Source organism: Micromonospora chaiyaphumensis (genome assembly GCF_900091435.1).
GTDB classification, from domain to species: domain Bacteria; phylum Actinomycetota; class Actinomycetes; order Mycobacteriales; family Micromonosporaceae; genus Micromonospora; species Micromonospora chaiyaphumensis.
In genome coordinates this window covers 716,895-772,745 of sequence record NZ_FMCS01000001.1, presented here as the reverse complement: position 1 = coordinate 772,745, position 55,851 = coordinate 716,895, and the positions used below count along the sequence as shown (strand labels likewise).

The 55,851-nt window shown below is 76.5% G+C and carries 53 protein-coding genes and 1 riboswitch (2 of these 54 running past the window's edge); of the genes, 26 read left to right on the top strand and 27 right to left on the bottom strand.

The annotated features are described in order from the left end of the window. The 5 genes in view from GA0070214_RS03685 to GA0070214_RS03665 are tightly spaced (at most 18 nt apart) and all read right to left on the bottom strand, a layout consistent with a single transcriptional unit that may run on beyond the window. A protein-coding gene (locus tag GA0070214_RS03685; protein ID WP_091258954.1) for a Gfo/Idh/MocA family protein crosses the window boundary here: on the bottom strand, positions 1-868 show its 5' portion. Its footprint begins 311 nt before the window's first position; 868 of the gene's 1,179 nt are visible here — the first part of the coding sequence; the start codon lies at positions 866-868; its stop codon lies off the left edge, out of view. Then, positions 865-2,349 carry a mannitol dehydrogenase family protein gene (locus tag GA0070214_RS03680; RefSeq protein ID WP_091258952.1) on the bottom strand — a complete coding sequence of 495 codons (1,485 nt, stop codon included), beginning with the start codon at positions 2,347-2,349 and terminating at the stop codon, positions 865-867. Before GA0070214_RS03680 ends, GA0070214_RS03685 begins: the two co-directional genes overlap by 4 nt. Further along, positions 2,340-3,641: an enolase C-terminal domain-like protein gene (locus GA0070214_RS03675; protein WP_091258951.1), complete on the bottom strand. Its 1,302-nt coding sequence runs from the start codon at positions 3,639-3,641 to the stop codon at positions 2,340-2,342. Before GA0070214_RS03675 ends, GA0070214_RS03680 begins: the two co-directional genes overlap by 10 nt. Next, complete coding sequence (gene uxaC, locus GA0070214_RS03670; RefSeq protein ID WP_091258949.1) at positions 3,638-5,068, bottom strand: glucuronate isomerase; 1,431 nt, start codon at positions 5,066-5,068, stop codon at positions 3,638-3,640. Before uxaC ends, GA0070214_RS03675 begins: the two co-directional genes overlap by 4 nt. A gap of 18 nt (positions 5,069-5,086) precedes the next feature. After that, entirely contained in the window at positions 5,087-6,415 is a 1,329-nt protein-coding gene (locus tag GA0070214_RS03665; RefSeq protein ID WP_091259868.1) for a Gfo/Idh/MocA family protein, read from the bottom strand. A gap of 239 nt (positions 6,416-6,654) precedes the next feature. Here GA0070214_RS03665 and GA0070214_RS03660 point away from each other — a divergent pair, with 239 nt between their 5' ends. The 8 genes from GA0070214_RS03660 (at position 6,655) to GA0070214_RS03625 (ending at position 14,164) form a co-directional block, all read left to right on the top strand. After that, a complete protein-coding gene (locus tag GA0070214_RS03660; RefSeq protein WP_091258946.1) occupies positions 6,655-7,698 on the top strand; it encodes a LacI family DNA-binding transcriptional regulator in 1,044 nt (347 codons plus the stop codon). A gap of 97 nt (positions 7,699-7,795) precedes the next feature. Continuing rightward, positions 7,796-9,136: an ABC transporter substrate-binding protein gene (locus GA0070214_RS03655; RefSeq protein ID WP_091258944.1), complete on the top strand. Its 1,341-nt coding sequence runs from the start codon at positions 7,796-7,798 to the stop codon at positions 9,134-9,136. Between the two features lie 26 nt (positions 9,137-9,162). Continuing rightward, positions 9,163-10,146 (top strand): carbohydrate ABC transporter permease, encoded by a 984-nt coding sequence (locus tag GA0070214_RS03650; protein WP_091258942.1) that lies wholly within the window; start codon positions 9,163-9,165, stop codon positions 10,144-10,146. Continuing rightward, positions 10,143-10,994, top strand: coding sequence for a carbohydrate ABC transporter permease (locus GA0070214_RS03645; protein ID WP_091258940.1), 852 nt, complete (start codon positions 10,143-10,145; stop codon positions 10,992-10,994). Before GA0070214_RS03650 ends, GA0070214_RS03645 begins: the two co-directional genes overlap by 4 nt. Further along, positions 10,991-11,599, top strand: a complete 609-nt coding sequence (locus tag GA0070214_RS03640) for a hypothetical protein (protein WP_091258938.1) — start codon at positions 10,991-10,993, stop codon at positions 11,597-11,599. The genes GA0070214_RS03645 and GA0070214_RS03640 overlap by 4 nt, the downstream gene beginning before the upstream one ends. Beyond that, a complete protein-coding gene (locus tag GA0070214_RS32070) occupies positions 11,596-12,513 on the top strand; it encodes a DUF6807 domain-containing protein (RefSeq protein WP_091258936.1) in 918 nt (305 codons plus the stop codon). The genes GA0070214_RS03640 and GA0070214_RS32070 overlap by 4 nt, the downstream gene beginning before the upstream one ends. After that, complete coding sequence (locus GA0070214_RS03630) at positions 12,510-13,559, top strand: sugar kinase (protein ID WP_244167528.1); 1,050 nt, start codon at positions 12,510-12,512, stop codon at positions 13,557-13,559. Before GA0070214_RS32070 ends, GA0070214_RS03630 begins: the two co-directional genes overlap by 4 nt. Beyond that, complete coding sequence (locus tag GA0070214_RS03625; RefSeq protein ID WP_091258934.1) at positions 13,556-14,164, top strand: bifunctional 4-hydroxy-2-oxoglutarate aldolase/2-dehydro-3-deoxy-phosphogluconate aldolase; 609 nt, start codon at positions 13,556-13,558, stop codon at positions 14,162-14,164. The genes GA0070214_RS03630 and GA0070214_RS03625 overlap by 4 nt, the downstream gene beginning before the upstream one ends. Before the next feature lie 25 nt (positions 14,165-14,189). Here the strand turns inward: GA0070214_RS03625 and GA0070214_RS03620 are convergent, their stop codons facing one another. From GA0070214_RS03620 to GA0070214_RS03535, 17 genes are all read right to left on the bottom strand, one after another. Beyond that, a complete protein-coding gene (locus GA0070214_RS03620; RefSeq protein ID WP_091259864.1) occupies positions 14,190-15,197 on the bottom strand; it encodes a LacI family DNA-binding transcriptional regulator in 1,008 nt (335 codons plus the stop codon). A gap of 85 nt (positions 15,198-15,282) precedes the next feature. Next, positions 15,283-16,053, bottom strand: a complete 771-nt coding sequence (locus GA0070214_RS03615) for a hypothetical protein (protein ID WP_091258932.1) — start codon at positions 16,051-16,053, stop codon at positions 15,283-15,285. Between the two features lie 48 nt (positions 16,054-16,101). Further along, positions 16,102-16,578 (bottom strand): hypothetical protein, encoded by a 477-nt coding sequence (locus GA0070214_RS03610; protein ID WP_091258930.1) that lies wholly within the window; start codon positions 16,576-16,578, stop codon positions 16,102-16,104. Further along, positions 16,575-17,495: a carbohydrate-binding protein gene (locus tag GA0070214_RS03605; RefSeq protein ID WP_091258928.1), complete on the bottom strand. Its 921-nt coding sequence runs from the start codon at positions 17,493-17,495 to the stop codon at positions 16,575-16,577. Before GA0070214_RS03605 ends, GA0070214_RS03610 begins: the two co-directional genes overlap by 4 nt. After that, positions 17,492-18,037, bottom strand: coding sequence for a phage tail protein (locus GA0070214_RS03600; RefSeq protein WP_091258926.1), 546 nt, complete (start codon positions 18,035-18,037; stop codon positions 17,492-17,494). The genes GA0070214_RS03605 and GA0070214_RS03600 overlap by 4 nt, the downstream gene beginning before the upstream one ends. Beyond that, entirely contained in the window at positions 18,018-20,642 is a 2,625-nt protein-coding gene (locus GA0070214_RS03595) for a putative baseplate assembly protein (RefSeq protein ID WP_091258924.1), read from the bottom strand. Before GA0070214_RS03595 ends, GA0070214_RS03600 begins: the two co-directional genes overlap by 20 nt. Then, a complete protein-coding gene (locus GA0070214_RS03590) occupies positions 20,639-21,076 on the bottom strand; it encodes a GPW/gp25 family protein (protein WP_091258923.1) in 438 nt (145 codons plus the stop codon). Before GA0070214_RS03590 ends, GA0070214_RS03595 begins: the two co-directional genes overlap by 4 nt. Then, positions 21,073-21,411 (bottom strand): hypothetical protein, encoded by a 339-nt coding sequence (locus GA0070214_RS03585; protein ID WP_091258921.1) that lies wholly within the window; start codon positions 21,409-21,411, stop codon positions 21,073-21,075. The genes GA0070214_RS03590 and GA0070214_RS03585 overlap by 4 nt, the downstream gene beginning before the upstream one ends. Further along, positions 21,411-22,982 carry a phage baseplate assembly protein V gene (locus GA0070214_RS03580; protein ID WP_091258919.1) on the bottom strand — a complete coding sequence of 524 codons (1,572 nt, stop codon included), beginning with the start codon at positions 22,980-22,982 and terminating at the stop codon, positions 21,411-21,413. Before GA0070214_RS03580 ends, GA0070214_RS03585 begins: the two co-directional genes overlap by 1 nt. Further along, a complete protein-coding gene (locus tag GA0070214_RS03575) occupies positions 22,979-23,746 on the bottom strand; it encodes a CIS tube protein (RefSeq protein WP_244167527.1) in 768 nt (255 codons plus the stop codon). The genes GA0070214_RS03580 and GA0070214_RS03575 overlap by 4 nt, the downstream gene beginning before the upstream one ends. 1,680 nt (positions 23,747-25,426) lie before the next feature. Next, the gene (locus tag GA0070214_RS03565) at positions 25,427-25,909 is read right to left on the bottom strand and encodes a phage tail protein (protein WP_091258915.1); all 483 of its coding nucleotides are present in this window, start codon (positions 25,907-25,909) and stop codon (positions 25,427-25,429) included. 1 nt (position 25,910) lies between these two features. Then, complete coding sequence (locus tag GA0070214_RS03560) at positions 25,911-27,125, bottom strand: phage tail sheath family protein (protein ID WP_091258913.1); 1,215 nt, start codon at positions 27,123-27,125, stop codon at positions 25,911-25,913. 17 nt (positions 27,126-27,142) lie between these two features. Beyond that, complete coding sequence (locus GA0070214_RS03555) at positions 27,143-27,823, bottom strand: carboxypeptidase regulatory-like domain-containing protein (RefSeq protein WP_091258911.1); 681 nt, start codon at positions 27,821-27,823, stop codon at positions 27,143-27,145. Further along, complete coding sequence (locus tag GA0070214_RS03550; RefSeq protein WP_091258909.1) at positions 27,820-28,428, bottom strand: glycine zipper family protein; 609 nt, start codon at positions 28,426-28,428, stop codon at positions 27,820-27,822. The genes GA0070214_RS03555 and GA0070214_RS03550 overlap by 4 nt, the downstream gene beginning before the upstream one ends. Before the next feature lie 13 nt (positions 28,429-28,441). Continuing rightward, positions 28,442-28,786 (bottom strand): hypothetical protein, encoded by a 345-nt coding sequence (locus GA0070214_RS03545; RefSeq protein ID WP_091258907.1) that lies wholly within the window; start codon positions 28,784-28,786, stop codon positions 28,442-28,444. Between the two features lie 107 nt (positions 28,787-28,893). Then, positions 28,894-29,676, bottom strand: a complete 783-nt coding sequence (locus GA0070214_RS03540; RefSeq protein WP_091258905.1) for an LppM family (lipo)protein — start codon at positions 29,674-29,676, stop codon at positions 28,894-28,896. Between the two features lie 151 nt (positions 29,677-29,827). After that, positions 29,828-30,982 carry an FAD-dependent monooxygenase gene (locus GA0070214_RS03535; protein WP_091258904.1) on the bottom strand — a complete coding sequence of 385 codons (1,155 nt, stop codon included), beginning with the start codon at positions 30,980-30,982 and terminating at the stop codon, positions 29,828-29,830. A gap of 70 nt (positions 30,983-31,052) precedes the next feature. On the opposite strand from GA0070214_RS03535, the gene GA0070214_RS03530 reads away from it, so the two are divergent. Together GA0070214_RS03530 and GA0070214_RS03525 are read left to right on the top strand one after the other, a co-directional pair. Further along, positions 31,053-31,676 carry a TetR/AcrR family transcriptional regulator gene (locus GA0070214_RS03530; RefSeq protein WP_244167526.1) on the top strand — a complete coding sequence of 208 codons (624 nt, stop codon included), beginning with the start codon at positions 31,053-31,055 and terminating at the stop codon, positions 31,674-31,676. A gap of 104 nt (positions 31,677-31,780) precedes the next feature. After that, positions 31,781-32,959, top strand: a complete 1,179-nt coding sequence (locus GA0070214_RS03525) for an FUSC family protein (RefSeq protein ID WP_244167525.1) — start codon at positions 31,781-31,783, stop codon at positions 32,957-32,959. A gap of 6 nt (positions 32,960-32,965) precedes the next feature. On the opposite strand, the gene GA0070214_RS03520 is transcribed toward GA0070214_RS03525, so the two are convergent. Further along, the gene (locus GA0070214_RS03520; protein ID WP_208602625.1) at positions 32,966-33,661 is read right to left on the bottom strand and encodes an alpha/beta hydrolase; all 696 of its coding nucleotides are present in this window, start codon (positions 33,659-33,661) and stop codon (positions 32,966-32,968) included. Positions 33,662-33,747: 86 nt separating this feature from the next. Further along, on the bottom strand, positions 33,748-34,737 hold the full coding sequence (locus GA0070214_RS03515) for a LacI family DNA-binding transcriptional regulator (protein WP_091258903.1): 990 nt from the start codon (positions 34,735-34,737) through the stop codon (positions 33,748-33,750). Positions 34,738-34,883: 146 nt separating this feature from the next. Here GA0070214_RS03515 and GA0070214_RS03510 point away from each other — a divergent pair, with 146 nt between their 5' ends. Then, positions 34,884-36,101 (top strand): MFS transporter, encoded by a 1,218-nt coding sequence (locus GA0070214_RS03510; RefSeq protein ID WP_091258901.1) that lies wholly within the window; start codon positions 34,884-34,886, stop codon positions 36,099-36,101. Between the two features lie 87 nt (positions 36,102-36,188). Then, positions 36,189-36,521, top strand: a complete 333-nt coding sequence (locus GA0070214_RS03505) for a hypothetical protein (protein WP_091258899.1) — start codon at positions 36,189-36,191, stop codon at positions 36,519-36,521. A gap of 7 nt (positions 36,522-36,528) precedes the next feature. On the opposite strand, the gene GA0070214_RS03500 is transcribed toward GA0070214_RS03505, so the two are convergent. Beyond that, the gene (locus GA0070214_RS03500) at positions 36,529-37,236 is read right to left on the bottom strand and encodes an MBL fold metallo-hydrolase (RefSeq protein ID WP_244167524.1); all 708 of its coding nucleotides are present in this window, start codon (positions 37,234-37,236) and stop codon (positions 36,529-36,531) included. A 306-nt stretch (positions 37,237-37,542) separates the two neighbouring features. Next, positions 37,543-37,672, top strand: a riboswitch (cobalamin riboswitch). 45 nt (positions 37,673-37,717) lie between these two features. Between GA0070214_RS03500 and GA0070214_RS32725 the strand changes: the two genes are divergently transcribed. The 14 genes from GA0070214_RS32725 to cobA all read left to right on the top strand — a co-directional run bounded on the left by GA0070214_RS32725 (position 37,718) and on the right by cobA (position 55,164). Further along, complete coding sequence (locus tag GA0070214_RS32725) at positions 37,718-37,852, top strand: hypothetical protein (RefSeq protein WP_255474590.1); 135 nt, start codon at positions 37,718-37,720, stop codon at positions 37,850-37,852. Between the two features lie 152 nt (positions 37,853-38,004). Then, positions 38,005-41,673, top strand: a complete 3,669-nt coding sequence (cobN, locus tag GA0070214_RS03495; protein WP_091258895.1) for a cobaltochelatase subunit CobN — start codon at positions 38,005-38,007, stop codon at positions 41,671-41,673. Next, positions 41,670-43,958 (top strand): VWA domain-containing protein, encoded by a 2,289-nt coding sequence (locus GA0070214_RS03490; RefSeq protein ID WP_091258892.1) that lies wholly within the window; start codon positions 41,670-41,672, stop codon positions 43,956-43,958. The genes cobN and GA0070214_RS03490 overlap by 4 nt, the downstream gene beginning before the upstream one ends. Then, positions 43,958-44,569: a cob(I)yrinic acid a,c-diamide adenosyltransferase gene (gene cobO / locus GA0070214_RS03485; RefSeq protein WP_091258890.1), complete on the top strand. Its 612-nt coding sequence runs from the start codon at positions 43,958-43,960 to the stop codon at positions 44,567-44,569. Before GA0070214_RS03490 ends, cobO begins: the two co-directional genes overlap by 1 nt. Then, positions 44,563-45,918 carry a cobyrinic acid a,c-diamide synthase CobB gene (locus GA0070214_RS03480; protein ID WP_091258888.1) on the top strand — a complete coding sequence of 452 codons (1,356 nt, stop codon included), beginning with the start codon at positions 44,563-44,565 and terminating at the stop codon, positions 45,916-45,918. Before cobO ends, GA0070214_RS03480 begins: the two co-directional genes overlap by 7 nt. Beyond that, positions 45,915-46,664, top strand: coding sequence for a precorrin-2 C(20)-methyltransferase (gene cobI, locus GA0070214_RS03475; RefSeq protein WP_091258887.1), 750 nt, complete (start codon positions 45,915-45,917; stop codon positions 46,662-46,664). Before GA0070214_RS03480 ends, cobI begins: the two co-directional genes overlap by 4 nt. Continuing rightward, positions 46,661-47,491 (top strand): precorrin-4 C(11)-methyltransferase, encoded by an 831-nt coding sequence (cobM, locus tag GA0070214_RS03470; protein WP_091258885.1) that lies wholly within the window; start codon positions 46,661-46,663, stop codon positions 47,489-47,491. The genes cobI and cobM overlap by 4 nt, the downstream gene beginning before the upstream one ends. Continuing rightward, complete coding sequence (locus GA0070214_RS03465) at positions 47,488-48,633, top strand: cobalt-precorrin-5B (C(1))-methyltransferase (RefSeq protein WP_091258883.1); 1,146 nt, start codon at positions 47,488-47,490, stop codon at positions 48,631-48,633. The genes cobM and GA0070214_RS03465 overlap by 4 nt, the downstream gene beginning before the upstream one ends. Then, entirely contained in the window at positions 48,621-49,829 is a 1,209-nt protein-coding gene (gene cbiE / locus GA0070214_RS03460) for a precorrin-6y C5,15-methyltransferase (decarboxylating) subunit CbiE (protein ID WP_091258882.1), read from the top strand. Before GA0070214_RS03465 ends, cbiE begins: the two co-directional genes overlap by 13 nt. Positions 49,830-49,870: 41 nt before the next feature. Further along, positions 49,871-51,622 (top strand): precorrin-3B C(17)-methyltransferase, encoded by a 1,752-nt coding sequence (gene cobJ, locus GA0070214_RS03455; RefSeq protein ID WP_091259857.1) that lies wholly within the window; start codon positions 49,871-49,873, stop codon positions 51,620-51,622. Further along, on the top strand, positions 51,610-51,798 hold the full coding sequence (locus GA0070214_RS03450) for a 4Fe-4S binding protein (RefSeq protein ID WP_091258880.1): 189 nt from the start codon (positions 51,610-51,612) through the stop codon (positions 51,796-51,798). Before cobJ ends, GA0070214_RS03450 begins: the two co-directional genes overlap by 13 nt. Then, positions 51,795-52,874: a HoxN/HupN/NixA family nickel/cobalt transporter gene (locus GA0070214_RS03445; RefSeq protein WP_244167523.1), complete on the top strand. Its 1,080-nt coding sequence runs from the start codon at positions 51,795-51,797 to the stop codon at positions 52,872-52,874. Before GA0070214_RS03450 ends, GA0070214_RS03445 begins: the two co-directional genes overlap by 4 nt. Further along, entirely contained in the window at positions 52,871-53,464 is a 594-nt protein-coding gene (locus GA0070214_RS03440; protein ID WP_091258877.1) for a precorrin-8X methylmutase, read from the top strand. Before GA0070214_RS03445 ends, GA0070214_RS03440 begins: the two co-directional genes overlap by 4 nt. Further along, positions 53,461-55,164, top strand: a complete 1,704-nt coding sequence (gene cobA, locus GA0070214_RS03435) for a uroporphyrinogen-III C-methyltransferase (protein ID WP_091258875.1) — start codon at positions 53,461-53,463, stop codon at positions 55,162-55,164. The genes GA0070214_RS03440 and cobA overlap by 4 nt, the downstream gene beginning before the upstream one ends. A gap of 92 nt (positions 55,165-55,256) precedes the next feature. Here the strand turns inward: cobA and crcB are convergent, their stop codons facing one another. Both crcB and GA0070214_RS03425 read right to left on the bottom strand, forming a co-directional pair. Next, a complete protein-coding gene (gene crcB / locus GA0070214_RS03430; RefSeq protein WP_091258873.1) occupies positions 55,257-55,619 on the bottom strand; it encodes a fluoride efflux transporter CrcB in 363 nt (120 codons plus the stop codon). Then, positions 55,616-55,851, bottom strand: the end of a protein-coding gene (locus tag GA0070214_RS03425; protein ID WP_208602655.1) for a FluC/FEX family fluoride channel. Its footprint extends 259 nt past the window's final position; the window shows 236 of its 495 coding nt (coding positions 260-495); its start codon lies off the right edge, out of view; its stop codon occupies positions 55,616-55,618. The genes crcB and GA0070214_RS03425 overlap by 4 nt, the downstream gene beginning before the upstream one ends.

Here is a 55,851-nt window from a genome sequence, read left to right as displayed (position 1 = left end):
GGCCGGGCACCTCGCGCAGGGCCGGGTCACCGGGCAGCCGGAGCCGGTCGGTCGGATACTCCAGCACGGCCCGGCCCCGGTCGCCCGTGACGTGCACCTCGCCGGCGATGTACGCCTCGCCGGCCAGGGTCACGGCGGCCAGCACCGGTGGCCCGGTCCGGGGCGTCACCCGGAGCACGGCGGTGTCGTCCACCTCGATGGGCCGCACCCGGTAGCGCTCCACCTCGATCCGGGCCGGCCGGACCGGCGCGCCGGTCACCGCCTCGGCGACGGCCAGGCACTGCATGACCGCGTGGGCGAGGGGGTTGGCCAGGGCCCCGTCGAGCGCGGGCCGGCCGTCCAGGGTGCGGCGGCCGGCCCACGGGGCGCGGGCGTAGTAGGCGTCGGGCCGGCGCCAGGCCGCCACGGTGGCGACGGCGGTGACCGTGCCGAGCCGTCCGGCCGCGAGCGCGGCGGTCAGCTCGGCCAGGGCCGCCGAGCCGAGCGCCTGGAAGCCGACCTGCACGGCCCGGCCGGCGTCCTCCGCCGCTTCGGCGAGCCGCCGGTGTTCGATCAGGTCGAGCACCGGCGGTTTCTCCAGCAGCAGGTCCGCTCCGGCGGCCAGCGCGTCGAGGGCGATCGGCAGGTGGGTGTGCGGAGGCGTGCAGACCACCACCACGTCGGGGCGTACGGCGGCGAGCATGGCCCGGTGGTCGGTGAAGACCCGCGCCCCGGGCGGTACGGGGGCGGCCGGTTCGTCCTCCAGAGGGCGGACGTCGACCAGCCCGACGAGGCGCACCCGGCCGGCGTCGTGCAGCGGTGCGATGCCCCGCCGGTGCCAGCGGCCGTGCCCGTTCGCCCCGATCAGCGCCACCCGGGGCGGCGTCATGCCGCACCGGCCAGGGTGGCCCGGACGCCGTGCCGGTCGAGGGCGTCGAGCCAGCCGGTCACGCCGGCCCGGACCTCGTCGTCGGCGGCCAGGTCGGCGGGGAAGACCTCGCGCAGCGCGAAGACCGCGTCGACCGCCCCGGCCGGGGTGCCCGGGGCGGCGGCGAGGGCCGCGCGGATCCGGTCGGCGAGCGGGTCGTCGAGCGGCAGGGGGCGGCCGTCGTCGGCGTACCCGAGAACGAAGCGCAACCAGGCCGCGACCACGAGGGCGGCCCAGTGGGCCGGGCGGCCGGCGGCGCGGAGGTCGGCGATGGTGTGCAGCACCCGCTGGGGCAGCTTCTGCGAGCCGTCCATGGCGATCTGAAGGGTGCGGTGCCGGATCGCCGGGTTGGCGAACCGGGTCAGCACCTCCTCGCCGTAGGCCGGCACGGAGACGCCGGGCGGCGGGGCGAAGCTGGCCGCCACGTCCTCGGCGACGAGCCGGCGCAGCACGTCGTCCAGCCCTGGCAGGGCCAGGGCCTCGGCGACGGTCTCCGCGCCGGCCAGGGCCCCCAGGTACGCCGTCGCCGAGTGCACCCCGTTGAGGGTGCGCAGCTTCAGCCGCTCCCACGGGCCGGCGTCGGTGGTGAGCACCGCCCCGGCCCGCTCCCAGGCCGGCCGGCCGGCCGGGAAGTCGTCCTCGAGCACCCACTGGGAGTACGGCTCGGCGGCCACCGCCGCCAGGTCGGTCACGCCGAGCGCCCGCCGGGCGGTGTCCAGGGTGTCCGGGGTGGAGGCCGGCACGATCCGGTCGACCATGGTGCCGGGGAAGCTGACCTGCCGCTCGATCCAGCCGGCCGGCCCGTCGGGCACCCGGGCCAGCGTGAGCGCCTGGGTGACGAGGCCGCGCAACCGGCGGCCGTTGGCGGGGAGGTTGTCGCAGCTGACCAGCGCGACCGGGCCGGCGTCGGCGGCGGCCCTGGCGAGCAGCCCGCGGACCAGCAGCCCCGGCACGGTCCGCGGGGGCCGGTCGGTGGTGAGGTCGGCCACCAGGTCCGCGTCGGCGCACAGCGTGCCGGTGACCGGGTCGAGCTGGTACGCCTTCTCCGTCACGGTCAGCGTCACCACCCGGATCGCCGGGTCGGCGAGCAGGCGTACCACGGCGGCCGGGTCGCCGGGCGCGTGGCGTACCCCGGCCAGGGCGCCGACCACCCGGGTGGCCGTGCCCTCAGGGGCCAGGGTGGTGACGCTGAACAGGGCGTCCTGCGCGGCGAGCGCGTCGACCACGGCGGTGCTGCGCGGGGCGACCCCGACGATGCCCCAGTCCCCGCCGGCCACGGCGACCGCCGCCTCGGTGTGCACGGCCTGGTGGGCGCGGTGGAACGCGCCGAGCCCGAGGTGGACGATGCCCACCGGGACGGTGCCGGGGCGCAGCAGCGGCCGGCACTCGACGGGCAGCCGGCGCAGGGTCGCGAGACCGAGGTGGTCGGTGGTCAGCGCCATGCCGGGCCGTCCGGGAAGCGGAACTCGGCGATCGACTCCGGTCGCATGGTGCTGCTGTAGCCGGGGGCGGTCGGCAGCAGGTAGCGCCCGCCGCGGGTGCGGACCGGGTCGACGAAGTGCTCGTGCAGGTGGTCCACGTACTCGACCAGCCGGCCGTCGAGGCCGGTGCCGACGCGGAGGTGGTCGAAGATCGCCAGGTGCTGGACGTACTCGCAGAGGCCGACGCCACCCGCGTGCGGGCAGACCGGCACGCCGAACTTCGCCGCCATGAGCAGCTCGGCGAGGACCTCGTCGACCCCGCCGACCCGGCAGGCGTCGACCTGCATGACACCGATCGCCTCGGCCTGGAGGAGCTGCTTGAAGATCACCCGGTTGGCGGCCACCTCGCCGGTGGCGACCCGGCACCGGCCGCCGGTCAGCTCGGTGACCGCGCGGGCGATCCGGGCGTGGCCCAGCACGTCGTCGGCGTGCGTCGGCTCCTCGATCCAGTACGGGTCGACCTCGGCCAGCGCGGTCATCGCGGTGATCGCCTGGTCGACGTCCCAGACCTGGTTGGCGTCCATCATGAGCAGGGCGTCCGGACCGATCTCGGCGCGGATGATCCGGGCCCGGCGCAGATCGTCGTCCAGCGGGCCGCCCACCTTCATCTTCACGGCCCGCCAGCCGTCGGCGTACGCGGCGCGGGTGAGCGCCCGCACCTTGTCGTCCGGGTAGCCGAGCCAGCCGACCGACGTGGTGTACGAGGGGAAGCCGTCCCGGTCCAGCCCGGCCAGGCGGTCGGCGAGGCCGTCGCGCCCCTTGTCGAGGATGGCGGCCGCCTCGTCGGGGGTGAGCGCGTCGGTGATGTGGTGGAAGTCGACGGTGGCCACCAGGTCGTCGGTGGGCAGCTCGGCCAGGAACCGCCACAGCGGCTTGCCGGCGAGCTTGGCGCGCAGGTCCCAGACGGCGTTGACCAGCGCGCCGGTCGCCATGTGGATGACGCCCTTCTCGGGGCCGAGCCAGCGCAGCTGGACGTCGGCGGTGAGCGAGCGCCAGAACGCCACCGGCTCGGCGGCGATCTCCGCGACGGTCCGGCCGCGCACGTGGTGGGCCAGGGCCCGCACGGCCGCGCAGGTGATCTCGTTGCCCCGGCCGTTGGTGAAGGTGAACCCGGCCCCGGTGGGGCCGCCGTCCGTGGTCAGCTCCACGTAGGTGGCCGAGTAGTCGCCCCGGTTGATGGCGTCCGAGCCGTCGCCGCTGGCGGCCGTGGGGAACCGGACGTCGTGCACGTGCACGTCGGTGATGGTGGTCATGCAGCCTCCCCGAACTTGAAGACCCGCTTCGGCAGCCGGTACGCGAGGTCCACGATGGTCTCGGCGGCCTCGTCGGCGGGCAGCCGGTGCTCGGCGACGAGGCGGGCCAGGAAGCCGGCGTCGACCCGGCGGGCCACGTCGTGGCGTACCGGGATGGAGCAGAACGCGCGGGTGTCGTCGACGAACCCGGCGGTGTTGTAGAAGCCGGCGGTCTCGGTGACCGCCTCCCGGAACCGGCGCAGCACCTCGGGCGAGTCGAGGAACCACCAGGGCGCCCCGAGGTGCAGGGCCGCGTAGCCGCCCGCGAGGGGGGCGAGTTCCCGGGTGAAGGTGTCCTCGTCCAGCGTGTAGAGCACCACCCGCAGCCGTGGGTCGTTGCCGTGCGCGTCGAGCAGCGGGGCGAGGCCGTGCACGTAGTCGGTGGCCTGCGGCACGTCGCCGCCGACATCCCGGCCGTGCCGGGCGTACAGCCAGCGGTTGTGGTTGCGCACGGCGCCCGGGTGCAGCTGCATGACCAGGCCGTCGTCGAGCGACATCCGGGCGAACTCGAGCAGCATGTGCGCCCGGAACGCCTCGGCGTCGGCGGCGTCGGCCCGCCCGCGCCGGCCCCGGTCGAAGAGCGCCGCCGCCTCCGCCGGGTCGAGAGCGAGGGTACGGGCGGTCGGGTGCCCGTGGTCCGACGAGGTGGCGCCCGCCGCGATGAACGCCGCCCGGCGCCGCCGCAGCGCGGCCAGGTAGCCGGCGTACGTGCCGGTGTCCTCGCCGGAGACCTCGGCGAGCCGGTCCACGTTGGCCGGCCAGTTGTCGAACTCCATGTCCACCACGTCGTCCGGTCGGAACGTGGTGACCACCCGCCCACCCGGCCCGCCCCAGCCGTCGGCGGCGAGCTTGGCGTGCCGGCCGAGGTCGTCCAGCGGGGACTCGGTGGTGGCGAGCACCTCGATGCCGAAGCGCTCGAACAGGGCCCGGGGCCGGAACTCCGGCTCGGCGAGGCGCGCGGCCAGTTCGTCGTAGACCGCGTCGGCGGTGGCCGGGGAGAGCGCGGTGGTCACCTCGAAGACGTCGCGGAAGGTCTGCTCCAGCCACAGCCGGGACGGGGTACCGCGGAACAGGTGCCAGTGGGCGGCGAAGCGACGCCAGATCGTCCGCCCGTCGGTCTCGACCGGGCTGCCGTCGACGCTGGGCACGCCGAGGTCGCCCGGGGGCACCCCCTGGCTGAGCAGCATCCGGGTGAGGTAGTGGTCGGGCACGACGAGCAGCCGGGCCGGGTCGGGGAACGGGTGGTCCTCGGCCAGCAGGGCCGGGTCGACGTGCCCGTGCGGGGAGATGATCGGTTGGTCGGCCGCCAGGGCGTACAGGTCGCGGGCCAGGGCGCGCAGGCCGGGTTCGGCGGGCAGCAGCAGGTCGCTGCGGGACGTGGTCGGCACGGGGGCGGATCTCCTCGGTCAGGGGAGGGTGAGCAGGTCGGCGACGCGGACGGGGGCGCCGGTCTCCAGCGAGCGGTTGGCGGCCAGCCCGGTGAGCAGGGCGAGCGCCCCGTCGTACGCGGTGGCCGCCCGGCCGAGCGGGTCGGGCTCGCCGCCGAGCAGCACCCGGGTCATCCGGGCGTCCGCCCCGCCGTGGCCCTGGGGGGTCCAGCCCTCGACGGGGACGTCGACCGGTGGCGCCCAGAACGGCCGCAGGGTGAGCCGGGCCGCGCCGCGTTCGGCCGCCGCCTCGTCGCCGTGCAGGGCGGCGCCCTTGAGCGCGCCGGCGACGGCGGGGGAGACGTGGTCGCTCTCGGTGACCTCCAGTTCGAGGCGGCCCCGGCTGCCGTTGACCATCACCCGGTAGCCCTCCCAGGGGGCGTACGCGGTCAGGTGGTAGGTCATGGTGGCCCCGGTGGAGTAGCGGGCCAGCACGGCGAGGTCGTCCTCGATGGTGACGCCGGGGGCGAAGACGTTGCGGTCGCGGTGGTAGCCGTCCTCGGCCTCCGCCTCCAGGTACAGCTCGCGCAGCCGGGGGTGCTCGGCCAGCCGCAGCGCGAACGGGTCGTCGGCGGCGGCCGGGGCGCCGTGCGCGCGGTCGTAGTCGCGGGCGTAGCCGTGCCGGCGGCCGGACTCGCCGTAGAAGAACAGCCGGCCGGCCGCGTGCACCTCGGCCGGGCGGGCGTCCAGCCACCAGTTGACCAGGTCGAAGTGGTGGCCGGCCTTGTGCACGAGCAGCCCGCCGGAGGTGGCCTTGTCCCGGTGCCAGCGGCGGAAGTAGTCGGCGCCGTGGCGGACGTCGAGCAGCCACTCGAAGTGCACCGAGCCGACTTCGCCTACCGCGCCGTCGGCGAGCAGCCGGCGGACCTGCTCGTGCAGCGGGTTGTAGCGGTAGTTGAAGGCGACGGTGACGCGGCGCCCGGTCTCGGCCACCGCGTCCAGGATCCGGCGGCAGCGGGGCGCGTCGACGGTCATCGGCTTCTCGGTGACCACGTCGCAGCCGGCGCGCAGGGCAGCCGTGACGTACTCGTCGTGGGTGACGTCCACGCTGGTCACCAGCACCACGTCGACCCGCTCCCTGGCCAGCATGGCCGCGAAGTCCGCGGCCCGGTACGTGGGCACCGGCGGGTGGCCCAGCCCGGCGAGCCAGCGGTTGTGCGCGTCCATCCGCGCCTGGTTGACGTCGGCGAGGGCGACCAGTTCGGCGGTGTCGGAGTGGTCGAGGGCGAGTGCGCGGACGAACATCTCGGCGCGGGCCCCGGCGCCGACCAGGGCGTGCCGGACCCGGTCCCGGGCGGGTGGTGACATGGCGTCGGCCTCCCCGGAGAGCTGCAAAGGTTTGCAGCGAAGAAACCACGCCGGCGAAGACCGCGTCAACGATCGATGGCAAAGCCGTCACTTAGATCCGCTTTGATGGTGAAAAGTGGGTGTGGTGGGAGCGGTGCCGCAATCGATCCGTAACGAACTCCCGTTGACACGGGAGCAACCGTTTGCATTAATTGGCGGCACCCACGTGACCGCCACCACATTGGACGAGGGAGCCCGCCGTGCCAGCCACCATCCGGGACGTCGCGCGGGCCTCGGGCGTGCACATCTCCACCGTGTCCCGCACGTTCTCGGCCCCGCACCTGGTCAACCCGGAGACCCGGGTCCGGGTGCTGGCCTGCGCGGAGGACCTCGGCTACCGGCCGAACCGGGCCGCCCGCGCGCTCATCACCGGGCGTACGCACAACATCGGCCTGATCGTCGCCGACATCGCCAACCCGTTCTTCCCGCCCCTCATCAAGGCGGCCGAGGGGCAGGCGCGGCACCGCGACTACCACGTGTTCGTGGCCGACACCAACGAGGACCAGGCCGCCGAGGAGGAACTGGTCCACGCCCTGGCCAAGCAGGTCGACGGGGTGCTGCTGTGCAGCCCCCGGATGAGCAACAGCCTCATCGAGCAGGTCAGCCGGGAGGTCCCGGTGGTGGTGATAAACCGTCAGGTCGCCGGCCTGCCCTGCGTGATGATGGACGTCGGCCAGGGGGCCCGGCTGGCGATCGAGCACCTGCTCGGCCTGGGTCACCGGCGGATCGCGCTGCTCGGCGGCCCGCGCGGCTCGTGGACCAACCGGGAGATCCGCCGGGCGGCCGGGACCGCCGCCCGGACCGGGGGCGCCGAGCTGACCGTCCTGGGTCCCAACCACCCCACCGAGACCGGCGGCGGCGCCGTGGCCGACCAGGTCCGCCGTAGCGGCGTCACCGCCGTGCTCGCCTACAACGACCTCATGGCGATCGGCCTGATCGAAGGGCTCGACGCGCTCGGGCTCCGGGTCCCGGCCGACATCAGCGTCGTCGGCGTCGACGACATCGCGCTGAGCCGGCTGACCCGGCCCAAGTTGACGACGGTGGCCACGCCGACCGCGGCCGCCGGCCGGACGGCCGTCGACATGCTGCTGCAACTCGACTCCGACGCGCCGCGCGGCGCCCGGGGCCGGGGCGCAACGGCCGGCGACCGTCGCACCACCGCACAGGTAATGCTCCAGACCGAACTGGTCGTCCGCGACTCGACCGGGCCCGTCCCACCGCCCGGCCGGGACACCGGGGCCTGACGTGGTGGCCCGGGCCCGCATCGCCGTGCGGACCCGGGCGACCCGTGGACGGCCGCCGGTGACGTCGTCGCCTCCCACAGCCGAGGAGTGAGCGCAGATGCACCCCGCAACGTCCCCCACCGCCGGCATGCCCGCCGGGCGGAATCACCGTACCCCCCGGACCAGACGCCGATTCCTGCGCGGCCTGGCCGCCGTCGCGCTGGCCGCGCCGCTCGCCCTGGGCGCGGCGGCCTGCGGCGGTGACGAGGCCGCCGACGACGGTCCGGTCAAGCTCTCCGTGTTCTGGTGGGGCGGCGACGCCCGGGCCAAGCTCACCGAGGACGCCCTGGCCCTCTACACGAAGAAGCACCCCGACGTCACCTTCGAGAAGACCTGGCAGGCCAACCAGGGCTACTTCGACAAGCTGGCCACCCTCACCGCCGGCGGCAACCCGCCCGACCTGTTCCAGATCGACGACAACTACCTCGCCGAGTACGCCGGCCGCAGCACCACCCTGGATCTGACCAGCTTCAAGGACTCCGGCAAGCTCGACGTGTCGAAGTTCCCCAAGAGCCTCTGGCAGTACGGCGTGGTCGACGGCAAGCTCGCCGGCGTGGCCGCCGGGGAGAACACCCAGGGCCTCGTCTACAACAAGACCCTGCTGCAGAAGCACGGCCTGCCCGAGCCGACCACGGGGATGAGCTGGGAGCAGCACATCGCCTGGGCCGAGCAGGTGGCGAAGAAGGCGAAGGTGCCCGGCACCCAGGACCCGAGCGCCGACTACAAGGCGTTCTGGGTCTGGCTGCGCCAGCAGGGCAAGGACCTCTACAAGGGCACCGAACTCGGCTTCACGGCCGACGACGTGACCAGGTGGTTCGAGCTGTGGAAGGGTGCCCGGGACCGCGGCGCCACCCCCACCGCGGACGTGATCCACGAGGGCAACGCCACCGACATCACCAAACAGCTCGTGGTCACCGGCAAGGCGGCGACCTCCTGGGTCTGGGCCAACCAGATGCCGGACCTGAAGAAGAACACCAAGGACGAGCTGGGCGTCGTGGCCTACCCGGGTGACCCGAGCGCCCAGTGGGCGCGGGCCTCGATGTACTGGTCGGTGTTCAAGGGCAGCAAGCACCGGGACGTCGCCGTCGACGTGATCAACTTCCTGACCAACGACCCGGAGGCGGTCGCCCTGCTCGGCACCGACCGCGGCCTGCCGTCCAACCTCGACCTGCGCGCCAAGGTGAGCGAGACGGCCACCGACCCCGCCATGAAGCAGTCCATCGAGGTGGAGTCCGAGCTCGCGCAGAAGTTCGGCGAGTCGCCGCAGGTGCCGATCAAGGGGCACAGCAAGGTGCGGTCCGAGCTGACCAAGGCCGCCGAGAACGCCCAGTACGGCCGGGCCACCCCCGCCCAGGCGGCCCAGCAGTTCCTGGCCGCCTGCAAGTCCGCGATCGGCTGACCACGCCGACGGAAAGGAGCCGGTCCGTGGCCCTCACCACGGCGCCCGGCCGGACCGCACGCACCGGCCCGGCCGGCCCCCGCCGCACGCGGCGCGGGGCCGGCCGGGCCCGGCTCGGCGAAGGTCTGGCGGGGTACGTCTTCCTCTCGCCCTGGCTCATCGGACTGATGGGCGTCACGGCGATCCCCATGCTGCTCTCGCTCTGGCTGAGCTTCACCGACTACGACATCCTCACCCCGCTGACCGAGGTGCGGTGGGTGGGGCTGGCCAACTACGAGCGGATGTTCACGGCCGACCCGTCGTACTGGCACGCCGTGCGGGTGACGCTGACCTTCGCGCTGGTGGCCGTGCCGCTCAAGCTGGCCGCCGCGCTCGGCGTGGCGCTGCTGCTCAACCGCACCTGGCGCGGCGTCGGGCTGTTTCGCGGCCTGTTCTACCTGCCGTCGCTGCTCGGCGGCAGCGTGGCCCTGGCCATCGTCTGGGTGAACATGTTCAACCGGGACGGCGCGTTCAACTCGTTCCTCGCCGTGTTCGGCGTCGAGGGGCTGCCCTGGGTCAGCGACCCCGACTGGGCCCTGGAGACGCTCATGGTGCTGGCCGTCTGGCAGTTCGGCGCCCCCATGGTGATCTTCCTGGCCGGGCTCAAGCAGATCCCCACCGAGCTGTACGAGGCGGCGGCCGTCGACGGCGCCGGCACCTGGCGGCGGTTCCGGGCGGTCACCCTGCCGATGCTCTCTCCGGTGATCTTCTTCAACCTGGTGCTGGAGACCATCCACGGCTTCCAGGGCTTCACGGCCGCCTTCGTGCTCAGCAACGGCACCGGCGGCCCGGTCGACTCCACCCTCATGTACACGCTCAAGCTCTACATCTCCGGCTTCACCGACCTGGAGATGGGTTATGCCTCCGCGATGGCCTGGGTGTTCCTGGTCGCCATCGCCGTCATCACGGCCGTCTTCTTCAGCACCGGCCGGTTCTGGGTGCACTATTCCGACGGGGAGGAGGACCGGTGACGGCAGTCGCCCCGGCCCGCCGGCAGGCCGTGCGCCTGCTCGTGCTGCTCGTGATCGTCGCCGTCGTGCTCTACCCGCTGGTGTGGATGGTCGGCACCTCGGTGAAGAGCCAGGCGGAGATCGTCAACAACGTCGGCCTGCTGCCGGAGCGGTTCACGCCCGGCAACTACACCGACGGCTGGACCAACTTCGACGTCGGCTTCGGCCGGTTCTTCCTCAACAGCGCCATGGTCAGCCTGCTCACCGTGCTCGGCAACGCGCTGTCCTGCCTGCTCGCCGCGTACGCCCTGGGGCGGCTGCGGTTCCGGCTGCGCAAGGTCTGGTTCACCGTCATGATCGGCACCCTGCTGCTGCCCGGGCACGTGCTCATCGTGCCGCAGTACATCCTGTTCCGCAGCCTCGGCCTGGTCGGCGGCGACTGGCCGTACCTGCCGCTGCTCATCCCGCACTTCCTGGCCACCGAGGCGTTCTTCGTCTTCCTCATGGTGCAGTTCATGCGGGGCATCCCGCGCGAGCTGGACGAGGCGGCCAAGATCGACGGCGCCTCGCCGTACGGTGTCTTCCGGCACGTCATCCTGCCGCTGAGCCGTCCCGCGCTGGTCACCACCGCGATCTTCTCGTTCATCTGGACCTGGAACGACTTCTTCCGGCAACTGGTCTTCCTGTCCAACCTGGACGACTACACGGTGCCGGTGGCGCTGACCCTGTTCATCGACTCCACCAGCCAGAGCGCGGTCGGCCCGATGTTCGCCATGTCGGTGCTGTCGCTGCTGCCGGTGTTCCTGTTCTTCCTCGCCTTCCAGCGGATGCTTGTCGAGGGCATCAACACCAGCGGGCTGAAGGGATGAGAGCCGAGCCGCCCCGCCGGGACTGGCGGGACACCGCGCGCGAGGCGAGCGACCTGGCGCTGCTCGGCTTCGCCGTGGCCCTGGCCGCGCTGCCGCTGCTCACGCTGGCCCCGGCGGTCGCCACGGCCAGCGCCGCGCTGCACGACCGGGGCGTCACCGGCAGCTGGCCCGCGACCCGGACCACGCTGGCCCGGTTCGGTCGGGCGCTCCCCGCCGGGCTGGCGGCCAGCGCCGTCGCGCTCGCCGTGGCCGGCGCGCTCGGCGCCGACCTGCTCGCCCTGGCCGGCGGCCGGGTCCCCGGCGGCGGGCCCGCCACGGCCCTCACCGCCGCGGTGTCCGCCGCCCTGCTCGGGTACGCCGGCCTGGTCGCCGTCGCCGTCGGGCGCACCGGCGGCCGGGGCTGGCGGGCGGCGGCCCGGGCGGCGGCCGGCACCTGCGCGCAGCGGCCCGGCACCTGGGCCGCCGCCAGCGGGATGTGCTGCGTGGCCGGGCTGCTCGCCGTGCTGGTCACCCCGGTCGCCGTGCCGATCCTCGCCGGCTACGCCCTGGCCGCCCTGCACGCGATCGCCACCCGCGACCGGCTCACCCGCCCGGAGGCGCCGTGACCGCCGATCCGCGCGCCGGTGCTGCGCCCGTCCCCGGCGCCACCGAGCACACCGTCGACCCGGTCGCCGAGGACGAGGAACCGCGCCTGGTCGTGGCCGGTGTCGAGGTGGCCCGCTACGTCGTGCGGCTGGACCTGGACGCGCGGCACGGCCCGCGGCCGTACCTGCACCCCGTGCGCACCCTGGCCGGCGTCCCGGTCACCGACGCGACGCCCGCCGACCACGTCTGGCACCTCGGCGCCTCCCTCGCCGTGCAGGACGTCGACGGCACCAACCTCTGGGGCGGGCGCACCTACGTCCGGGACACCGGCTACACCTGGCGGGACGACCACGGCGTCATCGCCCACACCGGCTGGCGGGCCCGGGAAGCCGGACGGCTCGACCACGACCTGGAGTGGCGGGACCGGGCCGGCCGCCCGCTGCTGCGCGAGCGGCGCCTGCTCTCCGCCACCCCGGCCGGCCCCGGCGCCTGGTGGCTCGACGTCGACGCGACCCTCACGGCCGCCACCGGGCGGGACGTGCACCTGGGCAGCCCGGCGACCAACGGGCGCCCCGGCGGCGCCGGCTACGGCGGGTTCTTCTGGCGAGCCGTCGCCGACGGGGAGCCCGCGGTGTTCACCGGGGACGCCGCGGGGGAGGAGGCGGTCAACGGCTCGGCCGCGCCATGGCTGGCGCTCACCGGGACCGGTCCGGGCGGCGGCGCGTACACCCTGGTCTTCACCGGCCTGGGGCCCGGCGACCGCTGGTTCGTACGGACCGCCAGGTACCCGGGCGTCTGCGTCGCCTACGCCTTCGACCGGCCGGCCGTGGTCGCGGCCGGGCGGCCCCGGCGCAACCGGCACCGGGTGCTGGTGGCCGACGGCCGGCTCGACCGCGCCGCGGTGGCCGACCGGCTGTCCGAGGGGCCCGCGTGACCGGGCCGGAGGTGGCCTGCGTGGGCGAGACCATGGTGGTGCTCGCCCCGGCCGCCGCGACCCCGCTGGAGCACGCCGACCGGCTCGCCGTCGGGGTCGGCGGCGCCGAGTCCAACGTGGCCATGGCGCTGGCCCGGCTCGGGCACCGGGCCGCCTGGGTCAGTCGGGTCGGCGACGACCCGTCCGGCCGCCGGGTGCTCCGCGCGGTCACCGCCGCCGGGGTCGACACCAGCCTGGTGACCGTCGACCCGGCCGCGCCCACCGGCGTCTATTTCAAGGATCCCGGCCCGGACGGCGCCCGGGTGCACTACCACCGGGCCGGCTCGGCCGCGTCCCGGCTGAACGCCCGTGCCCTCGACGACCCGCGGCTGGCCGGGGTGCGGCTGCTGCACCTCACCGGGATCACCCCGGCGCTCTCCCGGAGCTGCCGGGACCTGGTGACGCACGCGCTCACCGCCCGCCCGCTGCCCGCCGCCCGGATCAGCTTCGACGTCAACCACCGGCCACCGCTCTGGCCGGCGCGCCGGGCCGCCCCGGTGCTGCGCGACCTGGCCGGCCGGGCCGACGTGGTGCTGGTCGGGCTCGACGAGGCGGCCGCCCTCTGGGGCGTCACGGCGCCCGCCGACGTCCGCGCGCTGCTGCCCGGCCCGGACCTCGTGGTGGTCAAGGACGGCGGGGTCGGTGCGACGGCGCTGCCGCGTACCGGAGCGGGGGTGTTCGTGCCGGCGCTGCCGGTGCCGGTGCGGGATCCGGTCGGGGCTGGCGACGCCTTCGCCGCCGGGTTCCTGGCCGGGCTGCTGCGCGGCCTCGCCCCGGCGGCCTGCCTGCGCCTCGGGCACCTCACCGCGGTCCCGGCGCTGGCCGCCACCGGCGACACCGCGCCGCCGCCCGACCCGGCCTGGACGGCCCGCGCGCTGGCCCTGCCCGACGCGCGGTGGGCCACCCTGGTGCCCGCGGACGCCGGTCCGCCGGCGCGGCCCCGCGACGGCGCCGCAACGGTGCAGAATGCGGGCGGCGGCATCCATCGTGGAGGGAGCGGGCCATGAGCGGGCACGACTTCGAGCCGGTCTTCGGGCCCGCGCGGGTGATGGTGATCCTGCGCGACCTGCCGCCCGACGAGACCGTCCGGCTCGCCGAGCGCGCCTGGGACCTCGACATCGACATCGTGGAGGTGCCGATCCGCACGCCCGACGCGGTCCTCGCGCTGCGCGCCGCCGTCGCGGCGGGCCGGCGCCGCGACCGCCTGGTGGGCGCCGGCACGGTCCGCACCCCCGCCCAGGTCCGGCTGGCCGCCGGCGCGGGCGCCGCGTTCACCGTGGCCCCCGGGCTGGATCTGGCGATCGCCGACGCGGCGGTCAGCTACGGCATCCCGCACCTGCCCGGCGTGGCCACCCCCACCGAGGCGCAGCGGGCCCTCGACCACGGCCTGGTCTGGCTGAAGGCGTTCCCCGCGGTCAGCCTCGGGCCCGCCTGGTTCCGGGCCGTCGCCGGGCCGCTGCCCGAGGCGCGGTTCGTGGCCACCGGCGGGATCGACGCCGGCAACGCGGGCGACTTCCTGGCCGCCGGGGCGCGGATGGTGGCGGTCGGGTCGGCGCTGTCCGACCCGCGGCAGATCCCCCGCCTGGCCGCCCTCGCCGCGGATCCGGGCTGAGCCGGTCGGGTCCGGGCTGAATCGGTCAGGCCGGGGCGGGGCCGAGGCTGTCGCGGTGGACGAGGTCGGCGGGGAGGGTCTCCACCCGGTCCCGGCCGCCGGGCGCGTCCAGGGCCAGGGTCATGGCGCGGGCGCCCAGCTCGGCCAGCGGCAGACGCACCGTGGTCAGCGCCGGTGTCACGTCGGCGGCGATCGGCATGTCGTCGAAGCCGACCACGGAGACGTCCGCGGGCACCCGCACGCCGCGGGCGCGCAGCAGGTTCAGCGCGCCGACGCCCATCGAGTCGTTCAACGCGACGATCGCGGTCAGCCCCGGCACGGCGTCCAGCAGCTCCGCGGCGGCGCGGGACCCGCCGTCGCGGGTGAAGTCCGCGTACCGGATCCGCGCCTCGGGCAGCGGCTCGTCCAAGCCGGCGGCGAGCCCGGCGAGCCGGTCGCTCGTGGTGGTGAGGGGGCGCGGGCCGGCGAGCACGCCGATGCTCCGGTGGCCGAGGCGGCGCAGCTCCGCGCCGAGCAGGCGGGCGCCCTCCTCGTTGGCCGGCAGCACGGCGTCGCCCCGGTGCCGGTGCCGGCCGATCACCGCGACCCGGCCGCCGGTGGCCGCGTACGCGGCGAGCCGCTCGTCGAGCAGGGCGTTGACCGTGGGGTCGTGGTAGCCGGAGCCGGCCAGCACGATGGCGGCGACCTGCTGGGCGCGGAGCAGGTCGACGTACTCGACCTCGCGCTCGGGGTCCCGGTAGCTGTTGCAGATGATGACCAGCCGCCCCCGCTCGGTGGCGACCCGTTGCAGCCCCCGGGTCACCTCGGCGAAGTACGGGTCGGACACGTCGTGCACCAGCACACCGACCACGCTGCGCTGCGGCCGGGCCAGCAGCTGGGCGTGCGCGTTCGGCACGTACCGCAGCTCGGCGACGGCCCTCAGCACCCGCTCGCGCAGCTCGTCGGCGACCGGCTTGCTGCTGCCGTTGATGACCCGCGACGCGGTCGCGGGGGAGACGCCCGCCCGGCGGGCGACGTCGGCCAGTGTCGCCATCGGCACCCCCCTCGCACAGCCCGGTGGCCGAGAGGCTACCGCAGCACCGCCGGGAAAGCCGTTCCCTGATCGGCCGAGGCGGCGCTCACCGGGCACGCGCGGTGGGGCGGGAGGTGGTCGCCGTGGTGCGGACGGCCTTGACGATGGCGGGGATGGAGCCGATCAGCAGGACCAGCGCCCAGACGAGCGCCACCACGGCGAACACCACCGCGCCCAGGTCGTCGGTGATGCTGACCAGGATCCCCGGCACGAGCTGGTGCAGGAACTCCAGCACCACCGTGCACAGCAGGGTGGTCAGCGCCAGCAGCACGAGACCCTTGTTCTGCAGGAAGCGCGGCTGGGCGAGCAGCAGCAGCGCCGCCCAGACCAGCTTGAGCAGCAGCACGAGGCCGAGCAGCACGGCGGCGTCCCCGACCGGGAAGAACCCCCACACCGCCAGGTACGCCAGCGTGCCGAACGGCGCGGCCAGGAACAGCGACACCATGACGGTCAGCTCGACGAACGCGATGATGAGCAGGACCAGCGACGCGAGCAGCAGCAGGATCGAGAAGACGAGGGTGGCGACCCCCTGCACCCGGCCCTGGATCCGGTCCGGCACCACGAGGCTCAGGCTGAACAGCCCGGTGGTCCAGAGCGCCACGACGTCGACGAGCGCCAGGTACCCGGTGCCCCGGCCGGACGGCTCGGTCACCGAGCCCACGTCGCCCAGTTCGACGCCGAGCTGCCCGGCGCTGTCCCGCAGCGCGCCGCCGGCGTCCCCGCCGCCGGTGAGCGCCGCCGCACCCACCTCCAGCCCGACGACCAGCGCGATGGCGAGCAGCGCCAGCAGCAGGAGAGGTTTCCGCAGCTCACCCATGGCACGCCTCCCCACCGGCCGGCGCCGGCCGGCCCGGCCTGCGTCCGGTCAGGACCGGGCTACGGTGACCACGCATCCGCCACCTCCCGGGCACCGCAGGGCGACCTCGGTCTCCCCGTCCACCGCCACCTTCGCGACCGCCGTGCCGTCGTCGCCGGGTGCCACCTCGTCGGTGACCGTGACGTCGGCGTCACCCGGCGCCGCGGCGCTCACCACGAACGGCGCCCCGCTGCGCAGCACCAGGCTGCGCAGGCCGCCCGGGTCGGCCACCCGCAGCCGGCAGGCGATGCCGAAGCCGACCACCACACCGTCGGGAGAGGGGCTCGGTTCGGCGGCGGGCGGCAGGCACGCCACGGTCACCGTGGCCGGGTCCACCGTGGCGGCGTCCCCGCCGAACCGGGCCAGCCAGCCGGGCCCGGCGGCCGGGTCGCCCCGGTCGTGCCGGCCGCCGCCGACCGCCACCACGTAGAGCACCACGAGCAGCCCGGCGAGGGCCGCCAGCAGCACCTTCTGCCGCCCGCTCATGGCGCAAGGAGCTGGGTGAACCGGATCTGGTCGACCCCGGCGAAGTACCGGTCGGTGCCCTGCGTCCGGCTCACCGCCACCAGGGTCAGCTTGTGCGGGCCCCGGGCCAGCTCCACGGTGCCCACGTCCACGAAGTCGGTGCGCACCACGGTGGGGGTGAAGCCGAAGAAGGTGTCGCCGACCTGCCGGCCGTCCACGAGCCAGATGGTGTTCGCATAGTCGAACGAGGTGGTGCGCACGGTGGACAGGCGCCAGGTGCCGTCGGTGGGCAGGTCCACCGAGACCGTCACCCGGTCGCCGACGGCCCGGCCCTGGAAGAAGAGCTGGGCGTCGCCGGACCAGACCACCTCGCAGCAGTTCGGCTGGGACACCACCTGCGCGGCCGCCGCGGTGGTCGACTGCACCGTCGCGCCGGGGACCAGCCCCTCCGCCTCCACGGTGACCACCCGGGCCTGCGGCGGGGGCGGCGGATCCCCGCCGCGGGTCACCAGCCAGACCACCACCCCGGCCACCACCAGCACCAGCGCCGCCGCGGCCGCGAGCCACGGCCACGGCGTCCGCTTCGGGGGTACGACCGCCCGCACGTCGTACGTCACCCGGCCGCTGGACCGGGAACTCTCCTCGGGGGCGGTGTTCGCCGAGTACGCGAACCCCGTCATGTCGTAGCGCCGGGGCGGGGTGCCGGGCGGCACGGCGAGCCGGACCAGGAACGACACGGAGCCCTGCCCCGGCACCACCCGCTGCGGCTCGGCCACGGTGAACCAGCCGCGCTGGCTGCCCTCGCCGGGCGCGACGTCGAAGACCACGGTGTCCGGCGCCTCGCCCGGGTTGGAGACGGTGAAGGTCAGCTCGCCGCCGTTGCGGGCGTCCAGCGTGAACTGTTCGGCGGCCGCGACGACGGCCCATTCGGTGGTCATGACGACTCCTCTGACGGCTGGTCCTGGGAAGCGGGGGACGGGTCGGTGGTGACCTCGACCGTGACCGCGGCGGGCTTCTCCGCCTCGACGATGCGGGTCACCAGGGCGAGCCGGTCGGCGGCGGCCGGCGGCACCCGGACCACCACGTGGAACGGCCGGTCGGCCGGCTCCTCCAGCACGAATCCGGTCACCCCGGTGGCCAGTTCCAGCGCGGTGCGCATCCCGTAGGGCGTGCCCCGCCACCGGGCCAGCAGCGCGCCGTGCGCGACCAGGTCCCGCAGCCGCCCGACCGGCAGCGGCAGCGGCGCGTCCGCCCGGGGCGCGGCGACCACGTGGTCCATGGCGACCCACCGGGTCAGGTAGGCCACGAACCCGTCCGGCGTCCGGTACGGCGCGAACAGCGCGTCCACGTCCGCGAGCACGGCCTCGTCCGGGGCGTGCAGCGCCTCCATGACGTCCAGCAGCCCGCCCAGGACGCTGCCCGGGCCGGCGGCCCGCTGGTAGGCGGCCGGCAGCAGCCGCTCAATCGCCGCTCGGCGCATCCTGCCGCACCACCTCGATGTCGTGCTCGCCGGAGCAGAGCAGCCAGGTGCCGGGGACGGTGACCACGTCGGCGGTGGCCTGGTTGGCGCTGGCCGTCCAGTCCTGGGCATCGCCGCTGCGGTACACGCCGCGCTCGCCGCCGGCCAGGACCAGCCGGGCCGCGCCACCCGCACCGGACGGCCCGGTGGCGGCGATGGCGTCGACCGGGACGAACCGCGTCCGGTCGCGCAGCGGCAGCCCGCAGTTGACCGACACCGGCTGCCACTGCGGCTGCGGCGCCAGGGTGTCCAGCCGGACCACCCCACCGCTCTGCGTGGCCGCCAGCGCCAGGGTGCCGCTGAACGCCAGGTCCCGGCAGGTGCCGCCGATCCAGCCGCCGGCCATGGACTGCCACTTCACGTCGGACTCGAACAGCCGGGTGCGGTGGCAGCCCTGCCCGGGCTTCTTCGGGTCGGGCTCACCGGCGCCGCTCCACAGCAGGGTCGCCGGGCCGTCGTACTGGACGGCGAGGACCCGGTTGTCCACGTTGGCCAGGCCCACGTGGGTGAAGGTGCCGGGGCGGCCGGAGGCGGTGGACAGGTAGACCCCGAAACCGGCCTGCGCCGCCACCGCCACGCCGGGCGCGCCGCGCTCGGAGACGAACGACCGGACCGCGTAGAAGCCGCGGTCGGCGTCGGCCGGGTCGACCAGGATCTGCAACGGCACCGCGCCCGGCAGCAGCGACACCTCGTAGAGGCCGGCGTCGGTGGCCAGCAGCAGCGCCCCGGTGCCGTCCCGGTCGATCCAGGCCAGGTCGCGCACGCCGGAGTCCAGGTCGGTCAGCAGCGTCCAGGTCTCGCCGAGGTCGGTGCTCAGCCGGACCCGGGAGCCGCCCGCGTCGCGCGCGGTCACCACGGCCACCGAACCGGCCCGGGGCACCACGCCGGGGCGGACCGGGGCGGGTGCGGGCACCACCCGGACCACGGTCTCATCGTCGAACCGGCCGGCCGGCTCCCAGCCCGCACCGGCGTCGGTGGAGCGGAACAGCACCGGGCCGCGCCCCGCGTACCAGGTGCCGGGCTGGTACTGGTCGACGGCCACGGTCCGCACCTGTGCGTCGGGCGCCTCGTCGACCACGAAGCGGACCGACTCGACGTAGCGCACTCCCGGTTCGGCCTGCTCCAGCATCCGGTACACGTTGGAGGCCCGCAACGGCTCGCCGAACGCCCAGCCGGCCGGATTGAGCGGGGTGGGCAGCGGGCTGAGCGTCTGGTGCAGCCGGTCGTGGATGCGCCGGCGGACCGCGTCCACGTCCTCCTCGCGGCGGACCACCACCCGGGCCCGGACGGAGACCGCCTTGTAGCGCGCCCAGCCGGCCCGTACCGCCGTGCCGAGCGCGCGGCGCCGTTCCAGGTCTGCCTCCACCCGGCGGCGGGCCTCCTCGACCTCGTGCTCGCGCAGCACCGCCACCGGCAGCCGGCCGCCCGGGCGGGCCTGCTCCGGCACGTACGGGACCAGCACCACCTCGACCTCCCCGGGGCGGGCGAAGCTGTAGACCGCCGCCCGGGTGAACGCCCGGGCCCGGGCCACCGCACCGGAGCCGGCAGCGAGGATCTCGTAGTCCCGGGCGGTCACCGCGCGCTGCTGGGCGAAGAACTCGTACGGGCCGCGGGCCAGGGCCGACGCCAGCGACTCCAGGTCCCGGCCACCGGCCGCGGGCGCCGGGTTGTCCACCTTCAGCCCGGGCAGCGGGTCGCGCAGGCTGGTGAGCGTCCCGGCGGCCACGTTCCCGGCCGGCCCGCCGCCGCACCGGTACCAGAGCCGGACCTGCCGGCCGGCCGGCGGCACCGCCGCCACCGTGACCGGGCCGGGCGCCCCCTCGACACCCGGCCCGGCCCCGTCCGCCGGCCGCAGGTCCAGCGCCGGGGCGAAGGTGACCACCCCGGAGGCCCGGTCGACCAGGTAGACCTTGGCCTGCGGGCCGACGCCGGCGAAGCTGTCCACCGGCCGCCAGATCTCGTACGTGCGGCCCTCGTGCTCCCGCGCGGCCGCGCCCAGCTCCACCGAACCGGTGGGCACCTCGACCCCGAGCAGCAGGTCCAGCGCCTCGGTGGTCCGGGCCAGCGGCGCCCGGGCCGCCCGGAACACCTGCCCGGCCTGCCCGGTGCCGGTGCCCAGCAGCTCCGCCTCGACCGGTTCGCAGTGATGGACGCGTACCGTCACCTCGGTCTCGCCGGCGGGCAGCAGGGCCGGCTCGGTGGTCACGAAGACGACGGGCCGGGGGTCGGCGCCGCGGGCGGCGGCCACCCGCGTGCCCACCGGGACGCGGACGGCGCCCCGGTCCGGCCCGGTCCGGGTGAAGCGGACGTCCGCCCAGGCGGCGGCCGGCGGGTGCCGGGTCACCCCGAGCAGGTTCAGGAACGCCACGTACGCCTTCTCCGGCAACTGGTTCAGCCGGTAGATCATCACCTCGGTGAGGTAGGCGAACGCCTCCAGCAGCGCCATGCCCGGGTCGTGCGCGGACAGGTCCGTCCAGTCCGGGCAGGACGCGCGGATCCGTTCCCGCGCCTCGGTGACCAGGTCGAGGAAGGCGCGGTCGTCCAGGTGTGGCACGGGCAGCGTCATGCGGGAGCCTCCTCGCCGGGGTCGTCGTCGACCGGCAGCAGGTCGACGGAGAAGACCAGCTGGCCGGGGGAGAGGCTGGCCCGCACCCGGTAGTCGAGACGGATCACCAGGCGCCACGGGTCGTCCGGGTCCGGCCCGGCGTCCACGTCGAGCACCTCGACCCGGGGCTCCCAGCGCCGGATGGCCTGCCGGACGTAGTGGATGGCCAGGCCGGCCGTGGTGTCGTCGTTGGGCGCGAAGACCAGCCGGTGCAGCCGCGACCCGTAGCCGGGGCGCATCAGCCGCTCGCCCGGCGTCGTGGACAGCAGCAGGAACAGCGCCTGGCGTACCGTCTCGTCGCCCTCGGTCATGGCCAGGCCGCCGGCGGCGGTCAGCGCGAGACCGCCGGTGCGACCCGCGTCGAAGCCGGCGCCGACGAACCGGAAGGCCCTCATGCGTCCGCCCCCAGGAACGTCTGCCGCGGGTCGCGGACGGTGTGGTGGACCAGCCCGGGCGGCGTGCCGTCGGTCAGCCCGTCCAGGTTCGACAGCACCACGCGGTGGCCGTCCACCCGCAGCCAGGCGCTGTAGCCGACGGTCACCTTCAGCGTCTTCGCGCAGGGCTTGATGGTCGGCCCGTAGTTGGGACAGGCCGTGATGTCCCGCCCCTCCGGGTCGGCCTCGACCAGCACCGGCACGCTCCGCACCGTCACCCACTCCTGGGACGGGCGGTTGGCCACCCGCCCGTCGTGGTCGCAGGTGATCAGCGAGTCGCGGTGGATCCAGCGCATCAGCCACCTCCGTGGGCGCGGGCGAGCGTACGGGCCTGGGCGGCGGCGGTCTCGGCGTCCTCGGCCGCCTCCGCCTGCAGGAAGTCGACGGTGCGGGCGCGCACCACCATGGCCCGGCCCGGCGCGGAGAGCACCAGGTCGCCGGCCGCGTGCACGGTGGTCAGCTCGGGGCGCAGCTCGACGAAGCTGCCGCCGTCGGTGGCCAGGCGCAGGGTGCGCCCGTCGTCGTCGATCACGATCGACTGCCCGGTGCCGGTCCGCATCGACCACCGCCGGGACCGCCCCGACACGATCCCCGCGTCGTACGGCTCGACGGCGCCGAACAGCGAGCCGAGGACCACGCCCGAGGCGGGCTCGCCGCCGGGCAGCGCCACCAGCACGGTGTCCTCCGGGTCGGGCAGCGCCACGATGCCCTTGCCCCGCCCGGCGCCCGGGCAGACCACGGCGAGCCAGCCGGCGTCCAGGTCCCCGTAGGCGGGCAGGGTCACCCGGGCCCGGCCCAGCCCGTCCGGGTCGTCCACGTCGGTGACCGTGCCGAGGGTGACCGTGGCCGCGACGGGCGCGGCGGCCGGCGGCGGCCCGGGCGGGACGGTGGAGAAGCGGGTCAGGTGGCCGTTCGCGTCGAGGGTGTGCACCACCTCCGTGAGCACGTACACGCCGGCGACCGGCTCGGGGACGCCGGCCAGGGCGATCCGCCGGCCCGGTCGCAGCGCCGGATCGCCGTCGGCCGTACCCTCGGCCGTGACCAGCGCGGCGACCCGGGCGTCCAGCCCGGCCTGGGCCAGGGCGGCCAGTTCGTCGTCGCTGCGGCCGGGCTGGTCGACGGCGATGCGCACCCCGTCCGCGCCCACCCCGCCCGGGTCCGGCCGCAGCGGGATCCGCCGCCCGGAGCGGGCCTCACCGGCCTCCTGCCGCAGCGGCTCGGCGCGCTGCGGGTGCCAGCCCAGCGCGGCGTACCCACCGCCCGCCCGGTCCAGGTTCTCCGCGATCCGCAGCGCGTGCACGTTGCCGCCGAGGGTGAGCGGGACCGGGTCGCCGTGTCCGTCGAGGGTCAGCAGGCGAAGCCGGTCACCCTCGACGGTCAGGTGCAGGCCGGCCCGGCCGGCGACCTCGCGGAGCAGGTCCAGGTCGGTGTGCCGGTGCTGGAGCAGCCGGTCCAGGCGCGGTCCGTCGGTGTCGGCGTCGACCGTGAGGCCCAGGTCGGCGCAGAGCTCCCCGGCCAGCCCGGCGGCGGTCACCGACTCGAACACCCGCAGTTCCTGCCGCTTGCGCAGCCGGTGCAACGGGTCGTACGCCCGCACCCGCAGCAGCGCCACCCCGTCGCCGGCGTACTCCACCTCGACGGCGGTCACCTCGCCGGTGAACAGGGCGTCGGGCCGGCCGTCCAGGCGCAGGTCGAGGGCGGCGCCGGGGCGTACCGGGGGGTCGAGGGCGGCGGCGCCCGGCGCGGTGGCCAGGGTGAGCTCGCACTGGGTCGGCTGGTCCAGGCGGGCGGCGACCCGCACGGCGCGCAGCCGGCGGGGGTCGGCGAGCGGGGTGCCGTCGATGGTGACGGCGGCGGCCCGGATCACGGCGCACCTCCCGCCGCGATCGGGCCGTCGGCGGGCGGCGGGGCGGCGATGGTGGCGGCGGCCGGCACGGCCAGGGCGGTGCCGGCCGGCACGGTCAGCGGGTCGCTGATCCGGTTGTGCTCGGCCAGCAGCCGCCAGCGCAGCGGCGAGCCGAGCGCGTCGTGGGCGAGCAGGTCGAAGCGGACGCCGGACCAGCCGGGCTCGGCCGCGCCGTCCGCGGCGGCGACCACGGCCGACCCGGGCGGCACGGCCGGGGTGCTCGCCGCGGCCAGCTCCTCCTCGAAGCCCGCGCGGGCCGCATCGGCCGTCTCGGCCACCCGGACCAGCTTGAGCCGCAGCCAGGAGCGGCGCGGGGTGCCGGTGAGGGTGAACGCGTCGAAACGCTCCGCGATCGCCACGATGACGCCGGGCACGTTCCAGGTCTTGCCCCAGACCAGCCGGACCAGCGGGGGCCGCAGCCAGCCGTGCTCGGTGGCGGAGTTCTCCGCCAGCATCCACAGCGGACGGGTGAGCGCGCGGACGTCCTCGGGGCGTGCCGGTGACTCCACGAAGTCGGTGTCGAAGAGCAGGTCCAGCACCAGCTCCGTCCGCCCGCCGCCGGTGAAGACGAGGGGGTCGTCGGCGAGGCCGGCGCCGGTGAGCTGGCCGTCCGGTGCGCCCCTGGGGCGTACGCCGGCCAGCCGGGTCACCTGCACGGTCTCCGGGTTGAGCAGGCAGTCCACCCGGGTGCCGGACTCGTCCACGAGGAAGGCGACGCGCTCCATCAGTCACCCGCCTGTTCCCGGTCGAGCCGCGCCAGCCGGTCGGCGGCGGGGGTGCCGGCCACCGGAGCCCACAGCTCCTGGTCGTCGGGCAGCGCCGGCCAGGGATCCCGCGGCGGCGCGCCGGCCCTCCCGTCGCGGGCCGTGCCGCCGGCGTTTTCCCCCGCCGGTGCCGGCAGCGCCGGCCACGGCCCGGCCGCCGCGCCGGTCCGGTCCGGCCGCCCCGCCCTGCCGTGTGCACGCCCGGGTGCGATCGGATCCGGGTACGCGTGTCGTCGCGCCGGTGACGACGGCTGCACCCGAAGGTCGCCGGCACGGGCCACGGCCGTCCCGCCGGTGCCGACCTCCGGTGCGTCGCCGGATCGTCCGTTCCCGGGGTGGCCGGTGGGCATGTCGGCGAGCGGGACGGCGGAGGCGGGCGCGCCGGCCCAGGACGGTTGACGGGCCCCTCCCGCATCGGCTGCGCTGCCCGGAACGACGCCCCACCGCCGCGGGCCGCTGCCGGACCACCCGCCGGTCTCGCCCGCCGCCGCTGCCGATGGCCTGCCGGACCAGCCCGGCGGCGACCCCGGGAGCGCGTCGATCGCACCGCTCGACGATCCCGCGCGAGCGTCGGTCGGGCCCCGCGACGATCCCGCGCGAGCGTCGGTGGGGCCGCGCGACGACCCTGCGCCGGAGCCGGTCGGGCGGTGTGACGATCCCGCGCGGGAGCCGGTGGCGCCGCTCGTTCCGGGATCACCGGGCAGCCCCCGCCACCTGGCGGTCCGGCCTGACGACCGGTCCGGGGTGAGGGCATCGCCCCACGACCCGCCACGGCCGTCGTCGGCGGACACCGAGCCAGGCCGCACGGGCTGCCGGGCTGCGAAGCGGAAGCCGCCCGGCCCCCACCCGACGTCGGGGGTGGAACGTCGGCCTGCCTCGTCGTGCCGAGCGGATCCATGCTGGGCAGCGTCGCCGCCCGCGGCGGGAGCGCCTCCTCCGACGCCGTCCCCCGAGAAGGATGTCCCCCGGAATCCCTCACCTGTCGACGGCGCGCCGCTCGCGAACGGTCCGATCCCGGTGACCCCGTCACCCGGCCCGGACCGATGCCAGGCCGAGCCGGCACCGGACGTGCCGAAACCGCCCACCCCGCCCGGCCCGCCCGCCGCGTCCCACCCGGACCCGTCCGGCACGCCCGCCCCGCTCCACCCCGAGCCGCCCGACGCGCCCGCCGCGCTCCACCCAGACCCGCTGAAGCCGGCGATCCCGGTCCGCCCGGAACCGCTCCACAACCGGAAGCCCCGGCGCGACCCGGAGCGACCCCCGGCACCCGTGCCGGCCCTCGACCGAGCGAACCCAGCCGACCCCGACCCGAACGCCCCCGGAGCCGCCGGCCGCAACGGCAACCACCCCGCACCCCCACCGCGTCCCCCCACCCCCTCCTCGTCGATCAAGAGGTTTGCGTCGGCGAAGGCGCCGGATCCGACCCAAACTTCTTGATCAACACAGGAGGCGGGGGTGGGGTTGGGGGTGGGGAGGTCGTGGAGGAGGCCGGGGGCGTGGGCCGTCACCAGGCGGAGCCAGTGCTCGGGGGGTTCGCCGGGGCGGCGCGGTGCGGGCTCGGGGGGACGGCCGCCGGAGGGTGCGGCGGGCGGCGGGGTGGTGAGGCGGTCGGCGGTGGCCCGGAGCAGGCGGGCCAGCCGGTCACGCGGTCGTCGGGGCGGCGGCACTGCCGGACTCCAGTTCCAGCCCCTCGTACGCCAGGGTCAGCGCCTCGATGGCGATCTCCTGGGCCAGGGTGTTCAGGTGCGCGCCCCGCCACCGCGTCGGCCACGCGTTGATCATGTTCCAGCGCAGCACCTCGGCGGTGCCGGCCGGGTCGAGCAGCACCACCGAGACGTTGCGCCGGCTCACCGTGCCCTTGGCCGCCGCGTTCACCCAGTCCCACAGCTCGCGCGACGAGGTCAGGCCGAAGTGGAGGGTGACCGGGGCGTACTCGACCTGGCCGGGGACGGCCCGGATCCGCTCGTTGCCGGCCTCCCGGTACGCCAGCGACGGTATCGCCACCTCGAAGCCGCTGACCTCGGTGAAGTGCCCGTTCGTGATGCCGTTGATGAGCAGCTTGAAGTGGTACGCCCGGTAGGGGTCGACGGGCGCGCCCGGCTGCGGGGTGGCCGTGGTGGGCATGTCAGCCTCCGATCGTCTCGGTCTCGGTGCCGCCGGCCCACTGGCTCAGCTTGAACACCACGAACTCCGCGGGCTTGACCACCGCGATGCCGATGTGCGCGACCACCATCCCGGCGTCGCGCACGTCGGCCGGGTTGGTCTCCTCGTCGCACTTGACGAAGAACGCCTCCTCGGGCGTGCGGCCGAGCAGCGCGCCGTCCCGCCACACCCGGGTGAGGAACGCGCCGATGTCCCGCCGGATCGAGCGCCACAGCGTGTAGTCGTTGGGCTCGAACACCATCCACCGGGTGCCGCCCGCGATGGCCTGCTCGATGGCGATGGAGAGCCGCCGCACGTTCAGGTAGCGCCACTCGCTGGCCTCGGCGGCGAGCGTACGGGCGCCCCAGAGGCGGATGCCCTCGCCGGCGAAGAAGCGGATCACGTTGACACCCTTGGGGTTGAGCACGTCGTGCTCGGGCCGGGTCACCCGGTACGCCAGGTCGACCGCCCCGCGCACCGGCTCGTTGGCGGGCGCCTTGTGCACCCCGCGCAGCGCGTCGGTGCGGGCCCAGATCCCGGCCACGTGCCCGCTCGGCGGGGTGAGCACGAGTTCGCCGCTGAGCGGGTCGCGCACCCGGATCCAGGGGAAGTAGTAGGTGGCGAAGTCCGACTGCCGGGGCCGGTCGCCGCCGGGGGAGTCGTCGTCCGGCTTCGGCGTACCCTCGGCGGGTTTGCCGGACGACTTGCCGGGCGTCGCGACCCGGGTGAGCCGGGAGATGTCGGCGACCTCGGGCGGCGGGTCGCAGATGGCGACCATGGTGCGCAGCCGCTCGGCCGTGCTGATGAGCGCCTCGTGCGAGACCGGGTCGTGGTAGCCGGGCGCGGCCAGGATGGAGATCTCGTCGACGGCCTCCAGCAGTTGCAGGCCGCTGCGCTTCCCGCCGGTGCCGGTGAGCTGGCCGCCCTCGCCGACGTTGACCACCCAGCAGCGGGTGCCGCCGTTGTCGAGGAAGCCGAAGACCGCGCGTGCCAGGGGGGTGCTCTCCAGGTTCTCGCCGTCGGCGTAGAGCCGGAGGAACTCCGACCAGCTGTTCACGGCGATGGCCTGGTCGACGTGGGCGGTGCGGTTCGGCGTGAGCCCGACGAAGGCCGCCGTGCTCGTGCCGACCGCGCCGATCGGGCGGGCGCCGCTGGGCACCTCCTCGACGTAGATGCCGGGGGAGAAGTAGGTGGGCATCGGTCCTCCTCGAGGAGTCAGTCAAGGGCGCAGACGACGACGTGGTCGCCGCCGGCGGGGTCCAGCTCGGCGGTGTGGGTGCGGCCCCGGCCGACCAGCCGGATGCGCACCGGCCGGTCCGGGGCGTCGGGGTCGTGCGGGACGCCGACCAGCCGGAACCGGCCGGCGGGGTCGGTCTCGGTGGCCTGGGCGGTGCCGACCAGCTCGACCCGCATGGCGGCGAGCGGCTGCCGTTCCGGCCCGACCACCCGGCCGTCGAGGGTGCGCATGTCGAGCTGCCGCAGCCGCAGCGGCTGCCGCACCGGCGGCGCGGCCGGCGCCGGCCGGTCGATGCGCGCGGGCACGTCGAGCAGCAGCGCGGGCCGGGGCGGCACGCCGAGGGCCCGCCAGAGCGCCGGGTCCCCGGCGGCCAGGACCACCTCGGGCTGGCCGGCCGCCGTGGCGGCGGCGAGCACCCGGTCCAGCGCCGGCAGCGCCGCCGGCCCGCCGCCGCTGACCAGCAGCCGGACCACGAACCGGTACGGCTCGCGTGTTCCGCCGCTGCCCGCGGTCTGCCGGGCCGGCCGCAGCTCCAGCGGCCAGACCGTGAGGCCGCCGTCGGAGTCGTCGCGGGGCGGGCCGACCGGGACGGGGTCACCCGCCGCCCCGGTCAGCCAGGCCGCGAGGTCCGCGACGGCCGCCTCGATCGCGCCGGTCATCGCGGCGGGGTCCCCTGGATCCGGTACGCGATGGCCTCGTTCCAGACGTGCGGGTAGACGCCGATCTCGAAGTAGCGGGTGAACCGGTTGATCGGCGCGTTGCTGTGGTCGTGCCAGAGCAACCACACCGGGGCGATGGTGAACAGCGCGTAGTTGAGGGCGACCAGCGGCAGGTAGAGCGGGCCGAGCAGCCGCGCCTGGAAGACGTGCACGTCCTCGTGCCGCTGGATGCCGGGGCTGGAGCCGGCGCAGACGGTGCCGATGGTCGTGGCGTAGCGGGGCGAGACGCCCTCGACCAGGTTGACCCGCCCGCTGCCCTGCGAGACCACCCGGTCGAGCTGGTGCCCGACGACGAGGTGCAGGGTCAGGTAGAGCGCGCCGGCAACGGTGTTGAGCAGGCTCCAGGTGTGGTCGACCACGAAGAGGAAGATGCCCTTCACGTCGGCGGCGTAGGTGCCGGCGGACGCGACCGCCCAGCCGAACGGTGCGCCGATGAGCAGCCCGACGACCGCGCCGACGAGCAGGCCGATGGTGCCGCCGGCCGCCGCGCCGAGCCCGGCGCCGAGGACGATGTGGACGGCGGCGCTGATGATGCCGAGGACCATGGGGTCACCTCTCTCAGACCCAGGAGCGGATGTAGCGGGGCTCGCGGCCCTGGGCGAGCTGGGTGGGCGACGCGTTCGTCGCCTGCCGGTTGCCCGGGGGGAGCTGGTTGATGCCGAGGGCGGCGGAGAAGATGACCAGCCCGTTGAAGAACGCGATGATCCACTTTTCCGGTCCCGCGTCGTCGGCGAAGGCGGCCGTCAGGTACGACAGGACGAGCGCGAACCCCAGGGCGATCCACTTGCGCGCCTTGTCGCCGCTCGGGCCGATGAGGCCGCCGATGACGTTGGTGGCGAGCAGGGTGGCGGCGCTGGCGCCGGTGAGGCTGCCGAGGGCGGCCCAGGTGAAGAGATCGTTCACGGCGATCCCCCTCTTCGGTTGTGCGGTGGTGCGGTCGGGGTGGGGTGGTGCGGCGGCCCCGGCTGATGCGGTTCCGGGTGCCACCCGGGTGGCGGCGCCGCGCCCGCTCAGGCCGGCCGGTCGGCCGGGGGAGTGGGCGCGGGGGTGGGTGCGGCCGTTGCGGCGGCGGCCGGGCCGCGCGGCCGGCGGAGCAGGAGGACGACGACCACGGCGACCAGCAGCAGCACGACCACCCCGCCGACGACCAGCAACCAGGGGAACCCGCCGCCGGCGGCCGCGGCGGCGGCCGAGGTGACGGAGGCGGACGGCCGAGCCGGCGCCTCGGCCACGGCCCGCAGTTCGGCCGGCTTGGGCTGGTTGGCGACGACCTTCCAGGTCACCGATCGGCCGTTGATGGTGCCGTTGGTGTCGAGCACCCGGCCGGGAAAGGTCACCGAGATCTCGAATGACATCAAGGTCATGAAAGCCTGCTGGTTCCGCGGATCCTGTTCGGCGACCTTTCCGCCGTATTTCTTCGGATCGAGGGGCAGCGAGAAGCGGTAGAGATCGCCGTCGCGGGAAAGATTCACACTCTCGCTGGTGAATTGCGACAGGGGCGTTTTCCGGTACGCGATCTGAATGCCGTAGTGGTTCGGGTCCTGGTACGGCGCCTCGGCGCCGGCGGGCAGGCTGGGGATGTTCTGCCGCAGCTCGGCGAAGGCCGCCGCCACGTCGGGGTTCCGCCGCTTGAGCACGGACTTCTCGGCGGTGAGCAGGAGTTGGCCGGTGACCGTGTCGTCGGCGTCCACGGTCAGCCCCAGGTTGAGTTGCATGCAACCGCTCAGTGCCGCCACCAGGGCGAGACACACCGCGAGGCGCAATGCCCGGCTGCGGCTGAGTCTCGTATTCATGGGCACAGTGTGTGTGATCGCCGTCACGTCCAGCAGTCAGCGATCAGTCACAGGCCTGTCGCCGATCTTACCGGCCCGCTCTCCCATTCGGCCGACCCCGGAATCGCGCGCGATCGATATTATGGAGGATTGTGCCCGCGCAATTTTTCGCTCAGCCCGGCGGTTGCCAGTCGGCGTACCGGGCGGCGGCCCGCAGCGCCACCCGGGACGGGGTCAGGCGGACCGCGCCGTCACGCAGGGCCACCGCCGCCGGGTGGCGCAGCTGCTGGCCGTACCGGGCGGTGCGGGCGGAGGCCCGGGCGACGGCCTGGCTGCGGGGCCGCCGCTGCCGGTCATACGCGGCCAGGGCGCCGGCGAGGTCGGCCCGCCCGCCGGCGCACGCGGCACCGAGCACCACGGCGTCCTCGATGGCCTGCCCCGCGCCCTGCCCGAGGTGCGGTGTCATCGCGTGCGCCGCGTCGCCGAGCAGGGCCACCCGCCCCCGCACGTACGACGGCAGCGGGGTGGCCAGGTGGAACAGGTCGGTCCGGAGCACCGCCTCGGGCGGCGTGGCCGCCAGCAGCGCGGGGATCGGCTCGTGCCAGCCGCCGAAGCGGTCCCGGACGGCCGCCAGCTCGTCCGGCTCGCGCCCGCCCGGCGGGGCGGTCTCGGCCGCGTACCAGTAGAGCCGGCCGTCGCCGAGCGGGACGGTGCCGAACTCCCGGCCCGGCCCCCAGGTGACGGCGGTCGCCACGGGGCCGGTCCAGCGGATCGCCGCCCGCCAGGCCGTCGAGCCGGAGTACGCCGGGCACGGCAGCTCCGGCCAGAGCCGGCGGCGCAGCGCGCTGTGCAGCCCGTCGGCGCCGACCACCAGGTCCGCCCGCAGCGTGGCCGGCGAGCCGTCCCGCCGGTAGGTCACCGCGGGCGCGTCGGCGTCGACGTCGACCACGTCGGCCTCGGTGACCAGTGCCGAGGCCGGCAGGGCGGCGCGGAGCAGCCGGTGCAGCGCGGTGCGGTGGATCCCGAGCGCCGCGGTGCCGAGCGCCCGCTCCAGCGCGGCCCCCTCGATCCGGGACAGCCACCGGCCGTTGCTGGTGCGCAGCCCGCCGGGCGAGTCCGGCACGCCGTGCCGGCGGATCGCCTCGCCCACGCCGAGCGCGTCCAGCCCGCGCAACGCGTTCGCCATGAGGGTCAGGCCGGTGCCCAGCTCGCGCGGCTCGGCGGCGCGCTCCAGCACGGTGACCCCCCACCCGCGGCGGTGCAGGGCCAGTGCCGCGGCGAGCCCGCCGATGCCGGCGCCGACCACGATCGCGTGCGGCTCGCCCATGCCGATCGCCCCTTCTACTTCTGTAGAAGGTCATACTACATCCGTAGAAGAGGCGTGCGGAGGGACCGAGGTGAGTGGACGGGTGGCCCGGGTGGCCCGGCTGGCCGACGCGGCGGTGGAGCTGCTGGCCGAGGGCGGCATGCGGGCCCTGACCCACCGCGCCGTCGACGCGCGGGCCGGGATGCCGCCCGGCACCACCTCGGCGTACCTGCGGACCCGGCAGGCGCTGATCGAGGCCGTGGTCCAGCGCCTGGCCGACCTCGACCGGGCCGACCTGGCCGCGAACGACCTGCCCACCGAGCCGCCGCGCCCGGCCCCGCCGCTCGGGCCGGAGGGGCTCGACCAGCTCGCCGCCGGGGTGGCCGAGGTGCTCGACCGGTGGTTGACCACCGGACGCACCCGCACCCTGGCCCGCTACGCCTGCCTGCTGGAGGCGGTGCACCGGCCCGAGCTGCGCCGGATCCTGGACCACGGCACCGTGCTGCGCGTCCAGGCCCGGGACCTGCTGGCCCGCGCCGGCGCGCCCGACCCGCGCCGGCAGGGCGACCAGTTCGTCGCGTTCGTCGACGGGCTGCTCTTCGACCGCCTGGTCGGCGCCGGGGCGCTCAGTGCGCCGCCGCCCGGCACGCCGGCCAGCCGGGAGGACCTCCGGGCCGGCGTGCGTACGCTGCTGCGGGCCTTCACCGGGGCCTGACGGGCCGGCCGTGACCGCCGCCACCGGTGTGCGGTGGCGCCCGCCGCTGCCGACCGGCGCGACCGGGTCGAGGATGGTGGGCGGGCGCGACAGGGAGGCGGGCGATGGCGGTGTGGAGCGGGATGCGGCTACTCCGGCTCGGCGTGTCCGACTCTAGGCCGCGACCCGGAGCAGCCGTCCGGGAGGCGGCCGGGCGGCTGCGGCGCGGCTGGCTGCCCGTGGTCGAGGCGACCCTGGCGGCCACCGTCGCGTGGGTCCTCGCCACCCGGCTGGTCGGCCACCCGCAGCCGTTCTTCGCCCCGGCCGCCGCGCTGATCGTGCTCGGCCAGGCCCGCGGCCAGCGGATACGCCGGGCCGTCGAGGTGGTGCTCGGCGTCGCGGCCGGCGTGCTCGTCGCCGACCTCGTGGTGCAGGCGCTCGGCCCCCGCACCACCTGGACGGTGCTCACCGTCATCCTGCTCACCGTCGCCCTGGCCGTGGCGATCGGCGCCAGCTCGGTCACCGTGGTGCAGGCGGCCGTGTCGGCGCTCTACCTGGTGGTGGTCTCCCCGCCGACCGAGTCAATGGTGCCGTTCCGGTTCGTCGACGCGCTGATCGGCGGCGCGGTGGCCGTGGTCGCCAGCCAGCTCGTCGACGCCCGCCGGCCGCTCGCCCCGCTGGTCGACGAGTTCCGGCACACCTTCGAGGAGCTGGCCGGGGTGCTCGGCGAGATCGCCGACGCGCTCGACCGGCGCGACGACGCGGCGGCGCTGGCCGCGCTGGAGCGGGCCCGGCACGCCGACGCCGGCGTGGAGCGGCTGCGCGGCGCCGTGCTGGCGGCGGGCGAGGCGCTGCGGCTCAACGTGCGCCGCCGGCGGCACCTGGGCCGGCTGCGCTCGGTGGAGGGCTCGATCCGGCAGATCGACTACGCGGTCCGCAACGTCCGGGTGCTGGCGCGCGCCGCCGTCACCCTGACCCGGGGCCCGGCGCCGGTCCCGGCCGAGCTGGGCGGCGCCGTGCGGACCCTCGCCGAGGCGGTGCGCTCGACCGGCGACGCGCTCGCCGCGGACCTGACCGGGCAGGACGCCGTCGCCGACGCCCACGCCGAGCGGGTCGACGTCGCCGCCCTGGAGGCGGTCCGGGTCGCGGGCCGGCTCTTCACCCCCGGCGAGACCCTGCCGCTCGCCATGATCATCGGGCAGGTCCGGGCCACCGCCATCGACCTGCTGCGCGGCGTACGCGGCGACGACGACGCCACCGTGCTCACCCGGGTCGACGCTGCGGTCACCGGGCCGGAACACTGACCCGGCTCACCCCACCAGCCAGTCCACCGCCCGCTGCCGGATCTCCGCCGGCACCTCGTGCCCGCCGGTGAACTCGGCGTACTCGGCCGGGTAGCCGAGGGAGTGCAGGCGGGGCACCAGCCGCCGGCTGCACACGTCGACGGGCAGCACCCGGTCGTCGGTGCCGTGCGAGACGAACAACCGGGGCCGGCCGTGGGTGACCAGCGGCGCCGCGAAGCCGGGGGAGAAGGCCAGCACCGCGTCGACCAGGTCGCCGTTGGTCAGGCCCAGGGAGAGGGCGTACGAGGCGCCGTCGGAGAAACCGCCGACGGTCACCCCGGCCACCGGGTACGCGCGGAGCGTCCCGGCCAGCAGCGCGTCGATCCGGGCCACGTCCGGGCCGTACCCCTCGGCGATCAGGTCCCAGGTGCTGGCGAGCGCCTGCGGGGCGAGCAGCAGCAGCCGGTGCGCGTCGGCCAGCGGCAGCAGGAGGTCGAGACCCTGCCGGGCCGAGCCGCCCGCGCCGTGCAGCAGCACCACCACGCGGTACGGCCCGGTGCCGCCGATCGGCACGTGCCGTAGCGCGGGCGGCCCGCCCGCCGGGTCGGGGACCTCGGCCGGTCCGGTCGGACCGGGCGCGGTCACGGTGGTGGGACGGGCGGTCAACCGGCCGTGCCGGTAGCCCTCCTCGGGCTGCCGGTGCGGCGGCGCGGGTTCGGTCACCTCGCCCCCCTGTCGTCGGTCGGGTCGGGCGGCGGATACCCGGCTGCCGGCCGCTCAACCACGCGGCCGCCGGTGCTCGGCGCGGCTCAGGCGCTCTCGCGCGCCACCAGGGTCGAGGGGAAGGCGGTCACCGGCGGCACCGGGCGGCCGTCGAGCACCGCGGTCGCCGCCGCGGTGGCGATCCCGGCCACCGGGTGGGTGGCCGTGGTGAGCGCCGGGCTGCTCACGGCCGCGTACGGGATGTCGTCGAACCCGGCCACCGCCACGTCGTGCGGCACCCGCAGCCCGCGCCCCCGCAGCGCGGCGATCACGCCCAGCGCGGTGGCGTCGCTGGCCGCGTAGATCGCGTCGGTGTCCGGCCAGCGGTCCAGCGCCTCCAGCGCCGCCCGGCCGCCCCGCGCGGCCGTGAAGTCGCCGGTGACCAGCCGCACCGGCAGCCCGGCCGCCCGCATGAGCCCCTCGTAGGCGGTCACCGACCGCTCGGCGCAGCTCAGCCAGCGCGGGCCGGTGACCATGGCGATCCGGCGGCGGCCGCCGGCGTGCAGGTGGCGCAGGACCGCGTCGGCGCCCGCGGCGTTGTCCACATCGAAGGAGGGTACGGCCGGCGAGCCGGTGCCGATCGAGACGACCCGCCCGCGCAGCCCCCGGGGGACCGCGTCGAGCACCGGCGCGGTGGTGTTGACCAGCAGCACCCCGCAGACGCTGCGGTCGTCGCCGAGCCGGCGCAGTCCCGCCGGGGCGTCCAGCGGCAGCCATTCCAGGGCGACGCCGACCCCGTGCGGGGCGCACACCCGGGCCGCCGCGCTCACCAGCCGGTCCACGTACGGGTCGTCCAGGACGGTGGCGTCGGTGCCGGAGACCGCCACGACGAGGCGTACCCCGGCGCCGCGGACCAGGGCGCGGGCCGTGACGTTCGGCACGTAGCCGAGGCGGTCGGCGGCGGCGTGCACCCGCTCCCGGGCGTCCACCGAGGCGAACCCGTAGCCGCCGAGCACCCGGGACGCGGTGGCCCGGGAGACCCCGGCCGCCCGGGCCACGTCGTCGAGGGTCGCCGGGCGGGCGGTCGGCGTCTCCATGTCTGGTCCTCTCCGTGCTGGCCGTTCTGTCGGCATCATGCCCGGCCGAGGTGCCCCGGGGTAAGGGGTGGGAGCGTTTGTGGTGGTAGCGCTCTCAGGTGTGCGATGGTCGTCGGACCGGACTTCGGGGAGAGGACGACACCACGGTGAGCAGCACCATCGACGCGCCGGCCGGGGCCCGCGCCGAGACCCCGCGGGCGGTCCTGGCCGCCCGCAACGGCGTGGCGGCCGTGTTCGCCCTCAACGGGCTGGCGGTGGCCACCTGGTTCGCCCGGGTGCCCGCGATCCGCGAGTCGCTCGGGCTCAGCGCCGGGCGCCTCGGCCTGCTGCTGCTGGCCATGTCGGCCGGCGCGCTGGTGGCCATGTCCACCGCCGGGCTGGTCACCCTGCGGCTCGGCCCGGCCCGCACCGTGGCGGCCTCGACCGTCCTGGTCGCGCTCGGCCTCACGGGCGCCGGCCTGTCGGCCAGCCTGGCCGGCTCGCTGATCGGCGTCGTGCTGGGGCTCTTCGCCGTGGGGTACGGCTCCGGTGCCTGCGACGTGGCCATGAACGTCGAGGCCGCGGCGGTGGAGAAGCGGCTCGGCCGGACGATCATGCCCCGGTTCCACGCCGCCTGGAGTCTCGGTTCGGTCGCCGGAGCCGGCCTGGGCGCCGGCGCGGCCCGGCTGGGCGTACCGGTCGGCTGGCACCTGCCCGTGATCGCGGTGGCGGTCCTGTCCGGCACGCTGCTCGGCGTCCGCGCCTTCCTGGCCGCACCGGCCGAGCCGGCGGGCTCGGCCGAGCCCGCCGACCACCGGCGCGCGCTGCTGGCCACCTGGCGGGAGCCGCGCACCCTGCTCATCGGCCTGTTCGTGCTGGTGATGGCGTTCACCGAGGGCAGCGCGAACGACTGGCTGGCGGTGGCGTTCGTCGACGGGTACGGGGTGAGCGAGGCGGCCGGTGCCGCCGTCTTCGGGGTGTTCGTGGTCGGCATGACCCTCGGCCGGACCGCCGGCACCGTGGCGATCGACCGGTGGGGCCGCGTGCCGGTGCTGTTCGGCACCATCGCGCTGGCCGTCACCGGGGCCACCTGCGCCGTGCTGGCCGGCTCCGGGCCGGTCGCCGTGGTCGGCGTGGCGCTGTGGGGCGTCGGGGCGTCGCTCGGCTTCCCGGTCGGGATGAGCGCCGCCGCCGACGACGAGGACCGGGCGCCGACCCGGGTCAGCGTGGTCGCCATGATCGGCTACACGGCGTTCCTCGCCGGCCCCCCGTTGCTCGGCTTCCTCGGCGACCACCTGGGCATCCTCCACGCCCTCGGCCTGGTCCCCCTGCTCCTGCTGCCCACCGTCGCCCTGGTCCCGATCCTGCGCCCGCCGGCCCGCTGACCGCCTCAGCCGACGTCCACCCGGCATCCAGCCGGTTGCCAGGTACGCGTGCTGCACTGGAGGGGACGCCGAGGAGAGGAGGCGGGCATGGGCTGGTTCAGCCGACGGGCCGCCGACCCGACGACCCCGACCAAGCTCGACCGGGAGGCCAACCGGGACGACCTGGCCGCGCTGGAGGCGTTCGTGACCAGCCGGCGCGGGGTGGAGTTCTACCTGGAGCCGGAGACCACCGCCACCGACACCACCGTGGTGGCCATCGCCCACGACGGGGAGTGGATCCGCCGCCGCACCGGCTCGCCCCGGGCCGCCGCGAAGATCGCCCAGAAGCACTCGGTGCCGCTCTACGAGGCGGCCCGCACCGGGTACCCGGAGCGGATGCGGGCCTGGAACCGGGCCCACCCGGAGCGGCGCGCCCGCTGACGCCGGCTCAGCCGCCGGCCAGCGCGGCGCGCGCCTCGGCCAGCGGCAGCGGCTCGTCGTGGGCCGAGACGAACCAGGCGAGGTCGTCGTCGAGCAGGCTCGCCGCGAGGGCCAGGTCGGGCCCGTCCTCGGGCGTGCGCAGGTGCGCCGGCGGCGGGTACCAGCAGTCGCCGAGCAGCAGCACCCCGGAGTCCGGCACCCGTACCACCGTGGAGTCCGGCGCGTGCCGCCCGCCCACGTGCCGGACCACCACGCCGGTGGGCAGGGTCAGCTCCTCGGCGAAGGTGCGCGTCGGCGGCAGCACCGCGAAGCCGTCCCAGGAGTCGACGGCCAGGGCCCGGGCCCGGAAGCTGTGCCCGAGGCGCGGGTTCTCGCGGACCTGCTCGCGCAGGTAGCGGTGGCTCCACGGCCGGGACGCCTCGGCCCGCAGCAGGGGCACCGCCGACTCGTGCCCGACGATCTCCACCCCGGGCCAGGCGCAGGCGCCCCAGACGTGGTCCCAGTGGTGGTGGGTGTAGACGAGCCAGCGCGGCTGCGGCAGTCCGGCCGCCGCCACCGCGGCCCGGACCTCCCGGGCGTGGGCGGGGCTCTGGCCCGCGTCGACGATCACACTTCCGCCGTCGTCGGCGACCACCGCCACGGTCGGGCGGACCGCGAACGGGTCGGGATCGCCGGGAAACAACCAGACCCGGCCGGCCAGGTGTCGCAGCGTCACCGGCAATTCCTCCCCGCTCCGTGGCACGTGATCCACTGTCGAGCGCGATGCTATCGGCCGACGCCGCCCCGGGCCGCCCCGGCTGCGGCGACGCGGTCGTCGGGGCGCGGACCGGCGTGGGGCGGGAATGCCCGCCCGGGCCGCCGGAATGCGACCGTTCCCATCGGCTCGCGCCATTGCGTTCGAGGCGGCGAGCAAGCTGATCCTATCGACCACCACGGATGCCGCAGGCCGGACGAGGGTGGGAGACCCCGGCGTTGACCCGCGCCGGGCGGCTGTGGCAGCATTCGCGGCCTGACGGCAGTGAAGGAAGCCGGTGCGATTCCGGCGCGGTCCCGCCACTGTCACCGGGGAGCGATCCCCCCTCGCGAGTCACGGCCGTGCGTGCACGGCTGGAAGGCCGGGGGTGAGCGTCGATCCGGGAGCCAGGATACTTCGGCCGTCGGAGAGCCCCAGGGCGTGGACACCCGAGGAGGACCCGATGCACGGCCTTTCCGCCATCGACGACGATCGTCGTTCCCGGCCGGCGCGCACCGACGCGCCGCTGACCGCTCATCCCGCCGCCCCGCAGGCCGCCGTGCCGCGCGCCGGGCGGGCCCGCGCCGTCCGCCGCTGACCGTCCCGCCGGGTCCCGCACCCGGCCGGGCGCCGCTGCCGACCTGCCGTCGGTGAGCTGTCCGCCGGACCCGCGTACCCGCCGAACCCGCCCCCACCCCCGCCCGCCGCCGGCCCCGCCGCGCCGCCGGGCGTCACGCTCCGGAGCCGTCCGTGCGCATCCTGCTGCTCTCCACCGCCGACACCGACCTGCTCGCCGCCCGCGCCAGCGGCGCCGACTACCGGCTGGCCAACCCCGCCCGGGTCGCCGCCGACGCCGTGCCCGCGCTGCTCGACGGCGTCGACCTGGCCGTCGTACGCCTGCTCGGCGGCCGGCAGGCGTGGCCGGACGGCCTCGCCGCGGTGCTCGGCTCCGGCGTGCCCACGGTCGTGCTCGGCGGCGAGGCCGTGCCCGACGCGGAGCTGATGGCGGCGTCCACGGTGGCCGCCGGGGTGGCCGCCCAGGCGCTCGCCTACCTGGTCGAGGGCGGCCCGGAGAACCTCGCCGAGCTGGCCCGGTTCCTCTCCGACACGGTGCTGCTCACCGGCGAGGGCTTCGCCCCGCCCGCGCCCACCCCGCCGCACGGGATCCTCGGCCCCGATCCGGCGCCCGACGGCCGGCCCGTGGTCGGCATCGTCTTCTACCGGGCGCACGCCCTCGCCGGGAACACCGCCTTCGTCGCGACCCTCGCCGACGCGGTGACGGCGGCCGGCGGCCAGCCGCTGCCGGTGTACTGCGGCTCGCTGCGCGGCCTCGCACCGGGCGCGGGCCCGCTCGAGCTGTTCGCGCGGTGCGACGCCCTGGTGGTGACGGTGCTCGCGGCCGGCGGGACGGTTGCCGCGGACGCCTCCGGCGGCGGCGACGAGGACGCCTGGGACGTCGGCGCGCTCGCCGCCCTGGACGTGCCGATCGTGCAGGCGCTCTGCCTGACCAGCGACCGCGAGCGGTGGGCGGCCAGCGACGCCGGACTGTCCCCGCTGGACGCCGCCATGCAGGTGGCCATCCCCGAGTTCGACGGCCGGATCGTCACGGTGCCGTTCTCGTTCAAGCGCATCGACGCCGACGGCCTCTCGGTCTACGAACCCGACCCGGAGCGGGCCGCCCGCGTCGCGGGGATCGCCGTCCGGCAGGCCCGGCTGCGGCACGTGCCCAACGCCGACAAGCGCCTGGCCGTCGTGCTCAGCTCGTACCCCACGAAGCACTCCCGGGTCGGCAACGCCGTCGGCCTGGACACCCCGGCCTCCGCGGTCCGGCTGCTCGCCGCCCTGGCCGAGGCCGGCTACCACCTGGGCGACGGCCCGGTGCCGGACGACGGGGACGCGCTGATCCACGCCCTGATCGCCGCGGGCGGGCACGACGTCGAGTGGCTCACCCCCGAACAGCTCGCCGCCGCCGAGGCGCGGGTGCCGGGGGAGACCTACCGGCGCTGGTTCGAGGCGGTGCCCGCCGCCCTGCGCGAGCGGATGCGGGAGCACTGGGGCGAGCCGCCCGGCCGGCTCTACACCGACAACGGTGACGTCGTCCTCGCCGGGCTGCGCTTCGGCAACGTGGCGCTGCTCATCCAGCCGCCCCGCGGTTTCGGCGAGAACCCCGTGGCCATCTACCACGACCCGGACCTGCCGCCCAGCCACCACTACCTCGCCGCGTACCGCTGGCTGGCCGCGCCGGTCGCCGACGGCGGCTTCGGCGCGGACGCCGTGGTCCACCTCGGCAAGCACGGCACCCTGGAGTGGCTGCCCGGCAAGGGCCTCGGCCTCGCCGCCGACTGCGCCCCGGACGCGGTCCTCGGGGACCTGCCGCTGGTCTACCCGTTCATCGTCAACGACCCCGGCGAGGGCACCCAGGCCAAGCGCCGGGCGCACGCCGTGGTGGTCGACCACCTGGTGCCGCCGATGGCCCGCGCCGAGACCTACGGCGACCTGGCGAAGCTCGAACAGCTCCTCGACGAGTACGCCACCGTGCAGGCCCTCGACCCGGCCAAGGCGCCCACCGTGCAGCGGCAGATCTGGGAGCTCGTGCGCGCCGCCGAACTGCACCACGACCTGCACCAGGCCGAGATGCCCGGCGCGGACGACTTCGACGACTTCGTGCTGCACCTCGACGGCTACCTCTGCGAGGTCAAGGACGTGCAGATCCGCGACGGCCTGCACGTCCTCGCCGAGACGCCCACCGGGGAGGCCCGGGTCAACCTGGTCCTCGCCGTGCTCCGCGCCCCGCAGGTCTGGGGCGGGGCCCGCGCCCTGCCCGGGCTGCGCCAGGCCCTCGCCGCCCACGCCGGCCTCGACGAGGCGGCGCTGCTCGCCACCCCCGGCGCACGGATCGCCGTGCCGGCGGCACTGACCGACGCGGTCGACGGGCCGGCCGCCACCGCCGCCGACGCCGTCGACCTCATCGAGGCCCTGGCCCGCCGGCTCGTGCTCGGCATGGAGACCCTCGGCTGGGACGCGAGCAAGGCCGGCGCGGTGGTCGAGGAGGTGGCCGGCGGGCCGGTGCCCGACGCCGCCGAGGTGCTCGGCTTCGCCGCGCGCGAGGTGGTGCCCCGGCTGGACCGGACCACCGACGAGATCGACCGGGTGCTCGGCGCGCTCGACGGCCGGTTCGTCCCGCCCGGCCCGTCCGGCTCGCCCACCCGCGGGCTGGTCAACGTGCTCCCCACCGGGCGCAACTTCTACTCCGTCGACCCGAAGGCCATCCCCAGCCGCAACGCCTGGGACGTGGGGGTGGCCCTCGCCGACTCGCTGCTGGCCCGGCACCTCGCCGACACCGGGGCGTACCCGCGTTCGGTGGGGCTCACCGTCTGGGGCACCAGCGCCATGCGCACCCAGGGCGACGACATCGCGGAGGTGCTGGCCCTGCTCGGCGTCCGTCCGGTGTGGGACGACCGGTCCCGCCGCGTCACCGGCGTCGAGGTGGTGCCCCTCGCCGAACTGGGCCGCCCCCGGGTCGACGTCACGGTGCGCATCTCCGGCTTCTTCCGGGACGCCTTCCCGCACGTCGTCGCCCTCGTCGACGACGCCGTCCGGCAGGTCGCCGCGCTGAACGAGCCGGCCGCCGAGAACTACGTGAAGGCGCACGTCGACGCGGACGTCGCCGAGCACGGGGACCCGCGCCGCGCCACCGCCCGCATCTTCGGCTCCAAGCCCGGGGCGTACGGGGCCGGGCTGCTGCCGCTCATCGACGCCCGGAACTGGCGCACCGACGCCGACCTGGCCGAGGTCTACGCGGTCTGGGGCGGCTACGCCTACGGGCCGGGGCTGGACGGGCGGGAGGCGCGGGCCGACATGGAACGCTCCTTCGCCCGGATCGCCGTCGCCGTGAAGAACCAGGACACCCGCGAGCACGACATCGTCGACTCCGACGACTACTTCCAGTACCACGGCGGGATGGTGGCCATGGTCCGCCACCTCACCGGCGGCGCCCCGGCCGCCTACGTGGGCGACTCGGCCATGCCGCACGACGTGCGTACCCGCACGCTGGGCGAGGAGACCCGCCGGGTGTTCCGCGCCCGGGTGGTCAACCCGCGCTGGATCGCCGCCATGCGCCGGCACGGCTACAAGGGCGCCTTCGAGCTGGCCGCCACCGTGGACTACCTGTTCGGCTACGACGCCACCGCCGGGGTCGTCGACGACTGGATGTACGAGCGGCTCGCCGAGGCGTACCTCTTCGACCCGGAGACCCGGGAGTTCCTGGAGCGGTCCAACCCGTGGGCGCTGCGCGGCATCGCCGAACGGCTGCTGGAGGCCGCCGACCGCGGACTGTGGGCCGCGCCCGAGCCGGTCACCCTCGACCGGCTGCACGAGACGTACCTGGCCAGCGAGGGCGACCTGGAGGACCGGCAATGACGTCGTACCCGTTCAGCGCGGTGCTCGGGATGGACGAGATGCGCCTGGCCCTGCTGCTCAACGCGGTCAGCCCGGCCGTCGGCGGGGTGCTGGTCCGGGGCGAGAAGGGCACCGCCAAGTCCACGGCCGTCCGCGCCCTCGCCGGGCTGCTGCCGCCCGTCGACCGGGTCGCCACCTGCCGCTTCGCGTGCGATCCCGCCGCCCCCGACCCGGGCTGCCCGGACGGCCCGCACCCGGCCGGGTCGGCGGCCGAGCGCCGCCCGGCCCGCCTGGTCGAGCTGCCGGTGGGCGCCGCCGAGGACCGGGTGGTCGGCTCGCTCGACCTGGAGAAGGCCCTCGCCGAGGGGGTACGCGCCTACGAGCCCGGCCTGCTCGCCGCCGCCCACCGCGGCGTGCTCTACGTCGACGAGGTCAACCTGCTCCACGACCACCTGGTCGACCTGCTCCTGGACGCCGCCGCCATGGGCCGCTGCCACGTCGAGCGGGAGGGTGTCTCGGTCAGCCACGCCGCCCGGTTCCTGCTGGTCGGCACCATGAACCCGGAGGAGGGGGAGCTGCGCCCGCAGCTGCTCGACCGGTTCGGGCTCACCGTCGAGGTGGCCGCCAGCCGCGACCCCGCCGTACGCGCCGAGGTGGTCCGCCGCCGCCTCGCCGCCGACGCCGACCCGGCCGGCTTCGCGGCCGGCTGGGCGGAGGCCGACGCCGAGGTGGCCCGCCGGGTGGCCGCCGCCCGGCGCCGGCTGTCCCGGGTGGCGCTGCCCGACGCGGCGCTGCGGCAGATCGCCGAGGTCTGCGCCGCGTTCGATGTGGACGGCATGCGGGCCGACATCGTCACCGCCCGGACCGCCGTGGCGCACGCCGCCTGGGAGGGCCGGGACCGGGTCACGGCCGACGACGTCCGGGTCGCCGCCCGGCTGGCCCTGCCGCACCGGCGCCGCCGGGACCCGTTCGACACCCCGGGGCTGGACGAGCAGCGCCTGGACGAGGCACTGCGCCGCGCCCGCGAGCAGCATCCCGACGACGATCCGGACGGTGGGCCCGAAGGTGGTCCCGGCCCGGACGGTGGTCCCGGCGGCGGCCCTGGGCCCGATGGTGGACCCGGTGGGGGCTCCAGCGGACCCCGGGCGGGCAACGGTCCCGAGGGCTCGGGTGACGGTGGGGTGGACCCCGACGGTCCCGGCCGGTCGGCTCGCGCGATGGGCGACGCCGGCGGCCGGGACCGGTCCGGGACGTCCGACGGCGCCGGGCGGGACCGGTCCGGGACGTCCGACGACGCCAGGCACTCCGGGTCGCCGGACGACGCGGGCGGGACCGGCCGGGACGGGCGCTGGCCGGCCAACGGCCGGACCGGCGACGGGACGAGCGAGGACCTGTCCGACCAGGACCGGCCCGGCGACGGGCGGTCCGGCGACGGGCGGCCTCGTGTCGGCCGGCCGGGGGATCCGGGCGGCGCCGAGGGGAAGCCCGGTTCCGTCGTCGCTCCCGACCGGGGGCTGCGGGCCCGGCTGTTCACCGCTCCCGGCGTCGGCGAGGGCGTACCCGGCCGGCGCTCCCGGGCCCGCACGGGGCGCGGCCGCACCACCGGCGCCCGGGTGCCCGCCGGCCGCGCCGGGGCGCTGCACCTGCCGGCCACCGTCCGGGCCGCCGCCCCGCACCAGGCCGCTCGGGGCCGGGGCGGCGGGCCGCTGCGGCTGCGCCCGTCCGACGTGCGGGAGGCGGTCCGGGAGGGGCGCGAGGGCAACCTCGTCGTGTTCGTGGTGGACGCCAGCGGGTCGATGGGCGCCCGGGAGCGGATGTCCACCGTGAAGGGCGCGGTGCTGGCCCTGCTGACCGACGCGTACCAGCGGCGGGACAAGGTGGCCGTGGTCGCCTTCCGGGGCACGGGCGCGCAGACCCTCCTCCCGGCCACCTCCTCGGTGCTCGCCGCCTCGACCCGGCTCGCCGAGTTGCCCACCGGCGGGCGTACCCCGCTCGCGGAGGGGCTGCTCGCGGCCGCCGACCTGCTCCGGGTGGAGCGGCTGCGCGACCCGAAGCGCCGCCCCCTCGTGCTCGTGGTCACCGACGGCCGGGCCACCGCCGGCCCCCGCCCGCTGGACCGGGCCGCCCGGGCGGCGGGTGTGCTCGCCGCCACCGGCGCGCCCTGCGTCGTCGTCGACTGCGAGTCCGGCCCGGTACGCCTGCACCTGGCCCGCCGTCTCGCCGCCCAACTGCACGCCCCGCACCACCACCTCGCCGACGTGGCCACTGACCCGCTCGTCGGCCTCACCACGAGGAGCGTCGCCTGATGCCGCAGGGAAAGCCGAGCCACGTGCCCGCCGACGGGCTGACCACCCGGCAGCGGCGCCACCGGCCGCTGCTCATCGTGCACACCGGACAGATGAAGGGGAAGTCGACCGCCGCGTTCGGGCTGGCGCTGCGCGCCTGGACCGCCGGGCTGCCGATCGGTGTCTTCCAGTTCGTCAAGAGCGCCAAGTGGCGGGTGGGGGAGGAGAACGCCTTCCGGGCCCTCGGCGAGGTGCACGAGCGCACCGGGCAGGGCGCCCCGGTCACCTGGCACAAGATGGGTGAGGGCTGGTCCTGGATCCAGCGCGGCGGGGAGGCCGACCACGCCGAGGACGCCCGCGAGGGCTGGCGGCAGATCCGGCGCGACCTGGCCGCCGAGCGCTACGGGCTCTACGTGCTCGACGAGTTCACGTACCCGATGAAGTGGGGCTGGATCGACGTCGACGAGGTGGTCGCCACGCTGCGCGACCGGCCCGGCTTCCAGCACGTGGTGATCACCGGCCGGGACGCCGACCCGCGGCTGGTCGAGGCGGCCGACCTGGTCGCCGAGCTGACCAAGGTCAAGCACCCGATGGACGCCGGCCAGAAGGGTCAGAAGGGCATCGAATGGTGACGCCCTGGGCGCTGCCCCGGCTGGTCGTCGCCGCCCCGGCCAGCGGGCACGGCAAGACGACCGTGGCCACCGGGCTGCTCGCCGCGCTGCGCCGCCGCGGCCTGACGGTCAGCCCGCACAAGGTGGGCCCCGACTACATCGACCCCGGCTACCACGCGCTCGCCGCCGGTCGCCCCGGCCGCAACCTCGACCCCTGGCTGGTCGGCCCGGACCGGATCGCCCCGCTGCTGCGTCACGGCGCGAGCGTGCCCACCCCGGCCGACGTGGCCGTGGTCGAGGGCGTGATGGGGTTGCACGACGGCGCCGTCGGCCACGGTGGGTACGCCTCCACGGCGCACGTCGCCCGGCTCATCGAGGCGCCCGTGCTGCTGGTCCTCGACACCACGGCGCAGGGCCGCTCGGCCGCCGCGCTGGTGCTCGGCATGCGCGCGTTCGACCCGGCGGTGCGCGTCGGCGGGGTGGTGCTCAACCGGGTCGGCTCGCCCCGGCACGAGACACTGCTGCGCGACGCGCTCGCCGAGCTGGGCGTGCCGGTGCTGGGCGCGGTGACCCGGGCCGCCGAGGTGTCCGCGCCGTCGCGCCACCTGGGCCTGGTGCCGGTCGCCGAACGCGCGCCCGAGTCGCTCGCCGTGGTGGCCGCGCTCGCCGACCTGGTCGAGTCCACCGTGGACCTCGACGCCGTGCTGGCGCTGGCCCGCACCGCGCCGCCGCTGACCGCGCCCGCCTGGGATCCGGCCACCGCCGTGGGCGGTCCCGCCGGCACCGCCCGCCCGGTCGTCGCGGTCGCCGGTGGGGCGGCCTTCACCTTCTCGTACGCGGAGACCGCCGAGCTGCTCACCGCGGCCGGCGCGGAGGTGATGACCCTCGACCCGCTGCGCGACGAGGCGCTGCCGGCCGGCACCCGGGCCGTGGTGATCGGCGGCGGCTTCCCCGAGCTGCACGCCGACGCCCTGGCCGGCAACACCGCGCTCCGCGCCGAGCTGGCCGGCTTCGACGGGCCGGTGGTCGCCGAGTGCGCCGGGCTGCTCTATCTCGGCCGCTCCCTCGACGGGGTGCCGATGTGCGGGCGGCTCGACCACACCGCCCGGATGACCGGCCGGCTCACCCTCGGCTACCGCGACGCGGTGGCCGCCGCCGACTCCCCGGCGCACCGCGCCGGCGACCCGGTACGCGGACACGAGTTCCACCGCACCCGCACCGACCCCGGGCACGGCGACCGTCCCGCCTGGCACTGGGACGGCACCCCGCACGGCTTCGTGACCGGCCGGGTGCACGCGTCCTACCTGCACACCCACTGGGCCGGGCACCCGGGCGCGGCCCGCCGGCTGGTCGAGGCGGCGAGCCGGTGAACGCCGTGCTGACCGGGATCGGGGTCGGCCCCGGCGACCCGGAACTGCTGACGCTCAAGGCGGCGCGGCTGCTGGGCGAGGCCGATCTGGTGTTCGTACCCGTGCTGGACCGGCACGCCGCGGACCCGGACGCGCCCCCCGGCCGCGCCGAGACGACGGTGCGGGCGCACGTGCCCGCGGACCGGCTGCGCCGGCTGCCGTTCGCCCTCGACGACCGGGGCGGGGTGACCGCCCGCCGGGAACGGGCCTGGGACGCCGCGGCGGCGGCCGTGGTGGCCGCCGTCGACGCCGGGGCCCGGTCGGTCGCCTTCGCCACCATCGGCGACCCCAACGTCTACTCCACCTTCGGCTACCTGGCCGACGGCGTGCGGGCCCGGCGGCCCGGGATCGCGGTGCGGACCGTGCCCGGCATCACGGCCATGCAGGACCTGGCCGCCCGGGCCGGCGTGCCGCTGTGCGAGGGCCGCGAACCGCTCACCCTGCTGCCCGCCACCGCCGGCCTCACACCGGTCGCTGACGCTCTCGCCGGCCCGGGCACCGTCGTCGTCTACAAGGGCTGGCGCCGCCACCCGGATCTGGTCGGCGAGCTGCGCCGGCAGGGCCGGCTGGCCGACGCGGTGCTGGGCCGGTCACTCGGCCTGCCCGGCGAGCGGATCGGGCCGGTGGACGGCGCCGCCGCCGACCTGCCGTACCTGTCGACGCTGCTGGTCCCGGCCCGCCGGGACCGGCGGGGAGGAAAACTGTGACCACCACCGGCAAGGTCTGGTTCGTCGGGGCCGGCCCGGGCGCGGCCGACCTGCTCACCCTGCGCGCCGCCCGGGTCATCGCCGAGGCCGACGTGGTGATCTGGGCGGCCAGCCTCGTGCACGCCGACGTGCTCGCCCACGCCCGCCCCGACGCCGAGATCGTCGACTCCTCCCAGCTGCCCATCGAGGGCGTCCGGCCGCTCTACGAACGGGCCGCCGCCGGCGGGCTGACCGTGGCGCGTATCCACTCCGGCGACCCGGCCCTCTGGGGCGCCGTGCAGGAGCAGCTCGACCTGTGCCGCGACCTCGGCCTGGCCGTGGAGGTGGTGCCCGGGGTGTCCTCGTTCACCGCGGTCGCCGCGCTGGTCGGCCGGGAGCTGACCATCCCCGAGGTCGCCCAGTCGGTGATCCTCACCCGCCTGGAGGGCGGCAAGACGCCGATGCCGCCGGGCGAGCGGGTCCGCGAGTTCGCCCGCCACGGCACCACCATGGCGCTGTTCCTCTCCGCCGCCCGCTCCGGCCAGGCGCAGGCGGAGCTGCTGGCCGGTGGCTACCCGCCGGAGACGCCGGTGGTGGTCGCGTACCAGGCGACCTGGCCCGACGAGCTGGTGGTCCGCTGCCCGCTGGGCGAGCTGGAGGCCACCGTCAAGGCGCACAGGCTGTGGAAGCACACCCTGTTCCTGGTGGGGCCGGCGCTCGCCGCCGGCGGCACCCGCTCGCACCTCTACCACCCCGGGCACTTCCACACCTACCGGCGGGCCGAGCCGGGCGCCCGCGCGGCGCTGCGCCGCACCCGGTCCGGCGACCCCGCCGGGGACGACCGGTGACGCACGCCGAGCCGCCGCTGCGCGAGCCGGACCTGCCGCGTACGGCGAAGGTCCGGCCCACCGCGCTGCGCACCGGCTGGACCACCGGCGCGTGCGCCACCGCGGCGACGAAGGCCGCGCTGACCGCGCTGGTCACCGGGGAGCCGCAGCGCCAGGTCGAGATCGGCCTGCCGGCCGGCCGCCGGGTCAGCTTCGCGGTGGCCCGCTGCGACCTGGAACCGGCCCGGCGGGCCGAGGCCGTGGTGGTCAAGGACGCCGGTGACGACCCGGACGTCACGCACGGTGCGGAGCTGACCGCCACGGTCACCTGGCGGGACGAGCCGGGGCTGCGCCTCGACGGCGGGCCGGGCGTCGGCACGGTCACCCGGCCCGGGCTCGGCCTGGCGGTCGGCGGCCCGGCCATCAACGAGACCCCGCGCCGCATGATCGGCCAGGCCGTCGCCGAGGTGGTCGACCTCGGCGAGACCGGCGTCCGCGTGGTGATCAGCGTGCCGCGCGGCGAGATCATGGCCCGCAAGACCACCAACCGGCGGCTCGGCATCCTCGGCGGCATCTCCATCCTCGGCACCACCGGGATCGTCCGGCCGTTCTCCACCGCCTCCTGGCGGGCCAGCGTGGTGCAGGCCGTGCACGTGATGGCCGCACAGGGGGAGCGGACCGTGGTGCTCTGCACCGGCGGGCGTACCGAGCGGGCGGCCCGGGCCCTCCTGCCGGAACTGCCCGAGGTGTGCTTCGTCGAGGTCGGCGACTTCACCGGCGCGGCGGTCACCGCCGCCGTCGGCGACGGGATGACCGGGGTGGTCTTCGTCGGCATGGCCGGCAAGCTGGCGAAGCTCGCCGCCGGCATCCTGATGACCCACTACACCCGCTCCAAGGTGGACCTGTCGCTGCTCGGCGCGGTCACCGCCGAGGCCGGCGGCGACCCGGACCTGGTCACCGCCGTCACCGCTGCCAACACGGGCCGGCACGCGTACGAGCTGTGGGCGGCCGCCGGACTGCTCGGCCCCGCCGGGGACCTGCTCTGCCGGCGGGTCCGCCAGGTGCTGCTCCGCTTCGCCGGGCACGCCGTGAGCGTGGACGTGGCCATGGTGGACTTCGCCGGGGACCGGGTGGTCGCCTCCTCCGGGCGGTGGGCCGCGTGACCGTGCTCGTGGCGGGGATCGACGCCGCCGGCCGGCCCGCGCACCCCGCGCTCGCCGAGGCGCTGGCCGGCGCCGGGCTGGTCGTCGGCGCGGCCCGGCACCTGGCCGCCGTTCCGGTGCCGGCCGGCTGCGCCACCGTCGTGCTCGGCCCGCTCGCGCCCGCCCTGGACCGGCTCGCCGCCGCTGTCGCCGCCGGGACGCCCGCGGTGGTCCTGGCCAGCGGTGACCCCGGGTTCTTCGGCATCGTCCGCCGGCTCCGTGCGGCCGGCCTGCCGGTGCGGGTGCTGCCCGCCGTCTCCAGCGTCGCCGCCGCGTTCGCCCGCGCCGGGCTGCCCTGGGACGGCGCGGCCGTGGTCACCGCGCACGGCCGGGATCCACGCCCCGCGCTCAACGCCTGCCGGGCGCTGCCCGCCGTCGCGGTGCTCACCGCCCCCGGCGCGGGCGCGGCCGAGCTGGGCGCCGGCCTGGCCGGCTGGGACCGCCGCCTGGTCGTCGCCGAGCACCTCGGCACCCCGGACGAACGGGTCACCTGGACCACCCCGGCCGGGGCCGCCGCGACAAGCTGGGCGGACCCGCACGTCGTGCTCAGCCTCGCTCCGGAGACCGCCCCGGGCGCACCGCGCGCCGACGACCAGCCCGCCGCCGCGCCGGCCGGAGGGTGGGCGCTGCCCGAGTCCGCGTACGCGCACCGGGATTCGATGATCACCAAGGCCGAGGTCCGGGCCCTGGCCGTGGCCCGGCTGCGACCCCGGCTGGGCCGGTTCGTCTGGGACGTCGGCGCGGGCAGCGGCTCGGTCGGCATCGAGTGTGCGCTGCTCGGCGCGGCGGTGCTCGCCGTGGAACGCGACCCGGACGCGCCGATCCGGGCCAACGCCGCCCGGCACGGCGTCGACGTGCGGGTGGTGACCGGGACGGCCCCGGCGGCCCTGGCCGGGCTGCCCGACCCGGACGCGGTCTTCGTCGGCGGGGGCGGCGTGGACGTGCTCGCCGCGGTGGCCGACCGCCGCCCACCCCGGGTGGTGGCCACCCTGGCCGCCCTCGACCGGGTCGCCCCGGCCGTGCACCTGCTGCGCGCCGCCGGTTACGCGGTCGACGGCTGCCAGCTCGCCGCCGCCCGCCTCGCCGACCTGCCCGGCGGCTCGCTGCGCCTGGCCGCCACGAACCCGGTCGTCCTGCTCACCGCGGAGCTGCCGTGACCGCCCACCAGGAGGAACCCGTGCGTACACCCTCGGACCGGCTGACCGGCGACCCGTGCTCGACCGGCGGCGTCAACGAGGGGCCTGTTGTCGGGCTCGTCGCGGCCACCGCCGCCGGGCGGCGGCACGCGCGCACCCTCGCCGCGGCCTGGCCGCACGCCCGCCTCGTGGCGGGGGAGGGCGTCGCCGACGCGCTGCGGACCGCCTGGCGGGAGTGCGACGCCGTGGTCGCCTTCCTGGCCACCGGCGCGGTCGTCCGCATCCTGGCCCCGCTGCTCGGCGACAAGCACACCGACCCGGCCGTGGTGGTGGTCGACGAGGCGGCCCGGCACGCGGTGGCCCTGCTCGGCGGGCACGCCGGCGGCGCCAACGCCCTCGCCGGCGAGGTGGGCGCGCTGCTCGACGCCCGGCCGGTGGTCACCACCGCCACCGACGCGGTCGGCCTGCCCGGGCTGGACACCCTCGGCTGGCCGGTGGAGGGCGCGGTGGCCGCGGTGTCCCGGGCGATGCTGGACGGCGAGCCGGTCCGGCTGGTCGCCGACGCCACCTGGCCGCTGCCCGCCCTGCCGGACCACGTCCGCGTCGAGGTCGCATCCCCGCCGGCCGACCCGCACGCGGATGGCGGGGAGGCGTGGCGGATCCTGGTCACCGACCGGGTCGTTCCGCTCGACGGGCGGACCGTGGTGCTCCGGCCGCCGTCCCTCGTCGCCGGCATCGGCTCCAGCCGGGGCGTGCCGGCCGCCGAGGTTGCCGGCCTCCTGCGCCGGGCGCTCGCCGACGCCGGCCTCAGCCCGGCCAGCCTGCGCTGCCTGGCCAGCGTGGACCTCAAGGCCGACGAGGCGGGCATCCGGTCGACCGCCGACGCGTACGGCGTACCCCTGGAGACCTGGCCCGCGGCGGAGCTGGCGGCGGTCGACGTGCCGCATCCCAGCGAGGTGGTCCGCGCCGTGGTGGGCACGGCGAGCGTCGCGGAGGCCGCGGCGCTGCGCGGCGGCGGCACCCTGCTGGTGCCGAAGACCGCCTCGGCGATGGCCACCGTCGCGGTGGCCCGGCACGCCCCGCGCGGCCGGCTCGCGCTGGTCGGCCTGGGCCCCGGCGCCGCCGACCTGCGCACCCCGCGCGCGGTGGCCGAGCTGCGCCGGGCCGCCGTGGTGGTCGGCCTGGACCAGTACGTCGACCAGGTCCGCGACCTGCTCCGGCCCGGCACCCGCGTGCTGGCCAGCGGGCTCGGCGCGGAGGAGGAGCGGGCCCGGGCCGCCGTCGCCGAGGCCACCGCCGGCCACGCCGTCGCCCTGGTCGGTTCCGGCGACGCCGGGGTGTACGCGATGGCCAGCCCCGCCCTGGAACACGCCGACGACCGGATCGACGTGGTCGGCGTGCCCGGGGTGACCGCCGGCCTCGCGGCGTCGGCGCTGCTCGGCGCGCCGCTCGGCCACGACCACGTCTACCTGAGCCTGTCCGACCTGCACACCCCGTGGGAGGTGATCGCGGGGCGGGTCGCCGCCGCGGCCGAGGGCGACCTCGTGGCGCTGCTCTACAACCCGCGCAGCCGCACCCGCGACTGGCAGCTCGGCGCGGCGCTGGACGCCTTCGCGGCGCACCGCCCGCCGGACACCCCGGTCGGCGTGGTGCGCAACGCCAGCCGCCCCGGCGAACGGGTGCACCTGGCCACCCTGGCCACCCTCGACCCGGCCCTCGTCGACATGTACAGCGTGGTGGTGGTCGGCAGCTCGCAGACGCGGGTGGTCGCCGGCCGGATGGTCACCCCCCGGGGGTACCGGTGGCGGTCGTGACCATCGGCGCCTGCCAGGGCTGCGGCGCCTGCCTGCTCACCTGCCCGGTGCACGCCATCCGCCCCACCCCCGCCGGCCTGCGGGTCACCGACCGCTGCACCGGCTGCCTCGAATGCCTGGAGATCTGCCCCGTGGACGCCATCCGCGTCGCCCCCGAACCCCGAGGAGAGCAATGACCTCGACCCCGACCGCCGCCGCCCCGCCCGTCGGCCGCTGGAGCCGCGCCGAACGGGCCCGCCTCGGCGGCATCCTCTGCGCGGTCGCCGCGCTGCACGTCGCCGGCGTGACCCTCTACCTCTACTGGAACAACCAGCCCGTCGCGGCCGGTGGGCTGGCCGGTGCCGGCACCCTCGCCTACGTGCTCGGGGTGCGGCACGCCTTCGACGCCGACCACATCGCGGCCATCGACGACACCACCCGGCTCATGCTGCTGCGCGGCCGGCGGCCGGTCGGCGTCGGCTTCTTCTTCGCCCTCGGGCACAGCGCCGTGGTGCTGCTGCTGGCCCTGGTGGTCGGCCTCGCCTCCACCCGGCTGACCGGCGACCGGATGGCCGGCGTCCGCGAGGTCGGCGCCACCGTCGCCATCGTGACCGCCACCGGCTTCCTGCTGCTCGTGGCGGCCCTCAACGCGGTGGTGCTGGCCGGGCTGGCCCGGCTCTGGCGGCGCCTGCGCGCCGGCGCGCTGGACGAGACCGAGCTGGACCTCCTGCTGCTCAACCGGGGGTTGATGCACCGGATCCTCGGGGCCCGGGCCCGCACCCTGGTCCGATCCTCCTGGCACATGGCCCCGGTCGGCTTCCTCTTCGGGCTGGGCCTGGAGACGGCCAGCGAGGTGACGCTGCTGGCGCTCTCGGCGAGTACCGCCGCCGCCGGCGGGCTGCCGGTGCTGGCCCTGCTCACCCTGCCGCTGCTCTTCGCCGCCGGGATGTCCGCCATGGACACCGCCGACAGCCTGCTCATGAGCCGCGCCTACTCGTGGGCGTACCGGCAGCCGGCCCGCCGGCTCTGGTACAACCTGGCCACCACCACCATGACGGTACTGGTCGGTGGCCTGGTCGCCAGCGTCTACCTGGCCGGGCTGCTCGCCGACCACCTGGGCGCCACCGCCCTGGCCGGGTACGCCTCGATCGCCGACCACTTCGAACAGCTCGGCTACGCCGTGGTGGTCCTCTTCGCGCTCGCCTGGGGTGGCGCCGTGCTGCTGTGGCGGCTTCGCGGCCACGACCGCCGCTACGGGCAGGCCGGGTCATGAGCCGGACCGTGCACCCCATCGAGGCGGAGTCCTACCGGATCCTGCGCGAGCGGGTCGACCTGTCCCACCTGCAGCCCCTGACCCGGGCGGTCACCGAGCGGGTGGTGCACGCCAGCGCCGACCTGGACTACGTCACCGGCCTGGTCTGCGACGAGGACGGCCTGGCCGCCGGCCGGGCCGCCCTGGCATCCGGCGCGCCGATCGTCACCGACGTGTGGATGGTCGCCGCCGGCATCACCCGGGCCGGGCGGGAGATCGTCTGCCCGGTCGCCGAGCCGGCCGCCGCCGAGCTGGGCCGCGTCGCCGGTATCACCCGCTCGGCGGCGGCGGTGCGGATCGCTGCCGACCGGGTCGGCCCGGGCGCCGTCTGGGTGGTCGGGTGCGCGCCCACGGCGCTGGTCGAGCTGATCGCGCTCGACGCGGCCCCGGCGCTGGTGGTCGGCCTGCCGGTCGGCTTCGTGGGCGCGGCCGAGTCCAAGGCGGCGCTGCGGGCCAGTGGCCTGCCCGCCGTGTCCAACGTGGGCGAGAAGGGCGGCTCCGCGGTGGCCGCCGCCGCCCTCAACGCCCTGCTCTACCTGGAGGACTCGTGACGGACCGAACGCCCCTGCTGATCGTCGGGCACGGCACCCGCAGCGCGGCCGGCGTCGCCCAGTTCGGCGCGCTCGTCGAGCGGATCCGCCGCCGGGACGCCGTCGCCGACGTCGAGGGCGGCTTCATCGAGCTGTCCCGCCCGCCGCTGACCGACGCCGTCGGCGCACTGGTCGGCCGGGGCCACCGGAGCGTGGTGGCGCTGCCGCTGGTGCTGGCCGCCGCCGGCCACGGCAAGGGGGACATCCCCGCCGCCCTCGCCCGGGAGCGGCAGCGCCACCCCGGCCTGCGGTACGCGTACGGCCGGCCGCTCGGGCCGCACCCGCTGCTCCAGGAGGTGCTGGCGCGGCGAATCGACGCGGCGCTCGACGGCGCCGACCGGACCGGCACGTGGGTGGCCCTGATCGGGCGCGGCTCCACCGACCCGGACGCCAACGCCGAGGTGACCAAGGTGGCCCGGCTGCTCTGGGAGGGACGCGGCTACGCGGGCGTGGAACCGGGCTTCATCTCGCTCGCCGAGCCGTCCGTGCCGGCCGTGCTGGAGCGGCTGCGCCGGCTCGGGGCCCGGCGGATCGTGGTCGCACCGTACTTCCTCTTCGCCGGGGTGCTGCCGGACCGGATCGTGGCGCAGAGCCGGGAGTTCGCCGCCGACCATCGCGGCCTGGACGTGCGGGTGGCCGAGGTGATCGGCGACTGCGACGACCTGGCCGACCTGGTCCTGGAACGGCACGCCGAGGCGCTGCGCGGGGACATCCGGATGAACTGCGACACCTGCGCGTACCGGGTGGCGCTGCCCGGGTTCGCCGACAAGGTGGGCCGGCCGCAGACCCCGCACCACCACCCCGACGACCCGGCCGACGGGCACGGCCACCACCACCACGACGAGCCGGCGCTGCACCCCGGCCAGGTGGCCGTGGTGGGTGGCGGGCCCGGCCCGGACGACCTCATCACGGTACGCGGGCGAGCGCTGCTCGACGCCGCGGACGTGGTGGTGGCCGACCGGCTCGCCCCGACGGGGCTGCTGCGCCGGCTGCGCCCCGGCGTGCTGGTGGTGGACGCCGCCAAGGTGCCGCGCGGCCCGTCGATGAGCCAGGACGCCATCAACGACACGCTCATCGCGCACGCCCGCGCCGGGCGGCGGGTGGTCCGGCTCAAGGGCGGCGACCCGTACGTCTTCGGCCGTGGTCACGAGGAGGTTCTGGCCTGCGCGGCGGCCGGGGTGGAGACGGTGCTGGTGCCCGGGGTGAGCAGCGCGGTGGCCGCGCCCGCCCTGGCCGGGGTCCCGGTGACCCACCGCGGGGTGGCCCACGAGGTCACCGTGGTCTCCGGGCACCTGCCGCCGGGGCACCCCGGCTCCCTGGTGGACTGGGCCGCGCTGGCCCGGGCCCGGGGCACGCTCGTGCTGCTCATGGCGGTGGACACGGTGGGGCGGATCGCCGCCGAACTGCTCGCCCACGGGCGGGCCGCGGAGACGCCGGTGCTGGTGGTCCGGGACGCCGGCCACCCCGAGCAGTGGACGGCCCGGTGCCGGCTGGACGAGGTCGGTGCGCTCGCCGCGCGCGACGAGGTCCGGCCACCGGCGGTCTTCGTGGTCGGGCCGGTGGTGGCGCTCGCCGCCGATCCGGCCTCGGCGCCGGCCGTGGCCGCTCCGGCGCATGCGGTCGTCGACCCGGCGGCGGGCGCTGTGCCGGCGCGGGGGTGAAGCGCGGGCGACCCGCACCCGGAGCTGTCGCCGGCCGTGCTGGACGTGTGCGGTGGCCGGCGAGGGGTGAGCGTGGGGGTCGGCTCGGCGGGTCAGCCGGTGACGGCGTGGGCCAGGGCGTATCCGCCGGTGGCGGCGCCGAGGCCGGCGGCGATGCTGACCAGCGCGTTGGCCAGCGCGTGCCCGCGCCGGCCCTCGCGGTGCAGCCGCACGGTCTCGTAGCCGAGCGTGGACCAGGTGGTCAGCGCGCCGCAGAAGCCGGTGCCGACCAGGGCGGTCACCGCGGGGGAGGTGGGCAGGGCGGCCACCGCGCCGAGCACCAGCGAGCCGGCCACGTTGACGGTCAGCGTGCCCCACGGGAACGGGGAGGCGTGGCGGGCCTGCACGGCCCGATCGGTCAGGTAGCGCAGGGGCGCGCCCACCGCCGCCCCGAGCGCGATCAGCAGGACGGTCACCGGTCCGCCCCGCCCCGGGCGCGGGCCAGCAGCCGGGCGGCCACGGCGTCGCCGGCCCACACCGCCAGCAGCGCTCCGGCCAGGGTCGCCGCCAGGTACGCCAGCGCCGTGCCCGGCGCCCCGGCGGCGATCGCCCGCTGGGCGTCCACGGCGTAGGTGGAGAAGGTCGTGAAGCCGCCGAGCACGCCCACGCCGAGGAACGGCCGGACCAGCGGCCCGGCCGGCCGGGCGG

Excerpts from the sequence above, each read along its gene's own strand:
- GA0070214_RS03680 (WP_091258952.1), bottom strand. The coding sequence starts at position 2,349 with ATGGCGCTGACCACCGACCACCTCGGTCTCGCGACCCTGCGCCGGCTG.
- GA0070214_RS03675 (WP_091258951.1), bottom strand. The coding sequence starts at position 3,641 with ATGACCACCATCACCGACGTGCACGTGCACGACGTCCGGTTCCCCACG.
- GA0070214_RS03665 (WP_091259868.1), bottom strand. The coding sequence starts at position 6,415 with ATGTCACCACCCGCCCGGGACCGGGTCCGGCACGCCCTGGTCGGCGCC.
- GA0070214_RS03655 (WP_091258944.1), top strand. The coding sequence starts at position 7,796 with ATGCACCCCGCAACGTCCCCCACCGCCGGCATGCCCGCCGGGCGGAAT.
- GA0070214_RS03640 (WP_091258938.1), top strand. The coding sequence starts at position 10,991 with ATGAGAGCCGAGCCGCCCCGCCGGGACTGGCGGGACACCGCGCGCGAG.
- GA0070214_RS03625 (WP_091258934.1), top strand. The coding sequence starts at position 13,556 with ATGAGCGGGCACGACTTCGAGCCGGTCTTCGGGCCCGCGCGGGTGATG.
- GA0070214_RS03620 (WP_091259864.1), bottom strand. The coding sequence starts at position 15,197 with ATGGCGACACTGGCCGACGTCGCCCGCCGGGCGGGCGTCTCCCCCGCG.
- GA0070214_RS03615 (WP_091258932.1), bottom strand. The coding sequence starts at position 16,053 with ATGGGTGAGCTGCGGAAACCTCTCCTGCTGCTGGCGCTGCTCGCCATC.
- GA0070214_RS03610 (WP_091258930.1), bottom strand. The coding sequence starts at position 16,578 with ATGAGCGGGCGGCAGAAGGTGCTGCTGGCGGCCCTCGCCGGGCTGCTC.
- GA0070214_RS03605 (WP_091258928.1), bottom strand. The coding sequence starts at position 17,495 with ATGACCACCGAATGGGCCGTCGTCGCGGCCGCCGAACAGTTCACGCTG.
- GA0070214_RS03600 (WP_091258926.1), bottom strand. The coding sequence starts at position 18,037 with ATGCGCCGAGCGGCGATTGAGCGGCTGCTGCCGGCCGCCTACCAGCGG.
- GA0070214_RS03595 (WP_091258924.1), bottom strand. The coding sequence starts at position 20,642 with ATGACGCTGCCCGTGCCACACCTGGACGACCGCGCCTTCCTCGACCTG.
- GA0070214_RS03590 (WP_091258923.1), bottom strand. The coding sequence starts at position 21,076 with ATGAGGGCCTTCCGGTTCGTCGGCGCCGGCTTCGACGCGGGTCGCACC.
- GA0070214_RS03585 (WP_091258921.1), bottom strand. The coding sequence starts at position 21,411 with ATGCGCTGGATCCACCGCGACTCGCTGATCACCTGCGACCACGACGGG.
- GA0070214_RS03575 (WP_244167527.1), bottom strand. The coding sequence starts at position 23,746 with ATGGAGCGCGTCGCCTTCCTCGTGGACGAGTCCGGCACCCGGGTGGAC.
- GA0070214_RS03565 (WP_091258915.1), bottom strand. The coding sequence starts at position 25,909 with ATGCCCACCACGGCCACCCCGCAGCCGGGCGCGCCCGTCGACCCCTAC.
- GA0070214_RS03560 (WP_091258913.1), bottom strand. The coding sequence starts at position 27,125 with ATGCCCACCTACTTCTCCCCCGGCATCTACGTCGAGGAGGTGCCCAGC.
- GA0070214_RS03555 (WP_091258911.1), bottom strand. The coding sequence starts at position 27,823 with ATGACCGGCGCGATCGAGGCGGCCGTCGCGGACCTCGCGGCCTGGCTG.
- GA0070214_RS03550 (WP_091258909.1), bottom strand. The coding sequence starts at position 28,428 with ATGGTCCTCGGCATCATCAGCGCCGCCGTCCACATCGTCCTCGGCGCC.
- GA0070214_RS03540 (WP_091258905.1), bottom strand. The coding sequence starts at position 29,676 with ATGAATACGAGACTCAGCCGCAGCCGGGCATTGCGCCTCGCGGTGTGT.
- GA0070214_RS03535 (WP_091258904.1), bottom strand. The coding sequence starts at position 30,982 with ATGGGCGAGCCGCACGCGATCGTGGTCGGCGCCGGCATCGGCGGGCTC.
- GA0070214_RS03525 (WP_244167525.1), top strand. The coding sequence starts at position 31,781 with ATGGCGGTGTGGAGCGGGATGCGGCTACTCCGGCTCGGCGTGTCCGAC.
- GA0070214_RS03515 (WP_091258903.1), bottom strand. The coding sequence starts at position 34,737 with ATGGAGACGCCGACCGCCCGCCCGGCGACCCTCGACGACGTGGCCCGG.
- GA0070214_RS03505 (WP_091258899.1), top strand. The coding sequence starts at position 36,189 with ATGGGCTGGTTCAGCCGACGGGCCGCCGACCCGACGACCCCGACCAAG.
- GA0070214_RS32725 (WP_255474590.1), top strand. The coding sequence starts at position 37,718 with ATGCACGGCCTTTCCGCCATCGACGACGATCGTCGTTCCCGGCCGGCG.
- GA0070214_RS03490 (WP_091258892.1), top strand. The coding sequence starts at position 41,670 with ATGACGTCGTACCCGTTCAGCGCGGTGCTCGGGATGGACGAGATGCGC.
- cobO (WP_091258890.1), top strand. The coding sequence starts at position 43,958 with ATGCCGCAGGGAAAGCCGAGCCACGTGCCCGCCGACGGGCTGACCACC.
- GA0070214_RS03480 (WP_091258888.1), top strand. The coding sequence starts at position 44,563 with ATGGTGACGCCCTGGGCGCTGCCCCGGCTGGTCGTCGCCGCCCCGGCC.
- GA0070214_RS03445 (WP_244167523.1), top strand. The coding sequence starts at position 51,795 with ATGACCTCGACCCCGACCGCCGCCGCCCCGCCCGTCGGCCGCTGGAGC.
- GA0070214_RS03440 (WP_091258877.1), top strand. The coding sequence starts at position 52,871 with ATGAGCCGGACCGTGCACCCCATCGAGGCGGAGTCCTACCGGATCCTG.